The sequence below is a fragment of the Microbacterium sp. Cr-K32 genome (assembly GCF_000708345.1).
GTDB classification, from domain to species: Bacteria; Actinomycetota; Actinomycetes; order Actinomycetales; family Microbacteriaceae; genus Microbacterium; species Microbacterium maritypicum_A.
This window is the reverse complement of the sequence record NZ_JARD01000009.1, coordinates 1-55,383: the sequence shown is the minus strand read 5'-3', so window position 1 is coordinate 55,383 and position 55,383 is coordinate 1. Positions and strand designations below refer to the sequence as shown.

General features: G+C 69.8%; 56 protein-coding genes (1 of these 56 only partly in view). 35 read left to right on the top strand and 21 right to left on the bottom strand.

From position 1 onward, the window contains the following. From GZ64_RS0103415 to GZ64_RS0103375, 9 genes are all read left to right on the top strand, one after another. A protein-coding gene (locus GZ64_RS0103415) for a hypothetical protein (RefSeq protein ID WP_029265118.1) crosses the window boundary here: on the top strand, positions 1-300 show its 3' end. 759 nt of this gene lie to the left of the window's left edge; only the last 300 of its 1,059 coding nucleotides appear in the window; its start codon lies off the left edge, out of view; its stop codon occupies positions 298-300. Positions 301-394: 94 nt separating this feature from the next. After that, a complete protein-coding gene (locus GZ64_RS19980) occupies positions 395-640 on the top strand; it encodes a hypothetical protein (protein WP_029265117.1) in 246 nt (81 codons plus the stop codon). 65 nt (positions 641-705) lie between these two features. Continuing rightward, the gene (locus tag GZ64_RS0103405) at positions 706-3,588 is read left to right on the top strand and encodes a helix-turn-helix transcriptional regulator (RefSeq protein ID WP_168441086.1); all 2,883 of its coding nucleotides are present in this window, start codon (positions 706-708) and stop codon (positions 3,586-3,588) included. Positions 3,589-3,662: 74 nt separating this feature from the next. Then, positions 3,663-3,866: a cold-shock protein gene (locus tag GZ64_RS0103400; RefSeq protein WP_017831237.1), complete on the top strand. Its 204-nt coding sequence runs from the start codon at positions 3,663-3,665 to the stop codon at positions 3,864-3,866. A 257-nt stretch (positions 3,867-4,123) separates the two neighbouring features. Then, the gene (locus GZ64_RS0103395) at positions 4,124-5,149 is read left to right on the top strand and encodes an iron-siderophore ABC transporter substrate-binding protein (protein WP_029260081.1); all 1,026 of its coding nucleotides are present in this window, start codon (positions 4,124-4,126) and stop codon (positions 5,147-5,149) included. A gap of 33 nt (positions 5,150-5,182) precedes the next feature. Then, positions 5,183-6,232: a FecCD family ABC transporter permease gene (locus GZ64_RS0103390; protein ID WP_029265115.1), complete on the top strand. Its 1,050-nt coding sequence runs from the start codon at positions 5,183-5,185 to the stop codon at positions 6,230-6,232. Continuing rightward, on the top strand, positions 6,229-7,311 hold the full coding sequence (locus GZ64_RS0103385; RefSeq protein ID WP_029265114.1) for a FecCD family ABC transporter permease: 1,083 nt from the start codon (positions 6,229-6,231) through the stop codon (positions 7,309-7,311). Before GZ64_RS0103390 ends, GZ64_RS0103385 begins: the two co-directional genes overlap by 4 nt. Further along, a complete protein-coding gene (locus tag GZ64_RS0103380; RefSeq protein ID WP_029260078.1) occupies positions 7,308-8,108 on the top strand; it encodes an ABC transporter ATP-binding protein in 801 nt (266 codons plus the stop codon). The genes GZ64_RS0103385 and GZ64_RS0103380 overlap by 4 nt, the downstream gene beginning before the upstream one ends. Further along, positions 8,098-9,060, top strand: a complete 963-nt coding sequence (locus GZ64_RS0103375) for a siderophore-interacting protein (RefSeq protein ID WP_021198338.1) — start codon at positions 8,098-8,100, stop codon at positions 9,058-9,060. Before GZ64_RS0103380 ends, GZ64_RS0103375 begins: the two co-directional genes overlap by 11 nt. 136 nt (positions 9,061-9,196) lie before the next feature. On the opposite strand, the gene GZ64_RS0103370 is transcribed toward GZ64_RS0103375, so the two are convergent. Continuing rightward, entirely contained in the window at positions 9,197-10,039 is an 843-nt protein-coding gene (locus tag GZ64_RS0103370) for an alpha/beta fold hydrolase (protein WP_029260076.1), read from the bottom strand. 96 nt (positions 10,040-10,135) lie between these two features. On the opposite strand from GZ64_RS0103370, the gene GZ64_RS0103365 reads away from it, so the two are divergent. Next, on the top strand, positions 10,136-10,702 hold the full coding sequence (locus tag GZ64_RS0103365) for a TetR/AcrR family transcriptional regulator (protein ID WP_029260075.1): 567 nt from the start codon (positions 10,136-10,138) through the stop codon (positions 10,700-10,702). Positions 10,703-10,814: 112 nt separating this feature from the next. Beyond that, complete coding sequence (locus GZ64_RS0103360; protein ID WP_029260074.1) at positions 10,815-11,627, top strand: tryptophan-rich sensory protein; 813 nt, start codon at positions 10,815-10,817, stop codon at positions 11,625-11,627. Here the strand turns inward: GZ64_RS0103360 and GZ64_RS0103355 are convergent. From GZ64_RS0103355 to GZ64_RS18925, 6 genes are read right to left on the bottom strand one after another with little or no spacing between them, the layout of a single operon-like run. Continuing rightward, positions 11,609-12,280, bottom strand: a complete 672-nt coding sequence (locus GZ64_RS0103355) for a response regulator (protein WP_029260073.1) — start codon at positions 12,278-12,280, stop codon at positions 11,609-11,611. The genes GZ64_RS0103360 and GZ64_RS0103355 overlap by 19 nt on opposite strands. After that, a complete protein-coding gene (locus GZ64_RS0103350; RefSeq protein WP_029265113.1) occupies positions 12,277-14,835 on the bottom strand; it encodes an ATP-binding protein in 2,559 nt (852 codons plus the stop codon). Before GZ64_RS0103350 ends, GZ64_RS0103355 begins: the two co-directional genes overlap by 4 nt. Next, on the bottom strand, positions 14,832-15,434 hold the full coding sequence (gene kdpC, locus GZ64_RS0103345; RefSeq protein WP_029260071.1) for a potassium-transporting ATPase subunit KdpC: 603 nt from the start codon (positions 15,432-15,434) through the stop codon (positions 14,832-14,834). The genes GZ64_RS0103350 and kdpC overlap by 4 nt, the downstream gene beginning before the upstream one ends. Positions 15,435-15,459: 25 nt before the next feature. Next, the gene (gene kdpB / locus GZ64_RS0103340; RefSeq protein WP_029265111.1) at positions 15,460-17,601 is read right to left on the bottom strand and encodes a potassium-transporting ATPase subunit KdpB; all 2,142 of its coding nucleotides are present in this window, start codon (positions 17,599-17,601) and stop codon (positions 15,460-15,462) included. Positions 17,602-17,603: 2 nt separating this feature from the next. After that, positions 17,604-19,283, bottom strand: a complete 1,680-nt coding sequence (kdpA, locus tag GZ64_RS0103335; RefSeq protein ID WP_029265110.1) for a potassium-transporting ATPase subunit KdpA — start codon at positions 19,281-19,283, stop codon at positions 17,604-17,606. After that, positions 19,283-19,372, bottom strand: a complete 90-nt coding sequence (locus GZ64_RS18925; protein WP_017201862.1) for a potassium-transporting ATPase subunit F — start codon at positions 19,370-19,372, stop codon at positions 19,283-19,285. The genes kdpA and GZ64_RS18925 overlap by 1 nt, the downstream gene beginning before the upstream one ends. Before the next feature lie 306 nt (positions 19,373-19,678). On the opposite strand from GZ64_RS18925, the gene GZ64_RS0103320 reads away from it, so the two are divergent. Continuing rightward, positions 19,679-20,842 (top strand): SLC13 family permease, encoded by a 1,164-nt coding sequence (locus GZ64_RS0103320; protein WP_029265109.1) that lies wholly within the window; start codon positions 19,679-19,681, stop codon positions 20,840-20,842. 117 nt (positions 20,843-20,959) lie between these two features. Continuing rightward, entirely contained in the window at positions 20,960-21,409 is a 450-nt protein-coding gene (locus GZ64_RS0103315; protein ID WP_029260067.1) for a hypothetical protein, read from the top strand. Between the two features lie 53 nt (positions 21,410-21,462). Here the strand turns inward: GZ64_RS0103315 and GZ64_RS0103310 are convergent, their stop codons facing one another. The 3 genes from GZ64_RS0103310 to GZ64_RS0103300 are packed head-to-tail and all read right to left on the bottom strand — an operon-like array spanning position 21,463 to position 23,632. Next, the gene (locus GZ64_RS0103310; protein ID WP_029265108.1) at positions 21,463-22,059 is read right to left on the bottom strand and encodes a GNAT family N-acetyltransferase; all 597 of its coding nucleotides are present in this window, start codon (positions 22,057-22,059) and stop codon (positions 21,463-21,465) included. 32 nt (positions 22,060-22,091) lie between these two features. Then, on the bottom strand, positions 22,092-22,700 hold the full coding sequence (locus GZ64_RS0103305; protein WP_029265107.1) for an FMN-binding negative transcriptional regulator: 609 nt from the start codon (positions 22,698-22,700) through the stop codon (positions 22,092-22,094). Next, positions 22,700-23,632 (bottom strand): DMT family transporter, encoded by a 933-nt coding sequence (locus GZ64_RS0103300; protein WP_029265106.1) that lies wholly within the window; start codon positions 23,630-23,632, stop codon positions 22,700-22,702. Before GZ64_RS0103300 ends, GZ64_RS0103305 begins: the two co-directional genes overlap by 1 nt. Here GZ64_RS0103300 and GZ64_RS0103295 point away from each other — a divergent pair. Beyond that, entirely contained in the window at positions 23,631-25,037 is a 1,407-nt protein-coding gene (locus GZ64_RS0103295; RefSeq protein WP_029265104.1) for an aminotransferase-like domain-containing protein, read from the top strand. The two genes, GZ64_RS0103300 and GZ64_RS0103295, sit on opposite strands and share 2 nt — an antisense overlap. A gap of 83 nt (positions 25,038-25,120) precedes the next feature. Here the strand turns inward: GZ64_RS0103295 and GZ64_RS0103290 are convergent, their stop codons facing one another. Beyond that, positions 25,121-27,241 (bottom strand): APC family permease, encoded by a 2,121-nt coding sequence (locus GZ64_RS0103290; RefSeq protein ID WP_029265102.1) that lies wholly within the window; start codon positions 27,239-27,241, stop codon positions 25,121-25,123. An 83-nt stretch (positions 27,242-27,324) separates the two neighbouring features. Here GZ64_RS0103290 and GZ64_RS0103285 point away from each other — a divergent pair, with 83 nt between their 5' ends. Further along, positions 27,325-28,431, top strand: a complete 1,107-nt coding sequence (locus tag GZ64_RS0103285) for a VanZ family protein (RefSeq protein ID WP_029265101.1) — start codon at positions 27,325-27,327, stop codon at positions 28,429-28,431. 30 nt (positions 28,432-28,461) lie between these two features. Here the strand turns inward: GZ64_RS0103285 and GZ64_RS0103280 are convergent, their stop codons facing one another. Continuing rightward, positions 28,462-28,824: a nuclear transport factor 2 family protein gene (locus GZ64_RS0103280; RefSeq protein WP_029260060.1), complete on the bottom strand. Its 363-nt coding sequence runs from the start codon at positions 28,822-28,824 to the stop codon at positions 28,462-28,464. A gap of 107 nt (positions 28,825-28,931) precedes the next feature. Between GZ64_RS0103280 and GZ64_RS0103275 the strand changes: the two genes are divergently transcribed. The 5 genes from GZ64_RS0103275 to GZ64_RS0103255 all read left to right on the top strand — a co-directional run bounded on the left by GZ64_RS0103275 (position 28,932) and on the right by GZ64_RS0103255 (position 32,754). Further along, positions 28,932-29,666, top strand: a complete 735-nt coding sequence (locus GZ64_RS0103275) for a GTP pyrophosphokinase (protein ID WP_029265100.1) — start codon at positions 28,932-28,934, stop codon at positions 29,664-29,666. Positions 29,667-29,772: 106 nt separating this feature from the next. After that, the gene (locus GZ64_RS0103270) at positions 29,773-30,060 is read left to right on the top strand and encodes a hypothetical protein (protein WP_136023941.1); all 288 of its coding nucleotides are present in this window, start codon (positions 29,773-29,775) and stop codon (positions 30,058-30,060) included. Between the two features lie 110 nt (positions 30,061-30,170). After that, the gene (locus GZ64_RS0103265; RefSeq protein ID WP_029265099.1) at positions 30,171-31,793 is read left to right on the top strand and encodes a molybdopterin-dependent oxidoreductase; all 1,623 of its coding nucleotides are present in this window, start codon (positions 30,171-30,173) and stop codon (positions 31,791-31,793) included. 41 nt (positions 31,794-31,834) lie between these two features. Next, complete coding sequence (locus tag GZ64_RS0103260) at positions 31,835-32,323, top strand: MogA/MoaB family molybdenum cofactor biosynthesis protein (RefSeq protein WP_029260056.1); 489 nt, start codon at positions 31,835-31,837, stop codon at positions 32,321-32,323. Then, a complete protein-coding gene (locus GZ64_RS0103255; RefSeq protein ID WP_029260055.1) occupies positions 32,320-32,754 on the top strand; it encodes a molybdenum cofactor biosynthesis protein MoaE in 435 nt (144 codons plus the stop codon). Before GZ64_RS0103260 ends, GZ64_RS0103255 begins: the two co-directional genes overlap by 4 nt. Positions 32,755-32,872: 118 nt before the next feature. Here the strand turns inward: GZ64_RS0103255 and GZ64_RS0103250 are convergent, their stop codons facing one another. The 4 genes from GZ64_RS0103250 to GZ64_RS0103235 are packed head-to-tail and all read right to left on the bottom strand — an operon-like array spanning position 32,873 to position 35,623. After that, entirely contained in the window at positions 32,873-33,106 is a 234-nt protein-coding gene (locus GZ64_RS0103250; RefSeq protein ID WP_029265098.1) for a MoaD/ThiS family protein, read from the bottom strand. Continuing rightward, a complete protein-coding gene (gene moaC / locus GZ64_RS0103245; RefSeq protein WP_029260053.1) occupies positions 33,103-33,597 on the bottom strand; it encodes a cyclic pyranopterin monophosphate synthase MoaC in 495 nt (164 codons plus the stop codon). Before moaC ends, GZ64_RS0103250 begins: the two co-directional genes overlap by 4 nt. Continuing rightward, positions 33,594-34,829 carry a molybdopterin molybdotransferase MoeA gene (locus GZ64_RS0103240; protein ID WP_029260052.1) on the bottom strand — a complete coding sequence of 412 codons (1,236 nt, stop codon included), beginning with the start codon at positions 34,827-34,829 and terminating at the stop codon, positions 33,594-33,596. Before GZ64_RS0103240 ends, moaC begins: the two co-directional genes overlap by 4 nt. Further along, complete coding sequence (locus tag GZ64_RS0103235; protein ID WP_029265097.1) at positions 34,826-35,623, bottom strand: HesA/MoeB/ThiF family protein; 798 nt, start codon at positions 35,621-35,623, stop codon at positions 34,826-34,828. The genes GZ64_RS0103240 and GZ64_RS0103235 overlap by 4 nt, the downstream gene beginning before the upstream one ends. Positions 35,624-35,842: 219 nt before the next feature. Between GZ64_RS0103235 and GZ64_RS0103225 the strand changes: the two genes are divergently transcribed. Further along, positions 35,843-36,868, top strand: coding sequence for a tellurite resistance/C4-dicarboxylate transporter family protein (locus GZ64_RS0103225; RefSeq protein WP_029260050.1), 1,026 nt, complete (start codon positions 35,843-35,845; stop codon positions 36,866-36,868). Here GZ64_RS0103225 and GZ64_RS0103220 read toward each other — a convergent pair. Then, positions 36,822-38,195: a D-alanyl-D-alanine carboxypeptidase family protein gene (locus tag GZ64_RS0103220; RefSeq protein ID WP_029260049.1), complete on the bottom strand. Its 1,374-nt coding sequence runs from the start codon at positions 38,193-38,195 to the stop codon at positions 36,822-36,824. The two genes, GZ64_RS0103225 and GZ64_RS0103220, sit on opposite strands and share 47 nt — an antisense overlap. 156 nt (positions 38,196-38,351) lie before the next feature. On the opposite strand from GZ64_RS0103220, the gene GZ64_RS0103215 reads away from it, so the two are divergent. The 7 genes from GZ64_RS0103215 to GZ64_RS19630 all read left to right on the top strand — a co-directional run bounded on the left by GZ64_RS0103215 (position 38,352) and on the right by GZ64_RS19630 (position 43,097). Next, the gene (locus GZ64_RS0103215) at positions 38,352-38,744 is read left to right on the top strand and encodes a TOBE domain-containing protein (RefSeq protein ID WP_021199267.1); all 393 of its coding nucleotides are present in this window, start codon (positions 38,352-38,354) and stop codon (positions 38,742-38,744) included. 1 nt (position 38,745) lies between these two features. Beyond that, positions 38,746-39,522, top strand: a complete 777-nt coding sequence (gene modA, locus GZ64_RS0103210; RefSeq protein ID WP_029265095.1) for a molybdate ABC transporter substrate-binding protein — start codon at positions 38,746-38,748, stop codon at positions 39,520-39,522. 2 nt (positions 39,523-39,524) lie between these two features. Continuing rightward, complete coding sequence (gene modB, locus GZ64_RS0103205) at positions 39,525-40,307, top strand: molybdate ABC transporter permease subunit (RefSeq protein WP_029265093.1); 783 nt, start codon at positions 39,525-39,527, stop codon at positions 40,305-40,307. Then, complete coding sequence (locus tag GZ64_RS0103200; protein WP_051667826.1) at positions 40,304-41,398, top strand: sulfate/molybdate ABC transporter ATP-binding protein; 1,095 nt, start codon at positions 40,304-40,306, stop codon at positions 41,396-41,398. The genes modB and GZ64_RS0103200 overlap by 4 nt, the downstream gene beginning before the upstream one ends. A gap of 117 nt (positions 41,399-41,515) precedes the next feature. Next, on the top strand, positions 41,516-42,610 hold the full coding sequence (moaA, locus tag GZ64_RS0103195) for a GTP 3',8-cyclase MoaA (RefSeq protein WP_029265091.1): 1,095 nt from the start codon (positions 41,516-41,518) through the stop codon (positions 42,608-42,610). A gap of 58 nt (positions 42,611-42,668) precedes the next feature. Beyond that, complete coding sequence (locus GZ64_RS0103190) at positions 42,669-42,938, top strand: hypothetical protein (protein WP_029260046.1); 270 nt, start codon at positions 42,669-42,671, stop codon at positions 42,936-42,938. A 42-nt stretch (positions 42,939-42,980) separates the two neighbouring features. After that, positions 42,981-43,097, top strand: a complete 117-nt coding sequence (locus GZ64_RS19630) for a ribbon-helix-helix protein, CopG family (RefSeq protein ID WP_231479820.1) — start codon at positions 42,981-42,983, stop codon at positions 43,095-43,097. A gap of 104 nt (positions 43,098-43,201) precedes the next feature. Here the strand turns inward: GZ64_RS19630 and GZ64_RS0103185 are convergent, their stop codons facing one another. Then, positions 43,202-44,416 (bottom strand): amidohydrolase, encoded by a 1,215-nt coding sequence (locus GZ64_RS0103185; RefSeq protein WP_029265089.1) that lies wholly within the window; start codon positions 44,414-44,416, stop codon positions 43,202-43,204. Between the two features lie 53 nt (positions 44,417-44,469). Continuing rightward, on the bottom strand, positions 44,470-45,117 hold the full coding sequence (locus tag GZ64_RS0103180; protein ID WP_021199258.1) for a TetR/AcrR family transcriptional regulator: 648 nt from the start codon (positions 45,115-45,117) through the stop codon (positions 44,470-44,472). Positions 45,118-45,275: 158 nt separating this feature from the next. Between GZ64_RS0103180 and GZ64_RS0103175 the strand changes: the two genes are divergently transcribed. The 6 genes from GZ64_RS0103175 (at position 45,276) to GZ64_RS0103150 (ending at position 53,119) form a co-directional block, all read left to right on the top strand. Next, positions 45,276-46,934 (top strand): ABC transporter substrate-binding protein, encoded by a 1,659-nt coding sequence (locus tag GZ64_RS0103175; RefSeq protein ID WP_029265087.1) that lies wholly within the window; start codon positions 45,276-45,278, stop codon positions 46,932-46,934. 73 nt (positions 46,935-47,007) lie between these two features. Beyond that, on the top strand, positions 47,008-47,832 hold the full coding sequence (locus tag GZ64_RS0103170) for an ABC transporter ATP-binding protein (RefSeq protein WP_021199256.1): 825 nt from the start codon (positions 47,008-47,010) through the stop codon (positions 47,830-47,832). Then, complete coding sequence (locus tag GZ64_RS0103165) at positions 47,829-48,635, top strand: ABC transporter ATP-binding protein (protein ID WP_021199255.1); 807 nt, start codon at positions 47,829-47,831, stop codon at positions 48,633-48,635. Before GZ64_RS0103170 ends, GZ64_RS0103165 begins: the two co-directional genes overlap by 4 nt. After that, a complete protein-coding gene (locus GZ64_RS0103160; RefSeq protein WP_021199254.1) occupies positions 48,632-49,720 on the top strand; it encodes an ABC transporter permease in 1,089 nt (362 codons plus the stop codon). The genes GZ64_RS0103165 and GZ64_RS0103160 overlap by 4 nt, the downstream gene beginning before the upstream one ends. A 1-nt stretch (position 49,721) precedes the next feature. Then, positions 49,722-50,873, top strand: coding sequence for an ABC transporter permease (locus GZ64_RS0103155; protein ID WP_029265086.1), 1,152 nt, complete (start codon positions 49,722-49,724; stop codon positions 50,871-50,873). Continuing rightward, positions 50,873-53,119, top strand: a complete 2,247-nt coding sequence (locus GZ64_RS0103150) for a glycoside hydrolase family 3 N-terminal domain-containing protein (protein ID WP_029265084.1) — start codon at positions 50,873-50,875, stop codon at positions 53,117-53,119. Before GZ64_RS0103155 ends, GZ64_RS0103150 begins: the two co-directional genes overlap by 1 nt. A 49-nt stretch (positions 53,120-53,168) precedes the next feature. Here the strand turns inward: GZ64_RS0103150 and GZ64_RS0103145 are convergent, their stop codons facing one another. Together GZ64_RS0103145 and soxR are read right to left on the bottom strand one after the other, a co-directional pair. Next, the gene (locus GZ64_RS0103145) at positions 53,169-54,518 is read right to left on the bottom strand and encodes a DUF1214 domain-containing protein (protein ID WP_029265082.1); all 1,350 of its coding nucleotides are present in this window, start codon (positions 54,516-54,518) and stop codon (positions 53,169-53,171) included. 64 nt (positions 54,519-54,582) lie between these two features. Next, complete coding sequence (soxR, locus tag GZ64_RS0103140; protein WP_021199250.1) at positions 54,583-55,032, bottom strand: redox-sensitive transcriptional activator SoxR; 450 nt, start codon at positions 55,030-55,032, stop codon at positions 54,583-54,585. 134 nt (positions 55,033-55,166) lie between these two features. Between soxR and fdxA the strand changes: the two genes are divergently transcribed. Next, the coding region (fdxA, locus tag GZ64_RS0103135) for a ferredoxin (protein ID WP_029265081.1) at positions 55,167-55,383 on the top strand (217 nt) is incomplete at its 3' end.

Sequence of the window (55,383 nt, the reverse complement as noted above, 5' to 3'; positions counted from 1 at the left end):
GACATCGCCGCGGTCTCCACGCTCGTCCTGTTCGTCGTGGCGGCCGCGGCCACGGTCGCCGCTGTTCCCGGGCACCCCCGAGCGCTCCTGATCACCTCGATCGGCGTCGGTCTGCTCCTGGCGGCGGCGGTGGTGCTGTGGGTGCCGTTCGGTCTCTTCTCGGCCACCGCTGTCGAGGCCGTCGTCGTCGGACTCGGACTCCTGTGGATGGCGACGCTCGTTCGGGTTCTCGCGATCCTGGTGCCGGCCCGGTCTCGCCCCTCCGCGCGCCTGTCGCTGATGCGCGCCCGGCATCCCTAGAGCGGCATGCACGAAAGATAGGGCAACTGCCCGATGCCCCGGGGGTGCCTCAGAGCGGACTGTAGGGATACAGCGAACCGTCGAGGAGAACCCCATGTACGAGCACCCGTATCTCAGCCAGCAGCTCACCCGGCACGACCAGGAGCAGATGGAGCGCGCCGCCGCGCAGAGGCTGCGTCTGATCGAGCACGCCGACCAGATCGTGCCGCGTCCGGAAGGGGTGGTCCGGCGGATGCTGCGCCGCGCGTTCGGTCGCACGGCGGCCGCCACGCCTCCGACCGCCCCGACGACGGCTCGTGTCGCGGGCGGATGCGAAGCGGCGGTGGCACACGCGCAGTGAGCGGCGTCGCGCAGCGCGAACCGCAGACCGTCCCGAATGTCGGTCGGGGGTGGGACGATGAATCCATGCCCCCTTCCGCGTCGAGCGCTGCGATGGTCGGCCGCGAGGCCGAGCTCGCCGAGGTGCGCCGATCGTTCGCCGGGGTGCGCGACGGTGTCCCGGCCGCCCTGCTCGTCGAGGGCGAGGCCGGCATCGGCAAGTCCCGCATGCTGCGCGAGTTCGCCGCCGAGATCGCGCCGACCGCCGACGTGCATGTGGGGTGGTGCCTCGATCTGGGCGCCTCGCGCACGCCCTACGGGCCGCTCACCGGCATCCTCCGCTCGATCGTCACACGCATGGGCGTCGACCGGGTGCGCGAGTCGGTGGGGGTGGGGGTCGAGGCACTCGGCATGCTGCTCCCCGAACTCGTCGACTCCCCGACCGATCGCGACCGCACCAGCCCCGAGCGCCTGCGCGATGCGATCGCCTCCCTCATCGAGGCGGCGGCCGAACGCGCCCCGCAGGTGCTCGTGGTCGAAGACCTGCACTGGGCCGACGAGTCGACGCTCGCCATCCTCTCCTTCCTGCTGCGGGCGTTGAGCCGCGGCCGCATCCTGCTGCTCCTCACCTGCCGCACCGACGATGTGCGCCGCGGGGATGCGGTGAGCCGCTTCATCGGCGAGGCGACGCGCGCGCGGTTGCTCGAGCGCCTCACCCTCGGCCGGCTCGACGAGGCCGCGGTTCGCGAGCTGGCCGAGCAGATCACCGGCCGGGCGCTGACCGAGAGCGCCCTCGATCGCATGCAGGAGCGGGCCGAGGGCGTGCCCTTCTTCATCGAGGAGATCGCGGGGTGCGCGAACGGCCCGCTCCCCGACGGTCTGCGCGACCTGCTGCTCGCCCGCTTCGACCGGCTCGGCGACGATGCACGGCGTGTGGTGCAGGTCGTCTCCGGCGCCGAGCGTCCGCTCTCCCATCCGCTGATCACTGGCCTCGTCGATCTGCCGGAGCAGCGCCTCGACGAGGCGATCCGCGAGGCGACCCGCAGCGGCATCCTCGTCGTGGGCGACGACGACTACCGGTTCCGACACGCCCTGCTCCGCGAAGCCGTGCATGACGACCTGCTCCCCGGCGAGCGGGCACGCCTGCATCGCGCCTATGCCGAGGCGCTCGAGGCGCAGTGCGCGGGGTCGGACACCAGCGACGCCGCGGCCCTCGCCTATCACTGGCAGCTCGCGCAAGACAATCGGAAGGCCCTCGTCGCCGCCGCCGACGCCATGCGCCACGCGAAGGGGCAGTACGCGTTCGCGAGCGCGGCCCGCTTCGGCGAACTGGCACTGGAACTGTGGCCGCTCGTGCCCGACGCCGCCGCGGCGGCACGCGTCGAGAGACTCGACCTGCTCCTGGTGCTGGGATCGATCCTGCGCAATGCGGGCGACGGCGAGCGGGCGCTCGCGGTCGCGAACGTCGCGCTCGCCGAGATCGACCCCGCCACAGTGGACCCGCGTCTGCATGCCCGACTCCTGCGCAACAAGGCGCTGTACCTCGTCAACCTCGGACGCCTCGGTGCGATCCCGCTGCTGCAGCAGGCCCTGGCCATCGCGGAGGAGCGCATCGGCGACGAGGTGTTCCGGGCCGAGCTGCTCAACCAGCTCGCGAGCCGGCGCATGATCGCGGGCGACAGAGAAGAGGCGATCCGCCTCGCGGATGAGGCTGAGCTGGGGGCGGCCGGAGCCGACTCCACCGACCAGCTGTCGATCGCCGCGAACGTGCGCGGCGGTTCCCTGGCCCACCTCGGCCGGGTCGACGAAGGGGTGCGCGAGTACGAGCGGGCGCGTGAGCTCGCGGCGGGAACGACGGCCGAGATGCGCTATCGCGTCAACTACTCCGACCTGCTCACACTGCTGGGCCGATACCGCGAGGCGGTCGAGGTCGCCGAAGAGGGACTGCGGCGTGCCCGCGAGCTCCGCGTCGAACGCACCTCGGGGTCGATCATGGCCCAGAACATGGTGGTGCCCCTGCTCGAACTCGGCGAGATCGATCGGGTCGAAGAGATGCTGTCGCGCGACTTCGTGCAGGGAACCCTGCGTGTGTTCCGCATGTACATGAGCATGACCCGCGTGCGGGTGCTGGCCTGGCGCGGACGGTCGGCCGAGGCAGCAGAGCTGTTGCAGGAATGGTTGCCGGCGTTCGAGGAGACGGGCGGCTCGGAGCGGCAGATCTGGTACGACCGGATCATGATGACGGTGGCTGTGGCCGAGAGCGAGGGGAATCTCCGGAGGGCGCTCGACACCATTCTCGAGATGCTGCGCGACGAACATCCCGCGCTGCTGCACCAGCGCCGGCTGCTGCTGGAGGGCGGGGCGATCATCGCCGAGCTGCGCGCCGAGGACGCCGACACCACGACGGCATCCGATGCCGTCCGTGCGGCATGGCGCGCGCAACCCCCGCAGTTGCAGGACGACGCGTGGTCGACGATCCTCGATGCGCTGCTCGACCCGCGCCATGACGCCCTGGATGCGGCCCTCCACCATGCCGAGGGAGAAGACGTACCGGTCGTCTTCCGCGCCGTGCTCCGGCTCGAGCGCGCGCGTCTGCTCGTCCACGAGGGGGAGCGCGTCACCGCGGCGTCGGTGCTCGCCGAGGCGGCAGGCCTCGCGGAGGCACTCGGCAACGCCCAGGTGCGGGCTGCGGTCGCCCGGTTCGCCACCGACGCCGGACTGCGTGCCCCCGCCGATCCGCCGTCGGGCGACGACCTGCTCACGGCTCGCGAGCGGCAGGTGCTCGAGCTGATCGCCGAAGGGCTGAGCAACCGGCAGATCGGCGAGCGGCTGTTCATCAGCGTGAAGACCGTGAGCGTGCACGTCTCGGCCGTGCTGCGCAAACTCGGCGTGAGCACACGCACCGAAGCTGCTCTCGTGCAGAAGAATCGACAGTTCCGTGTCCCTGCCCAGCCTGCCGTGGTAGCGTGACTGTGCGCGCGTCTCGGATGTTCCGATTCGGCGTAGGCCGTGTAAACGGCTAAGTCAACAGAAAGTAGAAACACATGGCCACTGGCACTGTGAAATGGTTCAACGCGGAAAAGGGCTTCGGCTTCATCGCTCCCGATGACGGCTCGGACGACCTCTTCGCCCACTACTCGGCTATCGCCGGCTCCGGTTTCAAGGAGCTCCGCGAGAACCAGAAGGTCGAATTCGACGCTGAGCGTGGCCCCAAGGGCATGCAGGCGGCGAACATCCGCGCTCTCTGAGCGCGCGCTGACTTCCTGAAGCCGGTCGGATCCTCACGGATCCGGCCGGTTTTTTCATGCCACCCGCAGCTTTCGAATCGCGTGAATGGCCCCAACCGGCGGCGATTCGCGGCGAATCGCGCGATTCGAGAGGCAGCACGCGGCAGGGAATCCGGGGTGAGGTTCCCCTAACCTCCGTGTTAGATTAGGCGAGGCTTACCAAAGGCCCGGGCGCAAGTGACGCGCCGCCCCCTCACCCCGAACCCGAAGGAACGCCTGTGCGCACCTCTCGAATCCTCGCCATCGGCGCGGCCGCCGCGCTCGCCATCGGTCTCTCCGCCTGCGCATCCTCTGCCCCGGAGTCGACCTCGACCGCCGGCGGCAACCCCGCATCCGACGACGCCTTCCCCGTCACCGTCGAGCACGTCTACGGCGAGACCACGATCACCGAGAAGCCCGAGCGCGTCGCGACCGTCGCATGGGCGAACCACGAGGTGCCGCTGGCGCTGGGCATCGTTCCGGTCGGCATGAGCAAGGCGTCGTGGGGCGACGATGACGACAACGGCGTGCTCCCCTGGGTCGAGGAGAAGCTCGACGAGATGGGTGCCGAGACGCCGGTGCTGTTCGACGAGACCGACGGCATCGACTACGAGGCCGTCGCCGACACCGAGCCCGACGTGATCCTCGCCGCCTACTCCGGCCTCACGCAGGAGGAGTACGACACCCTCTCCAAGATCGCTCCGGTCATCGCCTACCCGAAGGTCGCCTGGGGCACTTCGGTCGACGAGATGATCGAGATGGACTCCAAGGCCCTCGGCCTCGAGAAGGAGGGCGACGCCCTGATCGAGCAGCTGGACGCCGACGCGCAGAAGGCGCTCGAGGCGAACAGCGTGCTGAAGGACAAGAAGGTCCTGTTCTCCTACATCGACCCGACCGACCTGAGCCAGATCGGGTACTACACGGCGATCGACACCCGCCCGGGCTATCTCCACGATCTCGGTCTGCCGTTCCCCTCGATCGTCGAGGAGAACAAGGACAGCGACCAGTTCTACCTGACGGTCAGCGCGGAAGAGGCGCAGAAGTTCGACGACGTCGACCTGTTCATCACCTACGGCGACGAGTCGATCATCCCGCTCCTGCAGGCCGACCCGCTGCTGTCGAAGATCCCGGCGATCGCCGAGGGCCGCATCGCGGTCCTTCCCGACGCCACCCCCATCGCGGCCTCCGCGAACCCGTCGCCGCTGTCGATTCCGTGGGGTCTCGACGACTACCTCGCGCTCCTGGCTGCACCGCTCGCTCCGTAATCGTTCGATCCGCCTCCGCGGAGTGAATACCCAGTGACCTCAGCAACCGTCATCGCGCCCGCACCGGGGGCCGCAGACCTGCGGCGCCCGGTGCTGGTGCGAACCCTCTGGCTCCTCATCGGGCTCGTGGTGCTCGTCGTCCTCACCATCCTGTCGATCTCGTTCGGCGTGCGCGCCGTCTCATTCGATGACATCGCCGCAGCCCTCACCGGTCAGACCGACACGATCGCGCAGGCGGCGATCGTCAAGCGCATCCCCCGCACGGTCCTGGCCCTCCTCGTCGGTGCGGCACTCGCCCTCTCCGGCGCGACCATGCAGGCCGTGACGCGCAACCCCATCGCCGACCCCGGCATCCTCGGCGTCTCGAACGGCGCCTCGCTGGCCGTGGTGTGCGGCATCGCCTTCTTCGGTCTCGCCGACCCCTACGGCCAGATGGCGTTCGCGATCGCCGGAGCAGGGCTCGCCGCCGTCTTCGTCTACACGGTCGGATCCCTCGGACGCGGGGGAGCGACACCCCTCAAGCTCGCGCTCGCGGGTGCCGCCACCTCGGCCGCCTTCGCCTCGCTCATCAGCGCCGTCATGCTGCCCCGCGTCGACCTGCTGCAGACGTTCCAGTCGTGGCAGATCGGCGGCGTCGGCGGCGCGGAGTGGCCGCGCATCGCGCTCACCGCACCGGTTCTGGCCATCGGTGCCCTGATCTGCTTCCTGTGCTCCCGGGGCATGAACTCCCTCGCCCTCGGAGACGAGATGGCCAAGGGGCTCGGTGAGAACGTGTTCCGCACGCGCATGATCTCGGCGCTGGGCGCGGTGATCCTCGCGGGAGCCGCGACCGCGATCGCCGGGCCGATCGGCTTCGTCGGTCTGATCATCCCGCACGTATGCCGCATGCTCGTGGGCACCGATCACCGCTGGCTGCTCCCGTTCTCGGCCATCGCCGGCGCCGCCCTCCTGACCGCGAGCGACATCGTCGGGCGCGTGATCGCGCCATCGTCGGAGGAGATCCAGGTGGGCATCATCACCGCCATCATCGGCGCCCCGTTCTTCATCTGGATCGTCCGCCGGCAGAAGGTGCGTGAGCTGTGAGCACGACAGAGCACACCGAGCACACCCTCGACCGGGTCGACGAGCCGGCATCCGCCCGGATCGCGCGTATCGTCGCGGGGCGTCGCTCGCGCCACCGCCGGCATGCGGTGGCCACGATCGTCCTCGGCGTCCTGGTCTTCGCCCTCTTCGCGGTGGCGCTCATGGTCGGCAACACGTTCTACACGCCGGACGAGGTGATCCGCGTGATCCTCGGAGAGACCGTGCCGGGCGCCTCGTTCACCGTCGGCGATCTGCGACTGCCGCGGGCGGTGCTCGCCGTCCTCACCGGCATCGCATTCGGAATGGCGGGTGTGTGCTTCCAGACGATGCTGCGCAATCCGCTCGCCTCGCCCGACATCATCGGCATCTCCAACGGTGCCGGTGCGGCGGCCGTGTTCGGCATCATCGTGCTGTCCGTGAACGGGCCGGTCGTGTCGCTGCTCGCTCTCGGCGGCGCCGTCGTCACCGCCCTCGTGATCTACCTGCTCTCGATCAAGGGCGGCTTCGCGGGCACGCGGCTCATCCTGATCGGGATCGGCGTCGCCGCCATGCTGCAGAGCGTCATCTCGTACATGCTGTCGCGCGCGGCGAACTGGGACATCCAGACCGCGATGCAGTGGCTCACCGGAAGCCTCAACAACGCGTCGTGGGAGCGGGTGCTGCCGATGGCGATCGCCGCCCTGATCATCGTGCCGCTGATGCTGTCGCAGGGGCGCGCGCTCGGGGCGCTTCAGCTCGGCGACGACTCGGCGGCCGGCCTCGGCATCCGGGTCAACGCCACCCGCCTGCTCCTCATCCTCGGTGCGGTCGCGCTGCTCGCGTTCGCGACCGCGGCCACCGGCCCCATCGCCTTCGTCGCCTTCATGGCCGGCCCCATCGCCGCGCGCATCACCGGTCCCGGCGCCAACCTGCTCCTGCCGTCGGCATTCGTCGGAGCCGTGCTCGTGCTCGGCGGCGACCTGATCGGCCAGTTCGCCTTCGGCACCCGTTACCCCGTCGGCGTCATCACCGGTGTGGTCGGCGCGCCGTATCTGATCTACCTGCTCATCCGCACCAACCGCTCCGGGGGTTCGCTATGACCGTCTCGCACAGCCTGTCCGCCGAGGGGGTGACGCTCGCCTACGGTGACCGCACCATCATCGACGGCCTCGACCTGCAGATCGCCCCCGGTCGCATCACCACCATCGTGGGGGCGAACGGATGCGGCAAGTCCACGCTGCTGCGCTCGCTGGCGCGCCTGCTGTCTCCGAGCGACGGCCAGATCGTGCTCGACGGCAGATCGGTGCACGCCCGCCCCACCAAGGAGGTCGCGCGCATCCTCGGGTTGCTGCCGCAGTCGCCCGTCGCGCCCGAGGGCATCGCGGTCGCCGATCTGGTCGGCCGTGGACGGCACCCGCATCAGAAGATGCTCGCCCGATGGAGCACCCACGATTACGAGGTCGTGGCGGATGCCCTCGACGCCACCGGCATCTCCGATCTGGCCGACCGCAGCGTCGACGAGCTCTCGGGCGGTCAGCGCCAGCGGGTGTGGATCGCCATGGCGCTCGCACAGGAGACCGACATCCTGCTGCTCGACGAGCCGACCACCTTCCTCGACGTCGCCCACCAGGTCGAGGTCCTCGACCTGCTCACCGACCTGAGCGTCTCGCGCGGCACCACGATCGTCATGGTGCTGCACGACCTCAATCTCGCGGCCCGCTACGCCGACGAGCTGGTGGCGATGAAGGACGGGCGGGTGCACGCGACCGGTGCGCCGCAGGACATCGTCACCGCCGAACTCGTCGAAGAGGTCTTCGGCCTCGCCAATCAGATCACCATCGATCCGGTCTCCGGCAAGCCGATGGTCACACCCATCGGGAGGCACCATGTCCGCTGAGACGACCACGACCGACCGTCCGACCTACATCCTGACCCGCGCCGAGGTACGGGGGGTCGCGCGCGTCTCGCCCTCGTTCGTGCGGGTGACGTTCGGCGGCGACGAGCTGAGCGAGTTCGGCACGCCGGGTGAGGTGTTCGACAGCCGCATCAAGCTGGTGTTCCCACCGGCGTCCGGAGTCCTGCCTGAGCTCGACAGGGCATCCGACAACTGGTGGCAGGCGTTCCTCGCGGTGCCCGAGGAGGAGCGCGGGTCCATGCGCACCTACTCCGTGCGCGAGCTGCGGGTCGATGACGAGACCGGCACCGAGGTGGACGTCGACTTCGTGCTGCACCTCGAACCCGGACTGACCGGACCCGCGTCGCTGTGGGCGAGCCAGGCCGCGGTCGGGCAGGAGCTCTACCTGGTCGGCCCCCGCCGCGGGGTGGATGTCGACGCCCACGGAGGGGCCGAGTTCGCGCCGGGGACCGCGGCATCGGTCGTGCTCGCCGGCGACGAGACCGCCGCTCCGGCGATCGCCCGCATCCTCGAGGACGCACCGCAGGAGCTGCGCGGCGTCGCCTTCATCGAAGTGCCCTCGCCCGCCGACGTCCTCCGCATCGACGCACCTTCGGGGGTCGAGGTGCACTGGCTGCCACGTGACATCGGTGAGCCGCACGGCTTGCGGCTCATCCCCGCCGTCCTCGCCCACCTCGGCGACGCCGACGCCACGGACGAGATCCGGGTGAAGGACATCGATGGTGAGGACCTGCTGTGGGAGACGCCGGACTACTCCGGTCTCGGCGAGGACATCGCCACGGGGGATGCTGCGGCCGAACGCTACTTCTGGATCGCGGGGGAGAGCGGCGTGGTCACCACGCTGCGTCGCCACCTGGTCAAGGACCTCGGCATCGATCGCGGGCAGGTGGCGTTCATGGGCTACTGGCGTCGCGGCGTCGCCATGCGAGGCTGACCCGCTTCACCCCCCCTGCCAAAACGGAGACGACCCGAGCACCGTCCGGCGTGTCATGTCTCGACGCGCCGCCCGGATGCCGGGTCGTCTCCGTTTCGGCCCGCCGCAGCCGCCGTGCGGCGTGCGGCAACGGGGACTACTTGGCGAGGAACTCCTTCAGCGCGGCGTTGACCTCGTCGGCGTGGGTCCACAGCAGGCCGTGCGGAGCGCCCTCGACCTCGACGTAGTCGGCGTCGGGCACTGCCTGGTGGAATCGACGGGCGGTGGCATCGATCGGCAGGATGTTGTCCTTCGTCCCGTGCAGGATCAGGGTGGGCTTTCCGGCGGAGCGCACGGCCTCGACGTCGGTGCGGAAGTCTTCGATCCACGCCGGCACGACCGCGTAGGCGGCCACGGGGGCGCTGCCGACCGCGACGTTCCAGCTGCCGGTCACCGCCTGCTCGCTGATGCGCGAGCCCAGGTTCTCGTCGAGGTTGTAGAAGTTCTTGTAGAAGTCGGTGAACCACGCGAAGCGATCGCCCTTGGCGGCAGCCTCGATGCCGTCGAAGACCTCCTGCGGCACGCCCTCGGGGTTGTCGTCGCGCTGCACGAGGAAGGGCTCGAGCGAGGCGAGGAAGGCGAGCTTGGCGACACGGTCGTGTCCGTGGCGGGCGACGTAGCGTGCGAGCTCTCCGGTGCCCATCGAGAAGCCGACCAGCACGACGTCGCGCAGGTCGAGGGTCTCGAGCACGGTGTTCAGGTCGGCGGCGAAGGTGTCGTAGTCGTACCCGGTGTTCACCTTCGACGATCCGCCGAAGCCGCGGCGGTCGTAGGTGATGACGCGGTAGCCCTGGGCGAGGAGCTCACGGGTCTGACGCTCCCAGCTGTGACCGTCGAGCGGATAGCCGTGGATCAGGACGACGGGCTGACCCGATCCCTGGTCTTCGTAGTAGAGCTCGATCGGGGTGCTGTTCTCGGTGCCGACGGTGATGTAACCCATGATCCTGATCCTTTCGGTTCCGGTGAGAACGGTCGTTCTCGCTGGATGTGACCAATCTAGAGAACGTTCGTTCTCGTGTCAAGTAGACTTCTGGACATGACCGAAGACGAGGCTCGCGAGCGCATCCTCTCCACCGCCGAGGAGCTGTACTACCGCAAGGGGTACGCGGCCGTCGGCATGGACGAGCTGCGTCAGGAGGCCGGGGTCTCGCTGCGCCGCCTCTACTCGCTGTTCCCGTCGAAGACCGACATCGTCGTCGCCGTGCTCGCACGCAAGCACGCCGAGTGGGAGTCGGGCCTGTCGGGTGCCGTGGCGGATGCGGGCGGCGACCCGCGCGCACGTCTCCTCGCCGTCTACGGCTATCTCGAGAACTGGTTCTGCGCCGACGACTTCCGCGGCTGCGCATTCATCAACGCGTTCGGTGAACTCGGCGGCACGAATCCCGAGGTTGCCGAGATCGTTCGGGCGCACAAGGCCTCGTTCCAGGAGTACATGGCGGGTCTCGTCGCCCAGACGGGCGCGTCCCCCGCGCTCGCCGCGCAACTGTCCATCCTCGCCGAGGGGGCGCAGAGCACGGCCGCGATCTCGGCCGACCCGGCAGTGGCCGCGCAGGCCAGGGGAGCCGCCGAAGTCCTGATCGACGCGGCCTTCACGCGCGCCTGATCCTTCCGCGTGAGTCGGGCATGATGGGGGTTTTGACTAACCTGGTTAGCGAAATGCCGTTCCGGTGTCAAGGGCGATGCGTCGCGCGCGGGCGTCTCGTAGCCTGCGGAGCATGGAATCACGCACAGAGGGCATCGGTCGTCAGTCGCTGATCATCGCGGCGGCGACGTTCATGGTGATCGCGGCCGCTGTCGGCGCGGGGGCATTCGGCGGTGCGTCCGTCGATGACCTGCAGGACGGGGCCCTCTCCGCCCAGGGCTCGTACCTCGCGCCCGCGGGGCCCGCATTCTCGATCTGGTCGCTGATCTACCTCGGCCTGTTCGCGTACACGGTGTGGCAGGCGTTCCCCGCCCAGCGGCAGGACCCGCGTCAGCAGGCCGTGGGCGGATGGATCGCCGCGTCGATGGTGCTGAACGGGCTGTGGCTGGTGACCGCACGATTCCTGACGCTCTGGCTCACCGTCGTCGTGATCGCGGCGCTGCTGGCCGTGCTCGCTCGAGTGATCGTGCTGCTCGGTCGCTTCCCCGCCCGCAGCCTCGCCGATCGCATCCTCACCGACGGCGCGAACGGCCTGCACTTCGGCTGGGTCACGATCGCCACCGTCGCCAACACCGCCGCCTGGCTCACGCAGATCGCACCGCAGAGCTGGGCGCAGGCCGCCGATGCCTGGGCGATCGGCGTGCTGGTCGTCGTCCTCGTGATCGGAGCCGCCGCCGCCTGGATCACCGGACGCATCGCCCCCGCCCTCGCGACGGCATGGGGTCTGGCATGGCTCGCCGTCGGACGGCTCACCGGAGAACCTCAGAGCACGCCGACCGCGATCGCCGCGATCACCGTGGCGGTGATGCTCGTCATCACCGGCATCGTGGCGGTGTCGCGCCGGTCGCGCGCCGTGGACGCCGACGCTCAGAGCACCAGGCGGTAGCCCATCCCCGATTCGGTGAGCAGGTGCACGGGAGCGCCGGGCTCCTGCTCGAGTTTCTTGCGCAGCTGCGACATGTACAGGCGCAGGTAGCCGGAGTCGGAGACCTGCTCGCTGCCCCAGATCTCCTTCAGCAGATCCTGGCGCGTGACCAGGGCGCCCGGATGCCGGGAGAGGTGCTCCAGCATCCGCCACTCGGTCGGGGTCAGGTGCACGCGCGCTCCGCCCCGTGTCACGGTCTTCGTCGAGAGGTCGACCACCACATCGCCGAAGGCCACGGTCGACTCGCCGCTGGCCGGGATGGAGCGACGCGAGAGCGCACGCAGCCGCGCCAGCAGCTCGTCGACCTGGAAGGGCTTGGTCACGAAGTCGTCGGCGCCGGCGTCGAGCGCTTCGACCTTGTCGGCCGAACCCGTGCGACCGGAGACCACGATGATCGGCACGTTGGTCCATCCGCGCAGCGCCTGGATCACCTCGATGCCGTCGAGTCGGGGCATCCCCAGGTCGAGCATGATGAGGTCGGGGTGGGTCTGGGCGGCCGCAGCGATGGCGGCGGCCCCGTCGGGAGCCACGACCACCTCGTATCCGTGCGCGGCGAGGGTGATCCTCAGCGCGCGGACCATCTGCGGATCGTCGTCGGCGATGAGCAGCTTCACTCCGTGCCCTCCGTGTCGGCAAGTCCTGCGGCCAGCGGCAGGGAGATGACCATGGTGAGGCCTCCGCCAGGCGTGTCCTCGGGTGTCAGGGTACCGCCCATGCCCTCGGTGAACCCGCGCGACAGGGCGAGTCCGAGTCCCAGCCCTGTCGTGTTGTCGGTGTCGCCGAAGCGCTGGAACGGCTGGAAGATGCGGTCGCGCCGCTCGGGGGAGACGCCGTCGCCCCGGTCGATGATGCGGATCTCGGCGCGGCCGCCGAGGGCGCTCGTGGAGACGATGACCCGTGCGTCTTCGGGGGAGTGCCGATGGGCGTTGGCGATCACGTTGACCAGCACGCGCAGCAGCAGCACGGGGTCGGCGTGCAGCGGCGGCAGGTCGGGGTCGAGGGCGAGCTCGACGTCGGACGGCCCGAGCCCCAGCTCATCGACGGCGGCGAGCACGCAGCCGGCCGCATCCATCCGCGACGACGACACGGCGAGCACGCCGGCCTGCACGCGGCTCACGTCGAGCAGGTCGGTGACCAGCGTCGACAGCGTCGCGAGACTCTCGTCGGCGGTGGCGAGCAGTTCTTCGCGATCGGAGGCCGACAGTCCGTGCGCACCGCGCAGACCGCCGATGGCGGCGACCGCCGAGGCGAGGGGGCGGCGCAGGTCGTGGCTGACGGCCGACAGCAGGGCGCTGCGCACCTGATCGGTCTCGGCGAGTGCTTCCGCCTCGCTCGCGGTGGCACGCAGATCGGTGTGCTCGATCGCGGCCGAGAGCTGGGCGACGATCGCATCCAGCAGGCGGCGTTCGGGTCCGGCGAGCGGCTCGCCGTTCAGCTCCAGCACCGCACGGGGCCCGCCCCCGGGGACGACGCCGACGGGGATGGTCGTGGCACGTCCGTCGGCCACGGGTTCGCCGTCGCTCGCGAGCACCTCGCCGTCGGGGGCGATCAGGCGCACGCCGCTCAGCCCGAACGCCTCTCGGGTGCGGCTGACCAGAGCCAGCACGGCGTTGTCGCCGCGGAGCACGTTGCCGGCGACTGCGGCGAGCAGCTCGGCCTCGGCGGCGGCGCGCTGCGCGGTGCGGGCCCGTCGCGCAGCCTGGTCCACGATGATGCTGACCAGGATCGCGATGAGCACGTAGAGGGCGAGCGCGAGCACGTGCAGCGGATGCGCGATCGTGATCGTGAACAGCGGAGCGACGAAGAGGAAGTCGAGCGTGACGCCCGAGAGCACCGCCGCGAACACCGCAGGGCGGATGCCGCCGATGAGGGCGACCACGACCACGAGCAGTTGGTACGCGAGCACCTCGGCGGTGATCGACTCGGGGCTGCGGAACGTGAACATGATCCACGACAGGATCGGTCCGAAGACGAGCGCGACGCCGAAACCGAGCAGCTGTCGACGCCAGCCCAGGGCTCCGCCGGTGATGCGCGGCAGCACCATCCGCCCACCCGCTGCGGCGTGCGTGACGATGTGCACGTCGATGTCGCCGGAGCGGCGGATGACCTCAGAGCCGATGCCGGGACCGGTCAGCGCAGCGGTGAGGCGACTGCGCCGGCTGACGCCGATCACGAGCTGGGTGGCGTCGGCGCCCTGCGCGAACTCGACCAGGGTGGCGGGGATGTCGTCGCCCACGACCTGGTGGTAGGTGCCGCCGAGCGACTCCACGAGCGTGCGTTGCGCGGCGAGGGCTCCCGGTGTCTCGTCGCGCAGGCCGTCCTGCGCGGTGATGTGCACCGCCAGTAGTTCGCCGCCGGCGGAGCGGGCCGCGATCCTGGCGCCGCGGCGCAGCAGGGTCTCGCCCTCGGGGCCGCCGGTCAGGGCGACGACCACGCGCTCCCTGGCCTGCCAGTTGCCCTCGATGCCCTGTTCCGCCCGGTAACTGCGCAGCGCGCTGTCGACCTCGTCGGCGAGCCAGAGCAGGGCCAGCTCGCGCAGTGCGGTGAGGTTGCCGAGGCGGAAGTAGTTCGACAGGGCGGCGTCGATCCGCTCGGCCGGGTAGACGAGTCCGGCCGAGAGTCGATCACGGAGCGTCTGCGGGGCGAGGTCGACGACCTCGATCTCGTCGGCGGCGCGGACCACGGCGTCCGGGATCGTCTCCTGCTGCGCGATGCCGGTGATCTTCTCGACCACGGCGTTCAAAGACTCGATGTGCTGCACGTTGACGGTGGTCACCACGTCGATGCCCGCATCCAGCAGCTCGTCCACGTCCTGCCAGCGCTTGGCGTTGCGCGAGCCGGGGACGTTGGTGTGCGCCAGCTCGTCCACGAGGGCGATCTCGGGTGCCCGCTCGAGCACGGCGTCGACGTCGAGTTCGGTCAGGGCGATCCCGCGGTGGAGGTCGACCCGGCGGGGCACCTCGGGGATTCCGGCGGTCTGCGCCTGCGTCGCGGCGCGGTCGTGCGTCTCGACGATCGCGATCACGACGTCATGGCCCTCGTCGAGCATGCGTCGTCCCTCGGCGAGCATCTCGTAGGTCTTGCCGACGCCGGGGGCGGCTCCGAGGAGTACCCGGAGCCGCCCCCGGCGGGAGTGGCCGTGAGATCGACGAAGCGGCGCTGCGGTCATTCGCCCTCCCGTTCATCGAGCGCGAGATTGAGCTCGGCGACGTTGATGCGTTCCGCGCCGAGGAATCCCAGATCCCGCCCTTGAATCCTAGACTCCACGAGGTCGCGCACCTCCTGTGCGGAGAGTCCGCGGGCCTCGGCGACGCGCGGCACCTGCAGCAGTGCGTACGCCACGCTGATGTGCGGGTCGAGCCCGGAACCCGAGGCGGTGACCGCGTCGGCCGGCACCTGCGACGGGTCGACGCCCTCGCGCTCCGCGATCGCGGCCTTGCGCTCCGCGATCGCTGCGACCAGGTCGGTGTTCTCCGGGCCGAGGTTGCTGCCGCTGGAGCCCGCGCCGTCGTAGCCGTCGCCCGCGGCGGAGGGCCGCGACTGGAAGTACTCCGGGAGCGCCTCGCCGTCGTCATCGGTGAAGGACTGGCCGATCAGCGAGCTGCCCCTGTCGTCGGGAAGGGGGGAGCCATTGGCCTGCCACGGGAGCAGGAGCTGCCCGATGCCGGTGACCAGGAGTGTGTAGGCGACGCCGAGCACGAGGGTGAGGACGAGCATCGCGCGGACGGCGACACCGGTGGTGCGGACCGCGGTGCGTGTGGAGGACATGTCTGGATTCCTTTTCCGAGCCGGGTCAGAAGCCCGGGATGAGGCTGACGACGAGGTCGATGATCTTGATGCCGATGAACGGAGCGATCACGCCGCCGAGTCCATAGATCAGCAGGTTGCGCTGCAGGATCTGCGAGGCGCTCGCCGGGCGGTACTTCACTCCGCGCAGGGCCAGGGGGATCAGGAACACGATCACGATCGCGTTGAAGATGATCGCGCTGGTGACGGCCGACGCCGGCGAGTGCAACTGCATGACGTTGAGCGCCGCGAGTCCGGGGAAGACGCCCATGAACATCGCCGGGATGATCGCGAAGTACTTCGCGATGTCGTTGGCGAGCGAGAACGTGGTGAGCGCTCCGCGCGTGATGAGCAGCTGCTTGCCGATGCGCACGATGTCGATCAGCTTGGTCGGGTCGGAGTCGAGGTCGACCATGTTGCCGGCCTCCTTCGCCGCCGAGGTGCCGGTGTTCATCGCCACGCCGACGTCCGCCTGGGCGAGCGCGGGGGCGTCGTTGGTGCCGTCGCCGGTCATCGCGACCAGACGGCCGCCCTCCTGCTCGCGCCGGATGAGCTCGAGCTTGTCCTCGGGCGTCGCCTCGGCGAGGAAGTCGTCGACCCCGGCCTCAGCGGCGATCGCCTTCGCCGTGAGCGGGTTGTCGCCCGTGATCATGACCGTGCGGATGCCCATCGCGCGCAGTTCCTCGAAGCGCTCGCGGAGGCCGTCCTTCACGATGTCCTTGAGGTGCACCACGCCGAGGACGCGACCGTCGGCACCGGGCGTCTTCACGGCGACCACGAGCGGGGTGCCGCCGCTCTCGGCCACGGCGTCCGTGCGCGTCGTGAGCTCGACGTCGTCGCCGTCGAGCCCGAGCCAGGCCCGCACCGCGGAGCCGGCGCCCTTGCGGATCTGCGTGCCGTCGGCGAGGTCGAGGCCCGACATGCGCGTCTGCGCCGTGAACGGCACGACCACCGCGTCCTCCGGTGCGGTCACCCGGATGTCGTTCGCGGCGGCGAGTTCGACGATCGAGGCGCCCTCGGGGGTGGGGTCTGCAAGCGACGACAGTGCGGCGACGTGCAGCAACTCCTCGCCGTCGACACCCGGGAGGGCGAGCACCTCGTGGGCGCGGCGGTTGCCGTAGGTGATGGTGCCGGTCTTGTCGAGCAGCAGGGTGGTGACATCTCCTGCCGCCTCGACCGCGCGCCCCGACATCGCGAGCACGTTGCGCTGCACGAGGCGGTCCATGCCGGCGATGCCGATCGCCGAGAGCAGCGCCCCGATGGTGGTCGGGATGAGGCAGACGAGCAGCGCGATCAGCACCGGGATGCTGACGGGAGAGGCGGCGTACGACGCGATCGGGTTCAGGGCGAGCACCACGACGACGAAGATGATCGACAGGCTCGCGAGCAGGATGTTCAGCGCGATCTCGTTGGGGGTGCGCTGGCGGCTGGCCCCCTCGACCAGCGCGATCATGCGGTCGACGAAGGTCTCCCCCGGCTTCGAGGTGATGCGCACCACGATGCGGTCGGACAGCACGCGGGTGCCACCGGTCACGGCGCTGCGGTCGCCGCCGGACTCGCGGATCACCGGCGCGCTCTCGCCCGTGATGGCCGATTCGTCGACGGTGGCGATGCCCGCGACGATGTCGCCGTCGCCGGGGATCAGCTCGCCCGCTGTCACGATCACGATGTCGTCGCGCTGCAGCTCGGCCGACGAGACCTGGGCGGTCGCGGCGTGCTCGGCGGCGGCATCCGCTGCCTTGTCGTAACCGACCACACGCCGGGCCATCGTGCTGGTGCGGGTCTTGCGCAGGCTCGCGGCCTGCGCCTTTCCTCGGCCCTCGGCGACCGACTCCGCCACGTTGGCGAACAGCACGGTGAGCCAGAGCCAGATCGCGATGCCCCAGGTGAAGGGGGCGGGAACCGCGGTGCCGCCGGAGTCGGCCGGGCCGCCCAGGAACGGCTCGGCGATCGCGAGCACGGTGGTGAACGCGGCGCCGACCCAGACCAGCAGCATGACGGGGTTGCGCACGAGCGCTGCCGGGTTGAGCTTGCGCAGGGCCCCGGGAAGGGCCTGCACGAGCTGCGACCAGCCGAAGGAGCGCGGCGGTTGTGCGGGTGTGGATGCCGGAGCATCCTGCTGTTCGGAGGGGGTGGTGATGAGGGTCATGGTCAGACGAGTCCTTCAGCGAGGGGTCCCAGTGCGAGCACGGGGAAGTAGGTGAGCGCGGTGACGATGACGGTCACGGCGAGGAGCAGGCCGACGAACTGCGGCCGGTGCGTGGGCAGGGTGCCGGAGGTCGCCGGTACCCGCTGCTGCGCCGCGAACGAGCCGGCCAGAGCGAGCACGAGCACGATCGGCAGGAACCGGCCGAGCAGCATCGCGATGCCGAGCGCGGTGTTGAACCACGGGGTGTTCGCGGTGAGTCCGGCGAAGGCGGAGCCGTTGTTGTTCGACGCCGAGGTGAAGGCGTAGAGCACCTCGCTCATGCCGTGCACGCCGGGGTTCAGGATGCTGGTCGACTCGACATCGGCGCGGATGCCGGGGATCGCGAAGCTCAGCGCGGTGCCGGCCAGCACGAGGGTCGGCGTCACCAGGATGTACAGGCTCGCGAGCTTGATCTCCCGCGGACCGATCCGCTTGCCCAGGTACTCCGGCGTGCGGCCGACGAGCAGTCCGCCGACGAACACCGCGATGATCGCGAGCACGAGCATGCCGTACAGGCCCGAGCCGACGCCGCCGGGGGCGACCTCGCCGAGCATCATGTTCAGCATGGGCATCATGCCGCCGAGTGCCGTGTACGAGTCGTGCATCGAGTTGACGGCGCCTGTCGAGGTGAGGGTGCTGGCGCTGCCGAACAGCGTGGAGCCGAGGATGCCGAAGCGCACCTCCTTGCCCTCCATCGCGGCCCCGGCGAGTTCCGGAGCGGTGCCGCGGCCGGCCAGCTCGAGCGCCGAGAGGGCGAACGTCGAGACGAGGAAGATCGTGCCCATCACGGCGGCGATCGCGTAGCCCTGGCGGTGGTCGCCGATCATGCGGCCGAACGTGCGGGGGAGGGCGAACGGGATCACGAGGATCAGCAGCACCTGCAGCAGGTTCGTGAAGCCGGTCGGGTTCTCGAAGGGGTGCGCCGAGTTGGCGTTGAAGAAGCCGCCGCCGTTGGTGCCGAGGAGCTTGATCGCCTCCTGCGAGGCCACCGGACCTCCCGGGATGGTCTGCGTGCCGCCGGACACCGTGGTGACGTCGGTGAAGCCCGCGAAGTTCTGGATCACGCCGCCCGCGAGCAGCGCCACCGCGCCGATGAGGGCGATCGGGAGGAGGATGCGGCCGAGACCGCGGATCAGGTCGACCCAGAAGTTGCCGACCGTGGCGGAACCACGGCGAGCGAGACCGCGGATGAGGGCGATCGCAATGGTGAGGCCCACCGCCGCCGACACGAAGTTCTGCACGGTGAGACCCGCGAGCTGCACGGTGTAGCCCATGGTCTGCTCGGGGGAGTACGACTGCCAGTTGGTGTTGGCCACGAACGAGGCGGCGGTGTTGAAGGACAGCCCCTCCGGCACCGCCGGGAGGCCGAGGGACTGCGGCAGGAACGCCTGCAGTCGCTGCAGGCCGTAGACCAGCAGAACGCCGACCACCGAGAACGCCAGCACGCTGCGGGCGTACGCGCGCCAGGTCTGCTCCGACGACGAGTCGACGCCGATGAGCCGATAGACGCCGCGCTCGACCCGCAGGTCGCGCGCCGACGTGAAGACATGGGCGATGTAGTCGCCGAGGGGGCGGTAGAGGAGCACGAGCACGACCACGACGGCCGTGACCTGCAGGATGCCGAACCAGATCGTCGCGTCCATCAGAACCTCTCCGGCGCGACGAGCGCGACCACGAGGTAGACGACGGCGGCGACCGCGAGGGCGGCGGCGAGGATCTCGAAGACGATCACAGCCGCTCCACCCCCTTGGCCACCAGGGACACGAGGGCGAACAGCGCGAGAGTCAGCGCGATGTAGATGATGTCGAGCACGGATCCGATACAACTCCCGCACGGCCCCGGCAGCCGCCATCCTCACGCTTCCCCTACGCCCTCCGCGCGGATGCATGCGGGTTGCTCACGGCATCCGTGTCCCCGCCGCTCCCGCCTGATCTCGTTCCGGTCGCACTTGCTGTCGCTTCCGATGCTCTCGGGCGGCAGCAAGTGCGACCGGAACGGCCCGCGTCGGCCATATGCTCACGAGGTGGGAATCGGAAGGATGCGGATCGGGGCCGGGACGTGGGTCGTCGCCGGGCTGGTCGTGGTCGCCCTCGTGTGCATCGTCACCGGGTTCCTGCCGCGCTCCGACGCCGGGGCATTGGGCGAGCGGATCGCGCCCGTGCTGGGGTTCGTCGTCGCGATCACGATCGTCGCCGAGCTCGCCCGCGACGCCGCGGTCTTCGACGTCGTCTCGCAACGACTCGCCCGCTGGGGACGCGGTCGGGTGCTCGTGCTGTGGGCGCTGGTGGTCGCGCTCGCCGTGGTGAGCACGGTGTTCCTGTCGCTCGACACGACCGCCGTGATCGTCACCCCGGTCGTCGTCGTCCTCGCGCAGAGCATCGGCGTCTCACCCCTTCCCTTCGCCCTGGCGACCGTGTGGCTCGCCAACACGGCATCCCTCGCCCTCCCGGTCTCGAACCTCACCAACCTGCTCGCCGCCCCCGCCATCGGCGAGGGCCCCGCGGCGTTCTTCGCGCTCAGCTGGGCACCGACGCTCGTCGGCATCCTCGTGCCCGTCGCGCTCCTGACGATCCTGCATCGGCGCACGGTCTTCGGTGCGTACGAGACCCCGGTGGCACGGCGGCCCGCCGACCCGACGCTGTTCTGGAGCGCGACCGGCATCCTGCTCGTGCTGATGCCTCTGCTCGCCCTGACCCACGACGTCTGGATCCCGGCCGCGGTCGCCGCGCTCGCGCTGATCGGCCTGTTCGCGGTCCGGCGGCGCCGGGCGCTGCGGCTCTCGCTCGTCCCGTGGCAGGCGCTCGCGCTCGCCGCGTCGCTGTTCGTGCTGGTCGAGGCGGCGCACGCGCAGGGCCTGATCGACTTCCTGACCTCGCCGACCGCGAACGGCGACGCTCCCGGCGACCTGTTCCGGCTGGCTGCGCTGGGGGCCGGGAGCGCCAATGCGATCAACAACCTCCCGGCGTACCTGGTGCTCGAACCGGCCGCCGGCGACCCGGTGGCACTCATGGCGCTGCTGATCGGCGTGAACATCGGTCCGCTCATCACGCCGTGGGCGTCGCTCGCGACCCTGCTGTGGCACCACCGGATCGTCGCGCTCGGTGTCACGATCCGATGGAGCCGTTTCATGCTGTGGGGCGTGGTGGCTGCGGTGCCGACCGTGCTCGCCGCCGTGCTCGTGCTCTGGCTCGTCTCGGGCTAGTGCTCCGTTCCGGTCGCACCTCCTGCCGTCCCCGAGGCGCGGAGGCGGCAGGAAATGCGACCGGAAGGGGGAGCGGGCCGGAAGAGGAAGTGCGCCGGGCCTGACAGGATGTCGGTCATGAGCGTTCTCTACGACTACTTCTCCGCGCCGAACGACGAGCGGGCCGTCACCGTCCTCCAGGTGGAGGGCGGACCGACCGCGGAGGAGTCGGGCTTCGATGCCGGAACGCTCGGCGGCATCGACCCGGTCGTGCAGCTCGGCACGCTCGAGGCGCTGCTGACGGGCGTGCCGTACGACGAGGTGACCGACGACCCGCGTGCCGGCCACAACCTCGCGATGAGCGACGACTACGACCGGATCGTCATCACCGTGACGGATGCGCTGGCCGCCGCTCTCGCCGCAGCCGACGACGTCCGTCTGGCAGAGGTCGCGGAGCCGTGGTCGCAGACCGAAGAGCTCGAAGGGGCCGATCCGGCCCAGCTGGCCGCGTTCGCGCGCGACCTCGCCGCGCTCGCTCGTCGCGCCGCGGCGTCCGACCACCGCCTCTACTGCTGGACCAGCATCTAGGACGCTCGTCCGCGCAGGACGCACCCCAGCGGTGAGCCGTCACGGGGCCTCGATCAGCGTGCGGTCGGCCACTCCTCGGCGAGAAGGCCGTAGTTCATGCCGTCGAGCCATTCGCCCGAGCGATGCAATGCCGTCTTCCGGCTGAACTCCTCTCGGCGCATCCCGAGCCGCTCCATGAGGCGCCAGGACGGCTCGTTGTCGGCGAAGCACCCCGCATGCACCCGGCGCAGGCCCAATGCGCCGAAGCACACGTCGATCACCGCGCGGATCGCCTCTGTCGCGTAGCCGTGCCCGGTGTGCGCGGGGTCGAGAACCCAGCCGAGCTCGGCCTCGACGCCCTTCGCCCGGGCGGCGACCTCGAGCTGCGCCCACCCGTCGCCGCGCCGCACCATGATGTCGCCGATCGGGGTCGGGGCGGTGCTTTCGGCGTCGGGCAGCAGCTCCACGATGTACAGGGAGGCGAGCCGCTCGGGGTCGAGATACCGCTCACGGAACGCGTCTCGCGTGTCGGGAGCGGCACCGAGCCACCGGTTCACCTCGGGGAGCCGACGCCACTCCCACATCGCATCGACGTCGGCGGGCGTGCACGGGCGCACCTGCAGCCGGGCCGTCCGCGCGGGCCACGGCTCGGGGGTTCGCGTGTCGGTCATCGCTCCACCCTAGGCGCGTCCGGCGACGTCGATCACGGGGTCTCCCCGCCGACCCGTCGCATCTCCTCCGCGAGCGCGCTGTTCGTCTCGGCGAACCGTGCGGTGATGTTCTCGCGCACCTCGGGCGACTTGTTCTGGCTGAGTTTGGCTCGCGCATCGAAGCGGGTCACGCGCATCCGCAGACCGACCGTGCCCTTGGCGGCGCGGCGGGTGCCCTCCTCGTCCTCCGACAGGTGTCGGCCGTGCTGCTGATGATCCTCGAAGTGGTCGGTCAGCCGCGAGAGCATGGCGTAGTTCTCCTCTTCGCTCAGGATCTCGGGGATGCCGTACAGGTGCGCGGTCACGTGGTTCCACGTCGGGACCAGATCGCCCGGTGCGTACAGTGTCGGTGACACGTAGTCATGCGGTCCCTGGATGATCACGAGCACTTCATGCCGGCCGAGTTCGTGGAGCTGCTCGTCCGGGCGCCCGAAGTGGCTCGCGATCACGATGTCGTCGTCGTCCTCCATCAGCAGCGCGGGATAGTGCGAGGCGACCAGGCCGCCGCTCGCCGGGGAGACGAACGTCGCCCAGGGGTTCCCGCGGATGAGGCGCTTGACCTCGTCAGGATCGGTCATCAGGTAGCGGGGCGTGTGGCGCATCAGGATTCCTCTCTTCGGCGGTCGGTCAGACGGGTGCGCACCGCGAGGGCGGCGCAGGCGATCACGGCGAGTCCGCCGACGGCGGTCGCCCAACCGATCTGTTCGTGGAGGAGGAGCGCGGCCCACGCGATGCTCATCACGGGCTGGACGAGCTGGATCTGGCTGACCTGCGCCATCGGACCGATCGCGAGCCCGCGGTACCAGGCGAAGAAGCCGAGGAACATGCTCACCGCCGCGAGGTAGGCGAACGCGAGCCATTGCACGGGCGTCGCGGCGGGCGGCTGCTGGATCGCCGACGCGACGGTGAGTGCCGTCATCAGTGGGGCGGCGACGATCAGCGCCCACGACACGGTCTGCCAGGAGCCGAGTTCACGCGCGAGCAGACCGCCCTCCGCGTAGCCGACCGCCGCAGCGATCACGGCCCCGAACAGCAGCAGATCCGCGCCGGTGAGGGAGCCGATGCCCCCGTTCTGCAGTGCCGCGAAGACCACCGCCGCGACCGCACCGAGGACAGCGAAGAACCAGAAGGACGGGGCGGGGCGTTCCCCGGTGCGGAGCACCACGGCGACCGCGGTCGCCGCGGGAAGCAGGCCGATCACGACGGCGCCGTGGCTCGCGGGGGTCGTGGTCATCGCGAAAGATGTGAGCAGCGGGAAGCCGGCCACGACTCCACCCGCGACGATCGCGAGACGGCCCCACTGGATCGTCGTGGGCGGGCGCTGACGCGTGATCGCGAGTGCGGCACCGGCGAGGAGGGCGGCGACGACCGCGCGCCCGGAGCCGATGAACAGCGGTGAGAGCCCGCCGATCGCGATGCGTGTGAACGGGAGGGTGAACGAGAAGGCGAGGACGCCGAGGAGCCCCCACCAGAGTCCGGCACGCGTCGATAGCAGTGGCCGCGTGGAAGCGATAACGCTACTCTGTTCTTTCATGAGCAAGGATAGCAGTGACCGGATCGTCGCCGGAGTGCGTGCGTGGATCGCATCCGCTTCTCCGGGCGCGCGAGTCCCCTCGAATCGTGCGCTCATGGCGCAGTACGGCGCGAGTCCGATCACCGTGCAGAAGGCGATGCAGCAGCTCGTGCGACTCGGTCTGGTCGAGTCCAGGCCCGGCGCGGGTACGTTCGTGCGGGCCGTGCCCGCCGCCCGTTCGGTCGACTACGGCTGGCAGACGGCCGCCCTCGGCACGGCGCCCGCGGGACTCATCGGCCTGTCATCGACGCAGCGCACCGTCGCCCCCGACGCGATCGGACTGCACTCGGGCTACCCCGCGGTCGACCTGCTGCCGCAGCGGCTCGTGCGACAGGCCCTGGTGCGTGCCGCTCGGTCGGACGCGGCGCTGACCCGTTCGCCCGCCGCAGGCCTTCCCGATCTGCAGGCGTGGTTCGCGGCGGAACTCGCATCCTCCGCCCCCGCGGGGGTCACCCCCGCATCGGCGCGCGATGCCCTGATCATCTCGGGCAGCCAGAGCGGGCTGAGCTCGATCTTCCGTGCCGTGGTGGGTGTCGGTCAACCGCTGCTGATCGAGTCGCCGACGTACTGGGGCGCGATGCTCGCGGCCGCGCAGGCCGGCGTCGTGCTGGTGCCGATCCCCTCCGGGCCGCACGGCCCCGATCCGGATGACGTCGAGCGGGCGTTCGCGCAGACCGGAGCCCGCGCGTTCTACGCGCAGCCGACCTTCGCCAACCCGACCGGCGCGCAGTGGCCGGTCGCGACGGGGGAGGCCGTGCTCGAGACCGTCCGTCGGCACGGGGCCTTCCTGATCGAGGACGACTGGGCGCACGACCTGGGGATCGACGCCGACCCGCGCCCGGTCGCCGCGTCCGATGACGACGGACACGTCGTGTACCTGCGCTCGCTCACGAAGAGCGCCTCGCCCGCCCTCCGCGTCGCGGCCGTGATCGCGCGCGGACCCGCGCGGGAGCGCATCCTCGCGGATCGCGCGGCCGAGTCGATGTACGTGAGCGGGGTGCTGCAGACCGCGGCCCTCGACGTGGTCACCCAGCCCGCGTGGCGCACGCACCTGCGCGGCTTCCGCGAGCACTTGCGCGCGCGCCGCGACCTGCTGGTCTCGAGCCTCGCCGCGCACGCCCCCTCCGCGCACGTCGAGAGCGTTCCGGTGGGCGGCCTGAACCTGTGGGTGCGGCTGCCGGAGGGGACGGATGTCGCGCGGGTGGTCCGTGAGTGCGAGGTGCGCGGTCTGATCATCGCCCCGGGCTCCGAGTGGTTCCCGGCGGAGCCTTCCGGCTCCTACGTGCGCCTCAACTACGCGAACGCCGACACCGCCCGCTTCGCGGAGGCCTCCGGCATCCTGGGCGCCGTGCTGGACGGGTCCTGAGGGGTCGCTCAGCCCGCTCCGGTCGCAGTTCCTGTCGCCCGCGAGCCGAGGAGGCGGCAGCAACTGCGACCGGAAGGCCGACCTCAGGCTTCGGGGGCGCCGTCCTGCGGCGGGCCGGCGGGGCGGTGGGCGCGACGGCCGGCCACCACGACCGGACGACCGGCACGTTCCTGACCGGGCAGCGGACGGGAGCGGCGGCCGTAGATGAGCTCCGACGAGTCGAGCAGCCACGGCACGAGAGTGATCGACACCCCGTGCACGAGCATGAGCTGGTTGGCGAGACGGCGCGCGCGACGGTTGTGCAGGAACGACTCCCACCAGTGGCCGACGATGTACTGCGGCAGGTACACCGTCACGACCGACGAGCCGTGCTTCTCGCGATACTGCTTGATGAACTGGGTCACCGGCTGCGCGAACGAGCGATACGGCGACTCGACGATCACGAGCGGGATCGGCACCAGGTGGTCGGCCCAGTCCTTCTGCAGCTGGGCCGCATCGTCGGAGGCCACGGCCACGTGCACCGCCAGCGTCTTGCCGTGCTTGGCCGCGATCGCGTAGTCGATGGCCTTCACGACGGGCTTCTGCAGTCGGTTGACGAGCACGATGGCGAGGTCGCCGGTCGCACCGAACTTCGTGGTGTCGTCGATCGCGATCTCATGCTCGACGTCGCGGTAGTACCGCTTCACCCCCAGCATCAGGAAGGCGAGGATCGGGATCGCGAAGAAGACCAGGTATGCGCCGTGCGTGAACTTGGTGATCGTCACGATGACCAGCACGAGCACGGTCATCGCGGCGCCCGTGGAGTTGATGATGAGTCCGACCTTCGCCGAGCGGCGGTCGGATGCCGAGGCGCCGTCGATCCCCGAGTCCTTCATGCCCTCGACCGGTCCGCGCAGCACGCGTCGCCAGTGCCGCACCATGCCGATCTGTCCGAGCGAGAACGAGACGAACACGCCGATGATGTACAGCTGGATCAGCGTGGTCAGCTTCGCCTGGAAGATCACCAGCACCGCGATCGCCGCGATGCCGAGCAGGATCATGCCGTTCGAGAACACCAGGCGGTCACCGCGGGTGTTGAGCGACTTCGGCGCGTAGCCGTCGCGGGCGAGCACAGCGCCCAGCAGAGGGAAGCCGTTGAAGGCGGTGTTCGCGGCGAGCAGCAGCACGCACGCGGTCGCGGCCTGCACGATGAAGAACGCGATGCTGCCGCCGCCGAAGGTCGCTGCGGCGATCTGCGCCATCAGGCTGGGCTGCGGATTCGTGCAGTCGAAGCCGACGAGGTCGCACGGGTTCTCGGCGTAGTGCACGCCGGTGATCAGGGCGAGGGCGGTGAGGCCGGCGAACAGGCAGATGGCGATCGACCCCATCAGCACGAGTGTCGACTGGGCGTTGCGCACCTTCGGGGCGCGGAAGGCGGGAACGCCGTTCGACACGGCCTCGACACCGGTGAGGGCGGAGCATCCGCTCGAGAACGCGCGCAGGATCAGCAGGATCACGGCCGCCTGGCCGAGGCTCTCGGCCTGCACCGAGAACTCGGCGCTCGAGGCGACAGGGGCGTCGCCCAGGAAGGTGCGGATCAGGCCGGTCACGATCATGATGCCGACCGAGCCGATGAACACGTACGTCGGGATCGCGAAGACCAGGGAGGCCTCGCGCACCCCGCGGAGGTTCACGACGATGATGAGGATCACGAAGCCGACGGCGAGCTCGACGCGGAACGGGTCGAGCCCCGGCACGGCCGAGATGATGTTGTCGACACCGGAGGCGACCGACACGGCCACGGTCAGCACGTAGTCGACCAGGAGCGCCGCGGCCACGATCACACCGGGGATCTCGCCGAGGTTCTTCGACGCGACCTCGTAGTCCCCACCGCCCGAGGGATAGGCCTTGATGAGCTGGCGGTAGCTGAGCACGACCACGATCAGCAGCACCACGACCGCGATCGCGACGAGCGGCGTGAACGACAGGAAGGTGAGCCCGCCGATCAGCAGGATCATCACCAGCTCCTGCGGGGCGTAGGCCACCGAGCTGAGCGCGTCGGACGCGAAGATGGGAAGAGCCATCCGCTTCGGGAGCAGCTGGTCGTCGACCTGCTGGCTCGTCAGCGGTTCTCCGATGAGGATGCGCTTGGCGAGCGGCGGTGAGTCCGCGCCCTCCCTGTTTTCGTCTGACACGTCCGGCGACACTACGCCTCCTGATGGCATCCTCACGCGATCCTCACGGAATCCCTACGGTGGGATGCGCGGTCCTCACGGAATCCTTACGCGCAAAGCTACACTGGCACGCGGTGGAAAATCAGGTGCTGCTCGGATTCATCGCGATCGCGATGGGGGTGGCTTTCGGCATCCTCCTGTTCGTGCCCTTCGTGGCGGTCAGCTATCGCCGACGCGGGCGACTCGGCCTCGGACGCACGCTGCTCTGGCTGTCGGCCCTGATCTATTTCTGGGCGGTCTGGACCTATACCCTGCTGCCGCTGCCCGACCCCGACACGATCCGTTGCGTCGGAGCGATCACCGATCCGATGTCGGTCGTGCGCGATGTGCGGAAGGCTTTCGCGGCCCCGGGCAATCCGCTGCGTCAGCCGGCTCTGCTGCAGCTGGTCTTCAACGTGCTGCTGTTCGTGCCGCTCGGCTTCTTCGTCCGAGTGCTCGCCGGTCGTGGGGTGCTCACGGCGCTCGCCGCCGGCTTCGGCCTGTCGCTGCTGGTCGAGACCACGCAGCTGACCGGCGTGTGGGGCGTCTACCCGTGCGCGTATCGCTTCTTCGACGTGGGCGACCTCATGACGAACACCCTCGGCGCGGTCATCGGCTGCATCGCGGCGATCCTCGTCCCGCGATCGCTGCGCGGCGTGAAAGTGAGCCCGGACGCCGATCGTCCCCGTCCGGTCAGCCGCGGCCGCCGCCTGCTCGCGATGCTGTGCGACTTCCTCGCCTACGGGTTCCTGAGCGTGGCAGCCGGGGTGACCGTGCAGGTGTGGCTGGAGTTCGTCGTGGACGACCGCGCCGCGGTGCTCGACGGCGCCCTCGCATCCGCCGCCGCCACCATCGTCCCCTCAGCACTGTTCCTGGTGCTGATCCTGGTCGGCGGGCGCTCGGTGGGCGACATCGCGGTGCAGCTCCGATACGCGGGATCGCGCCTGCCCGCACCGTTCGCGCGGCTCCTGCGCTGGGCGGGCGGCATCGGCGGGATCAGCGCGCTGCAGCTGCCCGGCGGGTTCTTCGGCTTCGCGGCGGCAGTGCTGTTCCTCGCCGCGATCGTGCTGCCGTTCACGACACGTGACGGTCGCGGACTTCCCGGCGTCGTCTCCGGACAGCACCTCGTCGACGCGCGGGCGGGTGCCGCGGGCCCTGCGCCGAGCGTGCCCGCATCCGCTTCCCCTCCGCGCGACGCATGACCGACTGAGGGTCCGATGAACGCCGCGGGCTCAGCTCTCCGTGTGGGGACGCGGCATGTACCACTCGGTGAACTCCGTCGCCCGCCCGTCGGGAGCGAGCCGGATGATCCAGAGGTTGAGGTAGTCGCGTTCGGCCGGGTATTCCGTGCGCCCCTGGACGACCACGAAGCCGCCGACCTCGTGCAGGACCTCCCACTCGAACGTCCAGGAGCCCGGTTCATCGCCGTCGTCGATCCACCCGGAAACGATCGCCTCGCGCCCCACGCGCGGCTCCGAATCGGGGCTCGTGAGATATCGGGCGTCGTGCGTGAAGAGTGCTCCGATCCGCTCGGGATCGTTCGATCTCCATGCCTCGATGTAGGCCCCGGTCCAGTCCTCGCCTGCGGTCGTCATGTGCTCCGTTCTAGGCCGCGGGGGAGGTCGCGTCAACCCGTTCGCGAATCGTGAGGACATCGGGGATCCACAGCGGTTTCCGATCACGAACCCGTAACGTCGATGGCATGACGACTGTTCACGTCACCGAGGACACGATCAACCAGGCCCGCGAGCTGCGCGATGAGCTGCAGCGGTTCCTGCGCGAGTACGAGTTCGGGATGCGCGAGGTCGAGACGAAGATCTCGATCCTGCGCGACGAGTTCACGCACGACCACGCGTACAACCCGATCGAGCATGTGAAGAGCCGGCTGAAGTCGCCGGACAGCATCGTCGAGAAGATCGCCCGCAAGGGCATCGACGAACCCGACTTCGACCGCATCCGCGCGGAGATCACCGACATCGCCGGTGTGCGCGTGACTTGCAGCTTCGTCGCCGACGTCTACCGCCTGTTCGATCTGCTCACCGCGCAGGACGACGTCACGGTGCGCACGGTGAAGGACTACATCGCGCAGCCGAAGGCCAACGGCTACAAGAGCCTGCACGCGATCATCGAGGTGCCCGTCTTCCTGTCGACCGGTGCGCTGTCGGTACCGGTCGAGGTGCAGTTCCGCACGATAGCGATGGACTTCTGGGCCAGCCTGGAGCACAAGATCTACTACAAGTTCTCGAACCAGGTGCCCTCGCATCTCGTCGACAGCCTGTCGGATGCCGCGGATGCCGCCGCCGAGCTCGACAGTCGCATGGAGCGCCTGCACCGGGAGGCGCACGGCGTGCCGCAGCGTCAGCTCGCCCCGCCGCCCCCTCCTGCCCCGCCGGCGGTCCCGGACGCCCCGACCGGCCCGCGCGTCGTCGGGGTCTGACCGAAGACGCGCCGAGCACCCGTCCACAACTCCGGAGAAGCTGCGGACGGGCGGCTCCCTGCGTGGCGGTGTTGCGACGGAGCCGCGGTGCTGGGAGCATCGGCGGGTGGTGAGAACGCAGGAAGCCGTGTCCGTGGACGCCGAGCACGACGTCGATGAATTCGCGCGCGTCGACGACCTCGCCGGGCTCGATCGCGACCGGCAGCGGTGCGAGTGCGATCACGGCGACGACGACGGCTACCAGCCGTGCGGACGCAAGGCCAAGTGGCGCGTGACGGTCGACTGCGTCTGCGGCGAAGGCCACCCGCGCCGGGTCGAGATCCTGTGCTCCCGATGCATGCGGACACTGAGGAAGTTCCAAGGACGTGAGGCCGTCACCGTGCGCCGCCTCTGACCGTCGAGCCCGTCTGCCGCGGGATCGTCCCATCCGATCGTGGTTCCGCTCCGAACAACGGGGGATCACACCGGCGACGGTGTCGACGTGACGTCGGACAGGAGACGACTATGGTGCAGCGCCGCAGTGGCAATAGGTTCCTCGTCTGGGCCGCCCTCGCGGGCGTGATCGGCGGGGGCGTCTTCCTCGCCACGGCCGAGCTGTTCGCACTGCTCTTCGCGCGCGCAGCCAGTCCGATCCTCGCCGTGGGCGGGTTCGTGATCGACATCGTGCCGCAGCCCTTCAAGGAGTTCGCGATCGCCACGTTCGGCGAATACGACAAGATCGCCCTGCTCGCCGGCCTCGGACTGGCTGTGGTCATCGCCTCGGCGATCGCCGGCATCCTGCAGTTCGTACGGCCGCCGCTCGGCGTGATCGCTCTCGTGATCGCGGGCGCACTCTCGACCGCGGCGATCGTGACCCGGGCCGCCGTCGCTCCGCTCGCCTTCCTGCCCCCGGTCCTGGGAACCGTCGTGGGGTCGTTGGTCCTCGTGCTCCTGTGCCGTCGCCTGCGCGGATGGAGGGATTCCGTCGTCGGCGTCGAGAGCGAACGGAAGAGCGACACGTCGACCGCTGGAGACGAGATCGTCCGTGCCGACGACGAAGGAGAGTCCGTCCGCCCCGGAATCGACCGCCGCCGCTTCTTCGTCCTCGCCGCGCTCGCCGGGGCATCCGCACTGGTCGTGGGCATCACCGCCCGCACCGTGAGCATGGCGGTGTCGTCGGTCGAAGCGATCCGCGGTGCGCTCAAGCTGCCCTCCCCGAAGACCACGGTGACCGTGCCGCAGGGCGCCGAGCTCGACATCCCCGGGCTCAGCAAGCTGTTCACCCCGAACAAGGACTTCTATCGCGTCGACACCGCGCTCACGGTGCCCTCGATCGATCCGGACACCTGGCGTCTGGTGATCGACGGGATGGTCGACCAGCGTGTGGAGATGAGCTTCCAGGACATCCTCGACATGGGCCTCGACGAGTACGCGATCACGCTCACGTGCGTCTCCAACGAGGTCGGCGGTGAGCTCGTCGGCAACGCGAAGTGGCTGGGGGTGCCGTTGCGCGACGTGCTCAAGAAGGCGGGAGTGAAGTCCGGTGCCGACATGGTGCTCTCACGCAGCGTCGACGGCTACACCGCGAGCACGCCGCTCTCGGCGTTGACGGACGACGACCTCGACGCGATCCTCGCCGTCGGGATGAACGGTGAACCCCTGCCCCTGGAACACGGATTCCCGGTGCGGATGGTCGTGCCCGGCCTCTACGGATACGTGTCGGCGACCAAGTGGCTCACCGAGCTCAAGGTCACCACCTTCGCCCAGGACGAGGCGTACTGGACTCCCCGGGGCTACAGCGCGGAGGCCCCGATCAAGTTCGCCTCGCGCGTCGACACCCCCAAGATCGGTGAGGCGGTCGACGCCGGGAAGATCCCGATCGCCGGAGTCGCCTGGGCGCAGTCGGTCGGTATCGAGCGCGTGGAGGTCAGCATCGACGACGGGGACTGGATGCCGGCGACGCTGTCGACCCCGATCAACGACGACACCTGGGTGCAGTGGTTCATGGAGTGGGATGCCACGCCCGGCACGCACTACGTCGCCGTGCGTGCGATCAACAAGAACGGCGATCTGCAGATCCAGGAGCGTGCGCCGATCGCACCGAACGGTTCGTCGGGCTGGCAGCGTTCACTCATCCGGGTCAACTGAGAGCCGTGCGCGGTCGGCGGCTCGGGCCTAGTGTGGGAGCCATGGGCCCGCTCCCCGCACTCGTGATCACCGTCTCGGACCGATCATTCTCCGGAGAGCGCGAGGATCGCGGAGGTCCGATCGCCGTGGGCCTGCTCCGCGATGCCGGATGGCACTGTCCCGACGCCGAGATCGTCGCCGACGGCGCGGGTTCGGTGGCGGACGCTCTGCGCCGGGCCGTCGCCCGCGGCATCCGGCTGGTGGTGACCACCGGGGGAACCGGTGTCGGTCCTCGTGACCTGACGCCCGAGGGGACGCGGCGCGTGATCACCCGAGAGATCCCCGGGATCGCCGAGGAGCTGCGTCGCAGCGGACTCGCCGACACCCCGCTGTCCGTGCTGTCACGCGGGCTCGCCGGCATCGTCGATCCTGACGGCACGCTCGTCGTGAACCTTCCCGGTTCGCCGCGGGCCGTCGCCTCCGGCGTCCCCGTGGTGCTCGGCGTCGCCGGGCACATCCTGGATCAGGTGAAGGGCGGAGACCACTCATGAACGACGTGCGCATCGCAGCGGTATCGGAGGAGCGACTCGATCTCGACGCGCACCTCGCCGCGGTCGAAGACCCTCGACTGGGGGCCGTGACGACCTTCGTCGGGCGGGTGCGCGACAACGACCCCGACGCCGAGACACCCGTGGTCGGGCTGGAGTACAGCGCTCACCCCGATGCGGAGGCGACGCTGCGGCGGATCGCCGAGCAGGCCGGTGCCGGCGCGGAAGCCCCCGCCGTGGTGGCCGTGAGCCATCGCATCGGACGGCTCGACGTGGGCGATGCGGCCGTGGTGATCGCGGTCGCCTCCGAACACCGTGCCGAGGCTTTCGAGGTGTGCCGGGCGGTCATCGAGGCGATCAAGAGCGACCTCCCCGTCTGGAAGCGTCAGCTCGAGGTCGACGGGACGTCGTCGTGGAAGGGCATCGGCGGCTGAGCCGCAGGGGCAGCCGTCGATCCTGACGCGCCATCTGCATGAGCTCTTGCCGCGTGCAGGAGGGAAACGCCGGTCATCGGTCCTGCAAGCGGCCAGCATTCCTGCAGGTGGCGTGTGGTCATCCACCCGCGAAGGGCGGGAGCACGTCGATGAGGTCCGCGTCGTCGAGGGCGAGGTCGCCGTCGGTGCGCACCCCGTCGACGAGCACCGCGCAGCGCGGCAGGATGTCGACGAGGGCCGGATGCTCGGCGACGACCGCCGCGCGCAGGGCGACGAGTGACCGCTCCCCGCGCTCCTCGACGTCGGTTCCCGCAGCCTCCGCAGCAGCGGCGAAGTAGCGCACCCGCGTCATCGGGGGTCTCCGGGGTCTGCTTCGCCCGGACGGACCCAGTCGCCGGAACGGCCGCCCGACTTCGCCACGATCCGCACGTCTTCGATCACGACGGCGCGGTCGACGCCCTTGATCATGTCGACGATCGCGAGGGCGGTGACCGACACGGACGTCAGCGCCTCCATCTCGACACCGGTGCGGTCGGCGGTGCCCACCGTCGCCTCGATGCGCACGCCGTCGTCGACGATCTCGAGGTCGACGCTCGCCCGATGCACGCCGATCACGTGTGCCAGCGGCAGCAGCGCGGGGGTGGACTTGGCCGCCTGGATGCCCGCGATGCGTGCTACGGCGAGCACGTCGCCCTTCGGCACGGTGCCATCGCGGAGGGCGGTGATCACGTCGGGGCTGCAGCGGACGAAGCCTCGGGCCGTCGCGGAGCGCACGGTCGGCTGCTTCGCGGTCACGTCGACCATGTGCGCGCGGCCCGCCGCGTCCAGGTGAGGAAAGCTCATCCGACCAGCATGACATCGATGACGTCGCCCACGGCCACGGTCTCGACCTCGGCCGGCACGATCGCGAACGCGTGCGCACGGGCGAGTCCGCCCGCGAGGTGCGATCCCGATCCGCCGGCGGTGGCCGGGCGGACGGTGCGGGCCGCGAGGTCGACGACGGCGGGAAGGTACTGGCGTCGGCCCGGCGGCGGCGTCCATGATGCGTCGGCGGTGAACGCGGCGCGCGGTCGGTGGATCGCGGAGCGCCCCTGCATCGCGAGCAGGGCGGGGCGCACGAACACCTCGAACGACACCGCCACGCTCACGGGGTTGCCCGGCAGTCCGAATACCAGAGACCCGTTCTCGAGCACCCCGAAGGCCTGCGGTTTGCCCGGTTGCATGGCCACCGCGGCGAATTCGACTTGTCCGCCGCCGTCGAAGGCCCCACGCACCGGCTCGTAGGCGCCCGCGCTCACGCCGCCGGTGAACACGATCACATCGGCTCCGCGCGCGACGGCCTCGGCGGTCACGGCTCGGACGGCGTCGGCCTCGTCGGGAACCCGCGCGACCAGCACCACCTCGGCGTCGGCTGCGGCGACCAGCTGTTCGAGCAGGGGACCGTTCGAGTCGGGGATGCGTCCGCGGGCGGGGGCTTCGCCCGGCGCGAGCAGTTCGCTGCCCGTCGACACCACGGCCACGCGCGGAGCCCGCGTCACCGAGACCTCGACGATGCCGGCCGCGACTGCGGCGGCGAGCTGGAAGGGTCCGAGGCGCTCGCCGGCGTGAACGACTTCGTCGCCGGCGCGCAGGTCGGCTCCGCGTCGGCGCACGAACACTCCGGGCTTGGCCGGTGCGTGCAGCACCGTCACCTCGCCGAGGGAGTCGGCGAGACCGCCGGCCGTGTCCTCGAAGGGCACGATCACGTCGGCATCGGTGGGGGTGGGCGAGCCGGTCATGATGCGTGCCGCTTCGCCGACGCCGAGAGCAGGGTCGAGGGCGACTCCGGCGGGCAGGTCGGCGACCACGCGCAGGGTGACCGGATTCTCCTCGGACGCGTCGGCGACATCCGCACGTCGTACCGCGAAGCCGTCCATGGCGGAGTTGTCGAACAGGGGGATGTCGTGGGCGGCGGCTGCGGCAGCGGTGAGCGTGCGCCCCGCGGCAGCCGCCACCGGCCGTGTCTCGTGCTCGATGACGTGGACGGCATCGAGCACGCGCGCGAGCTGTTCCTCGACCGTGCGGCGGCCGGTCATGCGCGGGCCCCCGCGGTGGCCTCCGGGGTCGTGGCGGTTGCCGGGCGGATCACGATCTCGTGCTGCCGGGACGTGAGCGCATCGACCATCGCGAGTCGTCCGAGCAGCGGCTCGCCTGCGCCCGTCACGAGTTTGATCACCTCGCCGGCGAGCATCCCGCCGACCTGCACGCACAGGGCGCCGAGCACACCGACCTGGGCGCAGCTGGGGGGTTCGCCCTCGGTGCCGACCGGGAAGAGGTCGGCGAGCACGACCGGCTCTCCCGCGGGCGGGTCCGACCAGAAGACCGTGGCCTGCGCGTGCCACTCCTGCACAGCTCCCCACACGAGGGGAAGTCCGAGCGCTTCGCAGGCGGCGGCCACCTCACGACGAGTCGCGAACGTGTCGCTCGTGTCGACCACCACGTGGGCGCCCGTGAGCAGGCGCTCGGCATTGGACGCATCCAGGCGCTCGGGGGCCGGGGTCACGACGGTGTGCGGGGCGAGGGCGGTGATGGCGCGTGCGGCCGATGCGGTCTTGCGCGTCCCGATGTCCTCCACCCGGTGCGCGAGCTGACGCTGCAGATTGGTGAGCTCCACCACGTCGTCGTCGATCACCGTGAGCGATCCGACCCCGGCGGCGGCCAGGGCGAGGAGCACAGGGGATCCGAGTCCGCCAGCGCCGACGATCGTGACGTGAGCGGCGTTGAGGCGGCGCTGTCCCTCCTCGCCGATGCCGGCGAGCACCGCGTGCCGCGCCGTACGGACGAGTTCTTCCGGCTCCAGCACGGGAGCGGGGGCGACGAGAGGCTGCATGGACTCAGCGTACGCCCGTCGGATCGCGACGTCGCGGCTCGCCTGATCGTGCCGCGGCGGATGTTCTGACATCCTCGACTGCAGGGGCACGCGGTACCGCGGCCGACATCGGTGACGATCTTCGAGAGGTGTCGGATGGTGGACTGCGGCGAGAAGACGGGCGCGGAGCAGGGGACCCTCGCCCGCATGCCGCAGGAGTACCGGCGGTCGATCTGAGTGATGTCCGTGCGCACGATGATCGAACGGCTTCCGCCCGCGGGATTCTCCTTCGTGATGGCGACCGGCATCGTCGGCACCTCTTTCGTCGCGATCGGACTGTCCCCGATCGGGGCCGTGGCGTTCGTGCTCGCCGTCGGCGGGTATGCGCTCCTGCTGATCGCCACCGTCGCGCGCGTGCTCCTGGCGCCGGCCGCCGTGCTCCGTGACGCCGGTGACCCGGGCCGCGCATTCGGGTTCTTCACGATCGTGGCGGCGACCGGGGTCACCGCCACCTTGGGTGCGTCGCTCGGGGCCGAGGGGATCCTCCCCGTCGCCCTCGCCCTGGAAGCGCTGCTCTGGGCGCTTCTGACGTACGGGATGCTGCCGTGGCTCGTCACGCACGCTTCCCGGCGGCCCCTGCTCCGCACGGTCGACGGCGGGTGGTTCCTCCTCGTCGTCGCCACCCAGTCGCTGTCGGTCCTGACGAGCGCGACCGCCGGAGGGCACCCCCTGCTGGGCCTTGCGGCGTTCGCGCTCTGGTGCCTGGGGATCGTTCTGTATCTGCTTCTCATGGCGGCGGTGACGGTGCGGCTGCTCGGCCAGGAGATCGCTGCGATCGACGTCGCGCCGACCGCATGGGTGCTGACGGGATCGACCGCGATCTCCACACTGGCCGCCGCGCGTCTGCTGACGGCAGACTCCGCCGTCCTCCCCGGCACGGAGGGAGCGGTCACCGTCGTGGCGATGGCGCTCTGGTCGTTCGGAACGTTCCTCATCCCGTTCCTCGTGGGGCTCGGCATCCGGGATCTCCGCACGCGTCCGGGCGCGCGTCGGTTCACCGTGGGGTGGTGGAGCATCGTCTTCCCGATCGGCATGTACGCCACCGCGACCATCGCCCTCGGCAGGGCCGCAGGCGTCGGGGAGCTGGTCGCCGTCGGCACGCTCGCGGTGTGGTGCGGTGCTGTCGCCTGGGTGCTGGTCAGCATCCTGGCGATCGGTCTCAGCGTCGAGCGTCTGCGATCGAACCGAGCTGCGACGGGTGGGTGAGGCGCCACCACTCGGACGGCTGCTCGATGCTCCCCTTGATCTCGACCGGAGCGGTGACCGTGTTCGGGCCGGCGGTCCAGGTGACGGTGCCCACGGTGGAGCCGTCCCGATAGGTCGGCGGCGTCTCGATGTCCATCGTCACGGTGATCGGCGTGTCCGACCACGTGAAGATCGACGCCGCCTCGCCGATGACCAGGCGGGCGGAGGAGCCCCACGGCGTCGAGATCGTCCCGACCTCCTGGTCGGGGGTGGCGACGGGCACCTCGTGGAAGCCGGAGCGGACGCCGTCCAGGGCGGCGAGCACACCGGCATTCACCGAATCGCGTGACGACCCTCCGAGGATCACGCCGGTCACGGCCAGCGGATCGGTGGTGCCCACGACGAGGGTGGCCGTGTACAGCAGGCTGTAGGTGCCTTCGCCGAGGGTGCCGGTCTTCAGTCCCGTGATCCCGCTGGTGCCGAGAAGGCCGTTGGTGTTGTAGAGCAGGCCCGCTCCGGGGAGCGTGATCGACGGGGTGGCGACGATCTGGGCGATCACCGGGTTCGCGGCGGCGAGCTTTCCGATGGCCACGAGATCGACAGGCGTGCTCGTGTTGCGCGGGCTGATGCCGGTGGGTTCGGTGATGGTCGTGCCGGTCAGTCCTTGGGCGGCGAGCCAATCCCGCGTCGCGCCCAGGAACGCGCTCTGCGACCCGAAGACGTGCGACGACAGCGCCTCGGCATAGTTGCTCGCCGAGGGGATCAGCATGGCCGCCAGGGCATCGCGCAGCGACATCGACGTGCCGGTGGGCATCGGCGCGATCGTGGCGCCCTGCACGTAGTACCGGTCGTAGAGGTCGTGGTCGGCCTTGCCGAACGTGATGGTGGGGCCGGGGTCATCGACGGAGGCGAGCGGCGACGCGTCGAGGATGACGAGTGCGGTGATGAGCTTGGTGATGCTCGCGATGGGCAGGGGTTCGCCGGTCCCGCTCGACGACCAGATGCCACTCGCCCCCTCGCCCAGATAGGCGTCCGCGCCGGCGATGCTGATCGCTGACGCACCCGCCGGTGGCGTGGTGATCGCCGCCGCATCGACGGCCGGGACCTGCGGCGTCTGCGTGGTCACCGCCGGCGGATCCACGGGCGCGGTGAGCGCCCACCCGATGTAGCCACCGGCGGCAGCCAGCAGCAGGAAGATGCAGGCCCCGGTGATGATGAGCCCCCGCCGCCTGCGCTTTCGGCGCACCTCCGGATCGATCCGATCACGGGGGGAGAGGAACTCCTGCTCGTGGGACATCAGTTCAGCGAACTCGGAGAGGTCGTCCGCCGGTGGATTCGGTGCCGTCATGGTGACACTCATCTTGGCCGACCCCTGCCGCACGCGCTATCGGCCATTCGGGGGACACAGGAACGGTCCGTCGACGTGCGGAGCGGAAGGGGTATGGATCATTGCAGACTCGGAGATTTTCGAGGAAAATCTCCGCTTCTGCGGTAGATTCTCTCCATGCAGACGTATCGGATCGCTCGCGCAGCGCAGCTGCTCGGCGTGAGCGACGACACCGTCCGGCGTTGGATCGAACAGGGGCTGCTTCCGGTCACCGATGCCGTGCCCGCCGAGATCCCCGGCGATGCCGTCGCGGAACGGGCCGTCGCGCTCGCGGAGGAGGCGAAGAGTGCCGGAGATGTGCTCTCCAGCGCGCGCAACCGCTTCGTGGGAATCGTCACCCGGGTGCAGATCGACGGGCTGATGGCGCAGGTCGACATCCAATCCGGTCCTCATCGCGTGGTCTCGCTGATGTCTGCCGAGGCCGCGCGCGAACTGCACCTCGGGGTCGGCGCGCTCGCCACCGCCTCCGTCAAGGCGACCCAGGTCGTGGTCGAAGTACCGAAAGGCTGACATGAACCGCACGCTCCGCGCCGCCGCCGTCCTCGCCGCCGCCGCGCTCGCCCTCACCGGCTGTGCGGGTGGCGCCGCGAGCACTCCCTCCCCGTCGGCGACGGCGGAGAAGAGCGGTGTGAGCGGAGAGCTCACGGTCTATGCCGCCGCATCGCTCAGCGGGGCTTTTGATGCGATCGGCGAGGCGTTCACCGCCGAGAACCCCGACGTGCGGTTCACACCCGTCTACGACGGCTCGTCGACCCTCGTCACACAGATCCTCGAAGGAGCACCGGCCGACGTGTTCGCGTCCGCCGACGAGGCGAACATGGACAAGGCGGCGGATGTGGCGGTCGATCCGACGCTGTTCGCCTCCAACACCCTCGTGATCGCGGTGCCGGCGGGCAACCCGGGCGAGGTGGAGACCCTCTCCGATCTCGCCGACGTGACCACGGTGCTGTGTGCGCCCGAGGTGCCGTGCGGTGCGGCCGCCGCGAAACTGCTCTCGACAGCGGGCGTGACGGTCGACGCCGCCAGTCTCGAGCAGAACGTCACGGCCGTGCTCACGAAGGTTGCCGCCTCCGAGGCCGATGCCGGGCTCGTGTACGCCACCGATGTGATCGGACGTGACGACGTCGAGGTGATCGTGCCCGACGGTGCCGACGACGTCGTCAACCACTACCCGATCGCCGCGCTGGCCGATGCGCCGAACGCCGAGGCGGCCGATGCGTTCGTGACGTTCGTGCTGTCGGACGCGGGTCAGAAGATCCTGGCGGACTTCGGCTTCGGGGCCCCGTGAGCGTGACCGGCGCACGTGGATACGCTCCGCGCGCGCTCGCTGTTCCGGCCCTCATCGGACTGTCGTTCCTCATCCTGCCGCTGACCGCACTCGTGGCGCGGGTGCAGTGGTCGACCTTCTTCGCCGATGTGACGTCGGAGGCCGCGCTCTCGGCGCTCCTGCTTTCGCTGTGCACGGGCCTGCTGGCCACCGTGCTGTGCATCGTCGTCGGGGTGCCGCTCGCGCTCTACATCGCCCGCTCCGGGCCCCGCCTGGCCGCGGTGCTGCGTGCCGTCGTCACGGTGCCGCTGGTGCTGCCCCCCATGGTGGGCGGCGTCGCGCTGCTCTACCTGTTCGGGCGCGCGGGGTGGCTCGGCGGGCTCGGCCTGTCGTTCAGCACCCCGGCTGTCGTGCTGGCACAGACATTCGTCGCCCTGCCCTTCCTGGTGCTGGCCGTCGAGGGCGCGGTGCGCACCTCGGGCGTGGACTACGAGCGCACGGCGGCAGCGCTCGGAGCCGGACGATGGACGATCCTGCGCCGCATCACCCTGCCGCTCGCCGCGCCGGGCATCGTCGCCGGCGTCGTGCTGTGCTTCGCGCGGGCCATCGGCGAGTTCGGCGCGACGGCGCTGTTCGCCGGGAACCGGCCGGGAGTCACCCAGACGATGCCGCTCGCGATCTACACCGCGTTCAACGGTGCCGGAGTGTCGCAGGGCACGGCGGTCGCCCTCGCCCTGCTGCTGCTCGCCACCGCGATCATCGTGCTGCTGCTCGTGCGCGGCTGGCGACCGGGGGCGGCGCGATGACCCTGGCGAACGGCCTGCCGGCCGAGCGCCGCGCCGCCGTCGAACCGGGCCTGCGCGCCGACATCGTGGTCGAGCGCGAGCACTTCGCCGTCGAGGTCGCCGTGCAGGCAGCGGTCGGTGAGACGGTCGCCGTCATGGGACCGAGCGGCGCGGGAAAGTCGACGCTGCTGCAGGCCCTCGCGGGACTCGAGCCACTGACCGCCGGGCAGATCGATGTCGCGGGACGCGTGGTCGACCGCGTGTCCGCGCCCCGCGTGCGGACCACGCCGATGAACCGGGGCATCGTGCTGCTGGGACAGGATGCGCGGCTGTTCCCGCATCTCTCGGTGCGCGAGAACGTGGCCTTCGGCCCCCGAGCTGCAGGGGCGGATGCTGGCTCGGCGCACGACCTTGCGGACGAATGGCTCGCGCGCGTCGGACTCCGCGGTGCCGGCGGACGGATGCCTCGCGAGCTCTCCGGCGGGGAGGGGCAACGCGTCGCGGTCGCCCGGGCTCTCGCCGCGTCCCCACGCGCGGTGCTGCTCGACGAGCCGCTGGTGGCGCTCGACCCGGCGACGGCCGGCGACATCCGACAGATGTTGCGTGATCAGCTGGCCGGGATCACCACGATCGCGGTCACGCACGATGCCGCGGATGCCGTCGCACTGGCGGAGCGGCTCGTGATCATCGAGGCCGGTCGGGTCACACAGAGCGGACCGGTGCGCGCCGTCCTGTCGGCTCCGGCTTCCGAGTTCGTCGCGTCGATCGCGGGGGTCAATCGCGTGGCGGGGGTCGCCGCGGGCGGCGCCTGGCGGAACGGAGATCTGCACCTCACGACCACGGATGCCGGCTCGCTCGCGCTCGCCGCAGTCGACGGCACCCCTCTCGCTGCGGTCTTCCGCCCCGAGCACGTGCGCGTCGTCGACGCCGCGGATCCGGATGCCTGGCGCACCGAGGTCACGCGACTCGAGCCCACCCTCGCCGGTGTGCGCGTGCAGACCGCGGGATGCGCCGTCGATGTCTCCCTCGCCGACGCTGCCGTGCTCGCGCCGGGAGATGCGGTCCACCTGCGGGTAGACCCCGCGCACGTGAGCTTCGTGCCCGTGCTCTGACGAAGTCGCCGCCGACGCTTCCGGACACTGGCAATCTGCCGGTCGTCGCCACGAAACCGGCCCTGCCCCGGTCGTCGCGGGTTACTCTCAAAAGATGACGGGGAGTGGGGAAGCGCCATGGCGGCCGTACCGGTCGTGATCGGTGTGCGCGCGCCGCGCGTCGATCCGTCTCCGCAGGCCGCCTCTCTCGCAGGAATCGGCGGAGGTCTCGTCGACACGCACGGCCGGGTGCATCGCGATCTGCGCATCTCGCTCACCGATCGCTGCTCCCTGCGCTGCATGTACTGCATGCCCGAGCAGGGCAACGAGTGGCTCGCCCGCACGAGCATCCTCTCCACCGACGAGATCGTCGAGGTGGCCGAAGTGGCCGCGGCCCTCGGCATCCGCACCTTCCGGCTCACCGGCGGCGAGCCGCTGCTGCGGACCGACATCGTCGAGGTGGTGAGGCGAATCTCCCGCATCGAGGGGGAGGAGGGCCCCGTCGAGGTCGCGATGACCACCAACGGCATCAGCCTCGCCCAGAAGCTCCCGGCCCTGATCGATGCCGGGCTCACTCGCCTCAACATCAGCATCGACACGGTCGATCGTCAGCGCTTCGCCGACCTGACCCGGCGCGACCGCCTCGACGATGTGTTCGAGGGCATCGCGGCGGCTGCGGCATCCGAGCTCCGCCCGCTCAAGCTCAACGCGGTCGCGATGCGCGGCGTCAACGACGACGAGCTGGTCGACCTGGTGGAGTTCGCGATGAGCGTCGGCGCGCAACTGCGATTCATCGAGCAGATGCCGCTCGACGCCGGACACACCTGGGACCGGACCTCGATGGTCACGCGCGAGGAGATCCTCGCGTCGCTCGGGGAACGCTGGCGTCTCGACCCGGTCGAGGGTCGGGGCGGCGCACCCGCCGAGAAGTGGCGGATCGACGGCGGCCCGCATGAGGTGGGCGTGATCGCCTCGGTCACGGCCCCGTTCTGCGGCGCCTGCGACCGCCTGCGGCTGACCGCCGACGGCCAGCTGCGCAACTGCCTCTTCTCGCTCGCCGAGTACGACCTGACCGGGTTGCTGCGCGGTGAGTCGGCCGCTGCGCCCGGGGAGCGCGCCGACGAGATCGCCGCGCTGCTGCGCTCGTGCGTGCACGGAAAACTGCCGGGACACGCGATCGACGACCCCTCCTTCCTGCAGCCGGCGCGTGGGATGAACGCGATCGGCGGCTGACCACCGCGGCTCCCGTGCAAGGGGTCGTCGGTTCCGATTCGCGCTACGGTCGATCTCGATGACCACCACCACTGTCACCCCCGATTCCCGGATCGACGAAGAGCTCGACGAACTGCCGGTGCTCGATCGCGGCGACCTGCGCTGTGAGTGCAACCACGGCACGGGTGACGACTACCGGGCGTGCGGAGACAAGGCGAGGTGGCGGGTCACGATCGTGTGCACCTGCGGTGGCGGGCACCCGCGTCGGGTCGAGCTGCTGTGCACGCAGTGCCTGGCCAATCGGCGCCGCGATCTCGAGCGCGAGTCGATCACGATCCGCCCGGTCTGAGCGTGGGGCCGCAGCGGCTTCCTATTTCGTATACACACATCGGTGCGGCTCGACGCATCCACCATCGCTGCCCTGACGGCGCGCGCTGAGGCCGAGGGCATCGCCACGCGCTCTGAGGCGATTCGCGCCGCGGTGCGCGAGTGGGCACACGTTGCCTGAACTGCACGGATCAGCCCGCAAGCACTACCGACGTGACCAACTCGACGAACTTCAAGTCGTCCCCGCCATCGTCATGTCCGGGGTGAGCGCATCGCCCCGGCCCTCTACGCGAGGAACTCCCGGGCCGCGGCCGACAGCGCGGTGACGCCGACCTCGATCGTCGGGTGGATCTCCGGTGCGAAGAACGGCGAGTGGTTGGTGGGGATGTCCTCGCCCAGGCGGCCCACGGCGACCGCCTCGGCGAACCGGGCGGGGTCGATCCCGCCCCAGAACCAGAACACGAGGGGTGCCCCGGCGTCGCGGGCGAACCAGGAGACGTCCTCGCTGCCGGTGAACATGCCGGGGTCGATCACGGCCGCCTCGCCCAGGGCGCGCTGCAGCGCCGCGGTCACCCGGACGGTGGCGTCCTCGTCGTTGATGGTGGCCGGGAGGGTGTGGTCGGTGCGGATCTCAGGCTCTCGCTCGGCGCCGGAAGCGGTGGCCTCTGCCCGCACGATGCGCTCGACGCTCGCGAGCACCTTGTCGCGCGTCTCCTCGTTCGGATAGCGCAGGCTGAGCTCGAGCTTCGCCTCGGCGGGGATGATGTTGTTCTTGAGGCCCGCGTGGATCGATCCCACGGTCACGACGGCGACGCCCTGCGGGTCGATCTCGCGCGAGGCGATGGTCTGCAGGCGCATCACGGTGGCGGCGGCCATGACGACGGGGTCGATCGTGGCATGCGGGCGCGAGCCGTGTCCGCCGCGGCCGTGCAGGGTCACGGTGAGTCCGTCGGAGGCGGCCATCTGCGTGCCGCTGCGCACGCCGATCACGCCGGCGGGCAACGGGGTCACGTGCTGGCCGAGCACCACGTCGGGCTTCGGGTAGCGGTCGAGGATCCCGTCGTCGAGCATCGCGCGCGCCCCGGCACCGTACTCCTCGGCGGGCTGGATCAGCACGACGAGGGTCCCCGACCAGTCGGATCGCTCGGCGACGAGCTTCTCGACCGCACCGATCATGGCGGTGACGTGCATGTCGTGACCGCAGGCGTGCATGACGGGAACGGTGGTGCCCGCGGGGTCGACGCCCTTCGCCGTGCTCGCGTAGGACAGACCGGTCTGCTCCTCGACGGGCAGTGCGTCCATGTCGGCTCGCACCCAGACGACCGGGCCTTCGCCGTTGCGCAGCACTCCGACCACGCCGGTCACCCCGACGCCCTCCTCGACCTCGAGCCCCAGATCGCGCAGGTGCTGGGCGGCGATGCCGGCGGTGCGCGTCTCCTGGAACGAGAGCTCAGGATGCTGGTGCAGGTCGATGTAGAGCGCTTCGAGGTCGATCGTCATGGCCCGAGCCTAGCCCGGCCGGCGGTCGTTGCCGAGGGGCCGCGATCGACGGATCAGGCGGGGTGCACGTACGTCGGCAGCGCCGGCCCGGGGTGCAGCACGGCGTTCACGATCGCCTGGATCGCGAATTCGCTGGCTCCGCCGAGCTCGACGACGTCGGGGTGCAGGAGCCATTGCAGCTGCAGACCGTCCATCACCGCGAGGATCGCGGCGGCGGCTGCGGCGATCGTGTCGGGATCGCGCACACCCTCCTGGGCGCACAGCTCGTGGAACGCCGCCGTGACCTCTCGACGCAGGGTCGTGTAGCGGTCCTCGAAGAAGTGCCGCGCCGGGTGGTCGTCGGTCACCGACTCGGCGGACAGCACCGTGTAGGCCTGCACGATGCCGGGCCGCTTCTCGTTCGCGAACGCCGTGCGCACCAGGTGCAGGAACAGCTCAGGTCCGTCCGGGATGTGCTTCTCGGCGAGCTCGGCGACGTCGGCCTGGTCGCGATAGGCGAGAACCTCGAGCAGCAGCTTCTGCTTCGAGCCGAAGTGGTGCAGGACGCCGGCGTGGGTGATGCCGACCTGCTCGGCAACGTCGGCGAGAGTGCCGTTGGTCGAGCCCTTGTTGCCGAAGATCTCGACGGCTGCTTTGAGGATCTGCTCGCGTTTCGCGAGGGTCGCCGGGCGCACGCGCACTGTCTGGTCGCTGTCTACCACCGCGGCCTCCTCTCCATCGTCGGGCTGTGCTTGCGATCAAACTTACTACTCGGTAACCTCACGAGAGCTTACTTTCTCGACAGTAAGCAAATCACGACAGTCGGTGGACTCCCGTCCTCCGGCGACGCAGCACAAAGACCCGTGCCCTAGGAGAAGCAATGAAGCTCAGAAAGTCTCTGATCGCCGCGACCGCGATCACCGCCCTCGGCGTATCGGCCCTCGCCGGATGCTCGGCAGGCGGTGGATCCGACGATGGCGCCGGTTCCGCATCCCTCACCATCGCGAAGCCCGACGGCGCGATCACCACCGAATCCAACAACCCCTTCGTCGGCGACTCGTCCGCCTCGAAGTACGGCTACGGCAAGGTGATCTTCGAGACCCTCGCCCTCGTGAACCAGACCGGCGACCGCGGCGTCACTCCGTGGCTCGCCGACAGCCTGGAATGGAACGACGACTACACGGTGCTCACTGTCGTTCCTCGCGCCGACGTCACCTGGAGCGACGGCGAGCCCTTCACCGCCGAAGACATCGTCTACTCCTACGAGCTCGCCTCCACCCCCGCCCTCGACACCGCGGGCCTCCAGCTCGACAGCGCTGCCGTCGACGGCGACAAGGTCGTGCTGACCTTCGCCGCGTCGAAGTACGTCAACCAGGCCCGCGCCCTGCACGTGCCGATCGTCCCGAAGCACATCTGGGAGAACCTCGACGACCCGGCCACCGACCCCGTCAAGGGCGACGACCTGGTGGGCACCGGACCCTACGTCCTCTCGAACTGGTCGACCGAGTCGGTCACGCTCGACGCCCGCGACGACTACTGGGGCGGCGATCTGGCCGTGCCCGAGCTGCACTACGTCTCGTACGGCGACAACACGGCTCTCACCACGGCCCTCGCGAACGGCGACGCCGACTGGGCGCAGGCGTTCATCCCGCAGATCGAGGAGCAGTTCCTCTCGGCCGATCCCGAGCACAACAAGTTCTGGGCGGCTCCCACCACCGGTTCCGCGACGCTGTTCATGAACCTGCAGCAGAAGCCGTTCGACGACCCGGCCTTCCGTCAGGCGCTCGCCTGGGTGATCGACCGCGACGCCTACGTCGACATCGCCCGCGAAGGCGCCAGCGAGGCCGTCTGGTCGGTGACGGGACTCTCCTCGATCCTCGACGACGAGATCCAGCCCGAGTTCCAGGGCAAGGAGTACGCGGTCGACGCCGAGAAGGCCCGCGACCTGCTCACCACCGCCGGGTACACCTGGAAGGACGACGCGCTGATCGACCCCGACGGCGCACCCGTCTCGTTCACGCTCTCCGTCCCCTCCGGCTGGAGCGACTGGAACACCGCGCAGGAGCTGATCGCCGAAGACGTCACGGAGGCCATCGGCGCCGAGGTCAAGATCGACATGCCCGACTGGGGCGGCTGGGCCGATCCCCGAGACAACGGCACGTTCTCCGCGATCATCCACTGGCTCGAGGACAGTGGCACGGCCTACGGCCTGTACACCTCGACCATGGACCCGCGATGGATCTCGGACGGGAAGGCCGGCTTCAACTTCGGTCGCTTCGACGACCCGACGGCGACGGCCGCGCTGAACTCCTACGCCAACGCCTCGTCGGACGAGGAGCGCACCGCCGCGGTCGACACGCTGCAGACGATCTTCTCCGAGCAGGTGCCGGCCATCCCGCTGGGCGCGCACCCGCTGCTGGGCGAGTTCAACACCCGCAACTACGTCGGATGGCCTTCGGAAGAGGACCCGTACGCGTCTGCCGACCCGACTCAGCAGAACATCGTGCAGATCCTCACGAAGCTGAAGCCCGCCGAGTAAGCAGCATCCTGCAGGGGAGCCCGCCTCGACGACGGTGCGGGCTCCCCTGATCAGGTCGACGAAGGACACCCTCATGCCAGACCCCCTGCTCAGCGTGCGCGACTTCTCGGTCGTGTACGACGTCGATCCGCCCGTCGAGGCGGTGAAGAACGTCACCCTCGAACTGCAGCGCGGCGAGATCCTCGGTCTCGCCGGTGAGAGCGGATGCGGCAAGACCACGCTCGCCTACGGTGTGCAGCGCCTGCTCCGGGCACCCGCGGTCATCACCGGCGGCAGTGTGACCTTCCACGATGTGACCGGGGTCGACATCGACATCAACGCCCTCGGCGTGGATGCCATGCAGCGGTTCCGCTGGGACAAGGTCTCGATGGTGTTCCAGGGGGCGATGAACGCCCTCAACCCGGTGGCGACGATCGGTTCGCAGCTGGAGGACGTCTTCGAGATCCACCGCCCGGACATGAACCGCAAGCAGCGGCGCGCCGAAGCCGAGGAGCTGCTGGAGATCGTCAAGGTCGGACGCCAGCGCGTGCGCTCCTTCCCGCACGAACTGTCCGGCGGCATGCGCCAGCGCGTGATGATCGCGATGGCCCTCGCGCTGCGTCCGCAGCTGATGGTCATGGACGAGCCGACGACCGCCCTCGATGTGCTGGTCCAGCGGGAGATCCTCAAGCAGATCTCGCAGCTGCGGCACGAATTCGGCTTCTCGGTGATCTTCATCACCCACGACCTTCCGCTGCTCCTGGAGATCAGCGACCGGATCGCGATCATGCGGGAGGGCGAGATCATCGAGCTCGCGACCGCGGAACGCATCTGGACGCAGCCCGAGCACGAGTACACGAAGACACTGCTGTCGTCGTTCCCCCGGCTCACCGGGGAGAGAGGGGTGCTGGTGCGATGACCACCCTCGAATTCCGCGGTGTCACCAAGGCCTACAACGTGCGCGGGGCGGGCCAGATCAAGGCCCTCGACGACGTGAGCTTCACCCTGACCTCCGGGCGCACGATCGGGCTGGTCGGCCAGTCCGGGAGCGGCAAGTCGACGATCGCGAAGATCCTCACCCAGCTCGAGACCCCGACCAGCGGAGAGGTGCTGCTCGACGGCACGCCCATCCCTCGTCGTGGCAAGGGGCTCCGGAAGTACCGGCAGCAGCTGCGCATGGTGTTTCAGGATCCGTTCGCCTCGCTCAACCCGTACCACTCGATCCGCTATCACCTGGAGCGGCCGATCCGTCTCGACGACGTCGTGCCGAAGAAGCAGACGGAGGACGAGGTGCGCCGGCTCCTCGCGCGCGTGCGCCTGGACGCGGACGCGGTGATTGATCGACGCCCGCACGAGCTGTCGGGTGGCCAGCGGCAGCGCGTGGCCATCGCCCGCGCCCTGGCCTCCCGCCCTTCGCTCCTCGTCGCCGACGAGCCGGTCTCGATGCTCGACGTGTCGATCCGCCTCGGCGTGCTGAACCTGCTCGCCGATCTGCAGCGCGAAGAGGGACTCGGCGTGCTCTACATCACGCACGACCTCGCGACGGCCCGCCACTTCAGCGACGAGATCATGGTCCTCAACCAGGGCCGCGTCGTGGAGTACGGCGCCGCCGACGACGTGATCCTCCATCCGCAGGACCCGTACACGCGGGAACTGCGCTCCGCTTCCCCCGACCCGGACACCTTCTTCGCGCAGGCCGCATCGAACGGAGGCACCCTGTGAGCACCGCATTCCCCCAGCTCGACGACAACGACCTGGTCGCCCGCGACGCCCTCGAGGTCGGCACCACCGCCACCGCGGCGGAACGCGGACGCCGACGTGTGCCGTGGCGCTTCTTCGCCGGCCGAGCCGCCTTCTACCTGTTCACCCTGTGGGCGGCCATCACCATCAACTTCTTCCTTCCGCGCCTCATGAAGGGCGACGCGGTCAGCTCCTACCTCGCGCGCAACCGCAACGTGAGCCCCGAGGCCGCCGATGCGCTGCGCATCCTGCTCGGCATCGACACCGACAAGTCGATCTGGCAGCAGTACCTCGAGTACTGGGGGATGCTGCTGCGCGGAGACCTCGGCATCTCGACCCTGCACGGTCTGCGGCCCGTGGCGGAGGTGCTCGCCGCCGCCCTCCCGTGGACGCTGGGTCTCGTCGGCATCGCGACCATCATCTCCTTCACGATCGGCACGATCGCCGGGGCCGTCGTCGGCTGGAAGCGCGGCAGCAAGCTCGACGCGATCATCCCGGTGACGACCTTCTTCAACACGATCCCGTACTTCTGGCTCGGACTCATCGCGATCGCGATCTTCTCCTCGACCCTGAAGTGGTTCCCCTCATCGCACGCGTACGACAAGGGCCAATCCCCGGAGTGGAGCTTCGACTTCATCGGCCAGGTGATCATGCACGGCACGCTGCCGGCGCTGACGATCGTGGTCGCCTCGCTCGGCGGATGGGTGCTCGGCATGCGCAACATGATGCTGACCGTGCTCGACGACGACTACATCACCGTGGCTCAGGCCAAGGGCATGCCCAACAAGCGCGTCCTCTGGGGCTATGCCGCTCGCAACGCCGTGCTGCCGCAGATCCAGAGCTTCGCGCTGTCGATCGGCTTCATCGTCGGCGGCACGATCGTGATGGAGATGGTGTTCAGCTATCCGGGCGTCGGCAAGCTGCTGCTCGACGCGACCAACGCCAAGGACTTCGCTCTCATGCAGGGCGTGTTCCTCGTGATCACGCTGTCGGTGCTCGTGGCCAACATCCTCGCGGATGTCGTCTACGCCTACCTCGACCCGCGCACGCGCCAGATGGAGTCCTGACATGACCGTTCCCACCACCGCAGCGAGCACCGCGCCCGACGGGTCGGCCGTCGTCTCCGGCATGCCGGAGACCGCGACCCTGCGCACCCCACCGGCGGGCGCTCCACCTCGCAAGACGTTCTGGTCGCAGCTCGCCCAGGCGTTCGCGATGTTCCGCAACCCCAAGTCGATCGCCGGGCTCATCATCCTCGGAGTGTTCGTGCTCATCGCGATCCTCGCGCCGTGGATCTCACCCTACGGGCCGACGCAGAAGGATCGCACGGCGCTGCGGCAACCGCCCTCCTGGGAGCACTGGCTGGGGACGACCCACATGGGGGAGGACGTGCTGAGTCAGATCATCTACGGCACCCGCGGTGTGATCGTCGTCGGCTTCCTCGCCGCCTTCATCGCCACGATCATCGCGATCACCATCGGTGTGATCGCCGGCTACGTACGCGGCTGGAAGAGCGAGTCGCTCTCGGCGCTGACGAACGTGTTCCTGGTGATCCCGGGCATCCCGCTCATCATCATCATCGCTTCGCAGTTCGAGAACCCGCCGCTGATCGTGATCGCCGCGGTGCTCGGCATCACCGGGTGGGCCTGGGGCGCTCGCGTGCTGCGCGCGCAGACCATGTCGCTGCGCAACCGCGACTTCATCCAGGCGGCACGCGCGAACGGCGAACCGCTGCGCCGGATCATCAGGGTCGAGATGCTGCCGAACCTCATGGCGCTCATCGCGTCGAGCTTCGTCGGCACCGTGACCGCCGCGATCCTCGGCCTCACCACGCTGGCGTTCATCGGGGTGATCCCGGTGAGCAATCTGAACTGGGGCACGATCCTGTTCTGGGCGCAGCAGAACGGCGCCTTCCCGCGTCTGTGGTGGTGGTACGTGCCCGCAGGGCTCTGCATCGCGATCATCGGTGTGGCCCTCTCTCTCATCAACTTCGGCATCGACGAATACGTCAACCCGCGCCTGCGCTCGGCCGGCGAGCGGGCCAGGGCGATGAAGAAGAAGGGGCTGAACGTGAACGACGCCGTCACGGCCGTCCGCAGCGTGCCCCTGCCGAAGACGACCTCCGATCCCGTAACGTCGGCGACCTCGCCGGACACCTCCGATTCCTCGAAGACCTCGACCCCGAACTCGACCCCGAACTCGACCCAGAACACGAAGTGATGACCTCTCAGACCCTGACCACCCAGCTCCCGTACCAGGACCCCGCACTCTCGATCCCCGAGCGGGTGGCCGACCTCCTCAGCCGCATGACGCTGGAGGAGAAGGTGGGGCAGATGCTGCAGCTCGATGCCCGCGACGACATCGACGACCACATCGCCCGCCGTCACGCCGGATCGATCCTGCACACCTCGCCCGAGCGCATCCTGCGGGCGAACGAGCTCACCGCGCAGACTCGGCTCCGCATCCCGCTGCTGGTGGGAGAGGACTGCATCCACGGCCACTCGTTCTGGCCCGGTGCGACGATCTACCCGACGCAGCTCGGCATGGCCGCATCGTGGGATTCCGACCTCGTCGAACGCGTCGCCCGCGCGACGGCCGAAGAGGTCGCGGTGACCGGCATCCACTGGACCTTCTCGCCGGTGCTGTGCATCGCCCGCGATCTGCGCTGGGGCCGCATCGACGAGACCTTCGGCGAAGACCCGTTCCTGATCGGCGAGCTGGCCTCGGCGATGGTGCGCGGCTACCAGGGCGAGGGACTCGACGACCCGACCGCGATCCTCGCGACCGCCAAGCACTTCGCCGGGTATTCCGAGACCCAGGGCGGGCGCGACGCGAGTGAGGCCGACATCTCACGGCGCAAGCTGATCTCCTGGTTCCTGCCGCCGTTCGAGCGCGTCGCCCGCGAGGGGTGCCGCACGTTCATGCTCGGCTACCAGACCACCGACGGAGTGCCGATCACGACCAACGACTGGCTGCTCAGCGATGTGCTGCGCGGCGAGTGGGGCTACACCGGCACGCTCATCACCGACTGGGACAACGTCGGGCGCATGGTGTGGGAGCAGCGGATCCAGCCCGACATCACGCACGCGGCTGCTGCGGCCGTGCGGGCGGGCAACGACATGATCATGACCACGCCGGCCTTCTTCGAGGGTGCGCTCGACGCCGTCGCTCGGGGCATGCTCGCCGAGGACGCCTTCGACGCTGCGGCCGCCCGCATCCTGACCCTGAAGTTCGAGCTGGGCCTGTTCGAGAACCCGCGCCTGCCGGGCACGGAACTCGACGCCGTGGTGGGCAGTGCCGCGCACGCCGAGCTGAACCTCGAGGTCGCCCGCCGTTCGCTCGTGCTGCTCGAGAACGACGGCGTGCTGCCGCTCGATCCCACCTCCGCGCTGAAGGTCGCGGTCACCGGTCCGCTCGCCGACGACGCGCAGACGCAGCTCGGCGACTGGGCCGGCGGCTCCGGGCAGGCGGGCTGGCTCGACGGTCAGCCGCGCGAGATGATCACCACCGTGCTCGACGGGCTGCAGGCGATCGACGGTTGGACCGTCACGCACGCCCGCGGCGCCGACATCCTCACTCTCGAAGAAGACCCGCAGGGGCCGTTCTTCCCCGACAAGCAGCCGCGTCCGCCGGTCGTGAAGGCTTGCGAGCCGGATGCCGCGATGATCGCGGAAGCCGTCGCCGCGGCATCCGAGTCCGACGTCGTCGTCGCGGTCGTGGGTGATCGGATCGAGCTGGTCGGCGAGGGGCGCTCCACCGCGACGCTCGAACTCATCGGCGGGCAGAACGCCCTGATCGACGCGCTCATCGCGACCGGCACGCCCGTGGTCATCGTGCTGCTGGCCTCGAAGCCGCTCGTGCTCCCGGCATCGGCCTCGAAGGCTGCCGCCGTGATCTGGGCGGCGAACCCCGGCATGCAGGGTGGCCGTGCGCTCGCCGACATCATCTCCGGCGCGGCCGAGCCGTCCGGGCGCCTGCCGATCTCGTTCGCGCGCCACGTCGGTCAGCAGCCGACGTACTACAACCAGATCCGCGGACAGCACGGTGACCGCTACGCCGACCTCACGCAGTCACCGGCCTGGGCGTTCGGCGAAGGGCTGTCGTACACGACGGTCGAGTACTCCGACTTGACGCTCGAGGCGACGACGCTGGGGGAGTCCGACACGATCGTCGGTCACGTCACGGTGTCGAACACGGGCACTCGGCCGGTGCGCGAGACCGTGCAGGTGTACGTGCGCGACTCCGTGACGAGCGTGAGCTGGACCGACAAGGAGCTGAAGACCTTCCGCCAGGTCGACGTCACCCCCGGCGCATCCGTGCGGGTACGCCTGGAGCTGCCGGTCGCCGACTGCACCATCGTCGACGCCGCGGGCAACCGCATCGTCGAGGCCGGCGCGTTCGAGCTGCTGGTCGGCCCGAGCTCCCGCGAAGAGGTGCTCCTCTCCGCCGACTTCGAGGTGCGCTGACCCGCCGCGGCGGGCGAGCGCACCTCGCGATCGACCCGGTGTGCTCGGTTCAGGCCTTCTGGAAGTCGGAGGGCTTCCAGGTGCCGTCGAACGCGGGGGCGCCTGGGCCGTAGATCCGGAAGTAGGCGAACCACTGCGAACCGGGGTTGGTCTGCAGCCATGGCACCTCATCCCGGGGTCGATCGGGACCGAAATGAAGGGTGATCCCGCCGGATCCGTCGGGCGCGAGGTCGTCGCGCAGGCTTGTCAGCACGGGCTTGAACTGCGGGGTGTTGATCTCCGAGCGGGTGTCGAGGTCATAGAGGGTGACAGACCAGAACTGAGCGGCGGGCACGGGGGCGGGAACGGTCAACGTGTACGACGTGGCCCCATCCAGTGCGGCCCCGTCCGCATCGACCGCGGCGAGCCAATAGAGCGAGCCGGCGCCCTCCTTGTGCATGAACATCTTGTCGGTTTCGAGGGTGGCCTGGTAGAACCAGCGCTCCCGCACCGAGAGGTTGAGGAAGTTCTTCTCGTAGTACCCGAAATCTCCCTCGGAGTAGACCACCCACTCCCAATTGCGGTCAGGCCAGACGAGCCGTTCCGGTGCGTCGTCGGCGAACGCCGCCACCACGAGCTGCTCGTTCCCCTTCTCGGCTGCCTCGGACAGGATCGAGACGAGTTCCGCGTCGGGCGCGAAGGGGCGGTCTGCCCGCAGGCCGAGGTCGGCGAGCATGCCGTACTGGTTGTAGAGCGCGGGGGACGGCACATCGATGTCGAGTGCGCGCTTGAGGGCATGCCAATAGTCGATGGTTCCGTCGACCACGCAGGGGTTCGCGACGGCCTTGCGGTCGGACATGTCCACGAACACGTTCGGTGCCGGGTTCTCCGCATCGGCCCAGGGGTAGACCTTCAGCGTGCGCAGCAGTGCCTTCCCCTTCTCCGGGTCGGGGAACGGTGCGCGCGCGCAGATCAGGAACCTGTTCGTCGGGGGGTGCTTGACGATGTAACCGGACTCGGGCAGGGGTCCGTCGTACCCCGGGGGGACGAACAGGTACTTGGCGCCCTTGCCCTCGTCCTCGCCGACGACGCCCATGTTGGTGACGAACTGGAAGTTCGTGTCATCGATCACGCCGATCAGCGGACCGGCGGGGAGCTCGACGACGACGGGGCCGTCGGTCGTGTCGCCCAACCCGAGTCCGTAGGGGGTGTCCGAGTTCTGGGTGAGGGTGACGAGGTCCGGCGTGGTGAGCTGGATGAGGAGACCGCGGTTGGCGGGCGCCCCGAGCTCTTCGATGGACTCGAAGTTCAGCACCATCGACACCGTCGGGTAGAAGAACTTGTACGCCTCGACGGCGCGGTTGAGCAGCGCGTCGCGGCGGATCCTGACGATCTCTTCGGTGGTGGGGAGCTTCTTCATCGGCGGTGTCCCTTCATGGCGTTTCCGCGATCATGTCAGAGACCGTCCGCGCGGGAAAGAGGCGTCAGTCCCGCAGGCGCTGGGGGCCGGCGCCCTGGGTGCCCAGGGCGTCGTCGGGGTTGAGCAGGCCGCACGCCTTCATCGACAGGCACCCGCAGCCGATGCATCCGGTCAGTTCGCGCTCGAGGCGCTCGATGCCCTCGCGACGCTTCTCGAGCTCGCGCTTCCAGCGTCTCGACGCTCGTTGCCAATCGGCGTGGCTCGGAGTCTCGGTCAGGGGCACGTCGGCGAACGCGGTCTGCACGTCCGACAGCGGGATGCCGAGGCGCTTCGCGACCGTGATGAGCGAGACGCGACGCAGCATGTGCCGGGCGTAGCGGCGCTGGTTGCCGGGCGTGCGGGTCGAGGCGATCAGGCCGAGCGTCTCGTAGAAGTGCAGGGCGGAGGCGGCGACCCCGGTGCGTCGGGTCATCTCGCCGATCGTCAGCGGCTCGTCGGGTGCGTGCGGACTCATCCGGCGTGCTCTCCCTCCGTCTGCCGTCCCTCGATTTGACCTCAAGTGTACTTGAGGTTTTACGGTTGAGGGGTGGCTCGGAGACGGGCCGAACGAACGAATGAGGACAGCGTGACCCGGACGAAGACCCCGCGATGACCTATGTGATCGCCCTGCCGTGCGTCGATGTGAAGGACAAGGCCTGCATCGACGAATGCCCCGTCGACTGCATCTACGAAGGCGAACGCTCGCTCTACATCCACCCGGACGAATGCGTGGACTGCGGTGCCTGCGAGCCGGTGTGCCCGGTCGAGGCGATCTTCTACGAAGACGACCTGCCCGACGAGTGGCAGGACTACTACAAGGCCAACG

Bases quoted from the DNA above. Each gene is read 5' to 3' on its own strand.
- GZ64_RS19980 (WP_029265117.1), top strand. From the start codon at position 395: ATGTACGAGCACCCGTATCTCAGCCAGCAGCTCACCCGGCACGACCAG.
- GZ64_RS0103405 (WP_168441086.1), top strand. From the start codon at position 706: ATGCCCCCTTCCGCGTCGAGCGCTGCGATGGTCGGCCGCGAGGCCGAG.
- GZ64_RS0103400 (WP_017831237.1), top strand. From the start codon at position 3,663: ATGGCCACTGGCACTGTGAAATGGTTCAACGCGGAAAAGGGCTTCGGC.
- GZ64_RS0103380 (WP_029260078.1), top strand. From the start codon at position 7,308: ATGACCGTCTCGCACAGCCTGTCCGCCGAGGGGGTGACGCTCGCCTAC.
- GZ64_RS0103375 (WP_021198338.1), top strand. From the start codon at position 8,098: ATGTCCGCTGAGACGACCACGACCGACCGTCCGACCTACATCCTGACC.
- GZ64_RS0103370 (WP_029260076.1), bottom strand. From the start codon at position 10,039: ATGGGTTACATCACCGTCGGCACCGAGAACAGCACCCCGATCGAGCTC.
- GZ64_RS0103365 (WP_029260075.1), top strand. From the start codon at position 10,136: ATGACCGAAGACGAGGCTCGCGAGCGCATCCTCTCCACCGCCGAGGAG.
- GZ64_RS0103360 (WP_029260074.1), top strand. From the start codon at position 10,815: ATGGAATCACGCACAGAGGGCATCGGTCGTCAGTCGCTGATCATCGCG.
- GZ64_RS0103350 (WP_029265113.1), bottom strand. From the start codon at position 14,835: ATGACCGCAGCGCCGCTTCGTCGATCTCACGGCCACTCCCGCCGGGGG.
- kdpC (WP_029260071.1), bottom strand. From the start codon at position 15,434: ATGTCCTCCACACGCACCGCGGTCCGCACCACCGGTGTCGCCGTCCGC.
- kdpB (WP_029265111.1), bottom strand. From the start codon at position 17,601: ATGACCCTCATCACCACCCCCTCCGAACAGCAGGATGCTCCGGCATCC.
- kdpA (WP_029265110.1), bottom strand. From the start codon at position 19,283: ATGGACGCGACGATCTGGTTCGGCATCCTGCAGGTCACGGCCGTCGTG.
- GZ64_RS0103320 (WP_029265109.1), top strand. From the start codon at position 19,679: ATGCGGATCGGGGCCGGGACGTGGGTCGTCGCCGGGCTGGTCGTGGTC.
- GZ64_RS0103315 (WP_029260067.1), top strand. From the start codon at position 20,960: ATGAGCGTTCTCTACGACTACTTCTCCGCGCCGAACGACGAGCGGGCC.
- GZ64_RS0103310 (WP_029265108.1), bottom strand. From the start codon at position 22,059: ATGACCGACACGCGAACCCCCGAGCCGTGGCCCGCGCGGACGGCCCGG.
- GZ64_RS0103305 (WP_029265107.1), bottom strand. From the start codon at position 22,700: ATGCGCCACACGCCCCGCTACCTGATGACCGATCCTGACGAGGTCAAG.
- GZ64_RS0103295 (WP_029265104.1), top strand. From the start codon at position 23,631: ATGAGCAAGGATAGCAGTGACCGGATCGTCGCCGGAGTGCGTGCGTGG.
- GZ64_RS0103300 (WP_029265106.1), bottom strand. From the start codon at position 23,632: ATGAAAGAACAGAGTAGCGTTATCGCTTCCACGCGGCCACTGCTATCG.
- GZ64_RS0103290 (WP_029265102.1), bottom strand. From the start codon at position 27,241: ATGCCATCAGGAGGCGTAGTGTCGCCGGACGTGTCAGACGAAAACAGG.
- GZ64_RS0103280 (WP_029260060.1), bottom strand. From the start codon at position 28,824: ATGACGACCGCAGGCGAGGACTGGACCGGGGCCTACATCGAGGCATGG.
- GZ64_RS0103275 (WP_029265100.1), top strand. From the start codon at position 28,932: ATGACGACTGTTCACGTCACCGAGGACACGATCAACCAGGCCCGCGAG.
- GZ64_RS0103265 (WP_029265099.1), top strand. From the start codon at position 30,171: ATGGTGCAGCGCCGCAGTGGCAATAGGTTCCTCGTCTGGGCCGCCCTC.
- GZ64_RS0103260 (WP_029260056.1), top strand. From the start codon at position 31,835: ATGGGCCCGCTCCCCGCACTCGTGATCACCGTCTCGGACCGATCATTC.
- GZ64_RS0103255 (WP_029260055.1), top strand. From the start codon at position 32,320: ATGAACGACGTGCGCATCGCAGCGGTATCGGAGGAGCGACTCGATCTC.
- GZ64_RS0103250 (WP_029265098.1), bottom strand. From the start codon at position 33,106: ATGACGCGGGTGCGCTACTTCGCCGCTGCTGCGGAGGCTGCGGGAACC.
- moaC (WP_029260053.1), bottom strand. From the start codon at position 33,597: ATGAGCTTTCCTCACCTGGACGCGGCGGGCCGCGCGCACATGGTCGAC.
- GZ64_RS0103240 (WP_029260052.1), bottom strand. From the start codon at position 34,829: ATGACCGGCCGCCGCACGGTCGAGGAACAGCTCGCGCGCGTGCTCGAT.
- GZ64_RS0103235 (WP_029265097.1), bottom strand. From the start codon at position 35,623: ATGCAGCCTCTCGTCGCCCCCGCTCCCGTGCTGGAGCCGGAAGAACTC.
- GZ64_RS0103225 (WP_029260050.1), top strand. From the start codon at position 35,843: ATGTCCGTGCGCACGATGATCGAACGGCTTCCGCCCGCGGGATTCTCC.
- GZ64_RS0103220 (WP_029260049.1), bottom strand. From the start codon at position 38,195: ATGACGGCACCGAATCCACCGGCGGACGACCTCTCCGAGTTCGCTGAA.
- GZ64_RS0103215 (WP_021199267.1), top strand. From the start codon at position 38,352: ATGCAGACGTATCGGATCGCTCGCGCAGCGCAGCTGCTCGGCGTGAGC.
- modA (WP_029265095.1), top strand. From the start codon at position 38,746: ATGAACCGCACGCTCCGCGCCGCCGCCGTCCTCGCCGCCGCCGCGCTC.
- GZ64_RS0103200 (WP_051667826.1), top strand. From the start codon at position 40,304: ATGACCCTGGCGAACGGCCTGCCGGCCGAGCGCCGCGCCGCCGTCGAA.
- moaA (WP_029265091.1), top strand. From the start codon at position 41,516: ATGGCGGCCGTACCGGTCGTGATCGGTGTGCGCGCGCCGCGCGTCGAT.
- GZ64_RS0103190 (WP_029260046.1), top strand. From the start codon at position 42,669: ATGACCACCACCACTGTCACCCCCGATTCCCGGATCGACGAAGAGCTC.
- GZ64_RS0103185 (WP_029265089.1), bottom strand. From the start codon at position 44,416: ATGACGATCGACCTCGAAGCGCTCTACATCGACCTGCACCAGCATCCT.
- GZ64_RS0103175 (WP_029265087.1), top strand. From the start codon at position 45,276: ATGAAGCTCAGAAAGTCTCTGATCGCCGCGACCGCGATCACCGCCCTC.
- GZ64_RS0103170 (WP_021199256.1), top strand. From the start codon at position 47,008: ATGCCAGACCCCCTGCTCAGCGTGCGCGACTTCTCGGTCGTGTACGAC.
- GZ64_RS0103165 (WP_021199255.1), top strand. From the start codon at position 47,829: ATGACCACCCTCGAATTCCGCGGTGTCACCAAGGCCTACAACGTGCGC.
- GZ64_RS0103155 (WP_029265086.1), top strand. From the start codon at position 49,722: ATGACCGTTCCCACCACCGCAGCGAGCACCGCGCCCGACGGGTCGGCC.
- GZ64_RS0103150 (WP_029265084.1), top strand. From the start codon at position 50,873: ATGACCTCTCAGACCCTGACCACCCAGCTCCCGTACCAGGACCCCGCA.
- GZ64_RS0103145 (WP_029265082.1), bottom strand. From the start codon at position 54,518: ATGAAGAAGCTCCCCACCACCGAAGAGATCGTCAGGATCCGCCGCGAC.
- soxR (WP_021199250.1), bottom strand. From the start codon at position 55,032: ATGAGTCCGCACGCACCCGACGAGCCGCTGACGATCGGCGAGATGACC.